At 53.4% G+C, this 43,482-nt stretch carries 37 protein-coding genes and 1 pseudogene (1 of these 38 cut by a window edge); 12 read left to right on the top strand and 26 right to left on the bottom strand.

From position 1 onward, the window contains the following. Together fdhF and yjcO are read left to right on the top strand one after the other, a co-directional pair. Positions 1-1,446: the 3' portion of a formate dehydrogenase subunit alpha gene (gene fdhF, locus OGV98_RS00305; RefSeq protein ID WP_080602221.1), read on the top strand. It extends 702 nt beyond the left edge of the window; 1,446 of the gene's 2,148 nt are visible here — the last part of the coding sequence; the start codon falls outside the window, past its left edge; it ends in the stop codon at positions 1,444-1,446. A 103-nt stretch (positions 1,447-1,549) separates the two neighbouring features. After that, positions 1,550-2,239: a Sel1 family TPR-like repeat protein YjcO gene (gene yjcO, locus OGV98_RS00310; protein ID WP_003031775.1), complete on the top strand. Its 690-nt coding sequence runs from the start codon at positions 1,550-1,552 to the stop codon at positions 2,237-2,239. 104 nt (positions 2,240-2,343) lie between these two features. Here the strand turns inward: yjcO and gltP are convergent, their stop codons facing one another. The 7 genes and pseudogenes from gltP to nrfA all read right to left on the bottom strand — a co-directional run bounded on the left by gltP (position 2,344) and on the right by nrfA (position 10,516). Continuing rightward, complete coding sequence (gene gltP / locus OGV98_RS00315) at positions 2,344-3,657, bottom strand: glutamate/aspartate:proton symporter GltP (protein ID WP_003031773.1); 1,314 nt, start codon at positions 3,655-3,657, stop codon at positions 2,344-2,346. 344 nt (positions 3,658-4,001) lie between these two features. Then, positions 4,002-4,613 carry a heme lyase NrfEFG subunit NrfG gene (gene nrfG, locus OGV98_RS00320; protein ID WP_139935029.1) on the bottom strand — a complete coding sequence of 204 codons (612 nt, stop codon included), beginning with the start codon at positions 4,611-4,613 and terminating at the stop codon, positions 4,002-4,004. Then, positions 4,613-6,839: pseudogene (gene nrfF, locus OGV98_RS00325) on the bottom strand (heme lyase NrfEFG subunit NrfF). Before nrfF ends, nrfG begins: the two are co-directional and overlap by 1 nt. An 8-nt stretch (positions 6,840-6,847) precedes the next feature. Continuing rightward, positions 6,848-7,804 carry a cytochrome c nitrite reductase subunit NrfD gene (gene nrfD / locus OGV98_RS00330; RefSeq protein WP_003031764.1) on the bottom strand — a complete coding sequence of 319 codons (957 nt, stop codon included), beginning with the start codon at positions 7,802-7,804 and terminating at the stop codon, positions 6,848-6,850. Continuing rightward, positions 7,801-8,472 carry a cytochrome c nitrite reductase Fe-S protein gene (nrfC, locus tag OGV98_RS00335; protein WP_003031761.1) on the bottom strand — a complete coding sequence of 224 codons (672 nt, stop codon included), beginning with the start codon at positions 8,470-8,472 and terminating at the stop codon, positions 7,801-7,803. The genes nrfD and nrfC overlap by 4 nt, the downstream gene beginning before the upstream one ends. Beyond that, positions 8,469-9,035: a cytochrome c nitrite reductase pentaheme subunit gene (nrfB, locus tag OGV98_RS00340; RefSeq protein ID WP_003031758.1), complete on the bottom strand. Its 567-nt coding sequence runs from the start codon at positions 9,033-9,035 to the stop codon at positions 8,469-8,471. Before nrfB ends, nrfC begins: the two co-directional genes overlap by 4 nt. Positions 9,036-9,079: 44 nt before the next feature. Continuing rightward, positions 9,080-10,516, bottom strand: a complete 1,437-nt coding sequence (gene nrfA, locus OGV98_RS00345; protein ID WP_003844735.1) for an ammonia-forming nitrite reductase cytochrome c552 subunit — start codon at positions 10,514-10,516, stop codon at positions 9,080-9,082. Positions 10,517-10,949: 433 nt separating this feature from the next. Here nrfA and acs point away from each other — a divergent pair, with 433 nt between their 5' ends. The 3 genes from acs (at position 10,950) to actP (ending at position 15,105) form a co-directional block, all read left to right on the top strand. Continuing rightward, positions 10,950-12,908: an acetate--CoA ligase gene (gene acs, locus OGV98_RS00350; RefSeq protein ID WP_003826645.1), complete on the top strand. Its 1,959-nt coding sequence runs from the start codon at positions 10,950-10,952 to the stop codon at positions 12,906-12,908. A gap of 236 nt (positions 12,909-13,144) precedes the next feature. Beyond that, positions 13,145-13,459 carry a DUF485 domain-containing protein gene (locus OGV98_RS00355; protein ID WP_003031750.1) on the top strand — a complete coding sequence of 105 codons (315 nt, stop codon included), beginning with the start codon at positions 13,145-13,147 and terminating at the stop codon, positions 13,457-13,459. Beyond that, positions 13,456-15,105 (top strand): cation/acetate symporter ActP, encoded by a 1,650-nt coding sequence (gene actP, locus OGV98_RS00360; protein WP_003031747.1) that lies wholly within the window; start codon positions 13,456-13,458, stop codon positions 15,103-15,105. Before OGV98_RS00355 ends, actP begins: the two co-directional genes overlap by 4 nt. A gap of 45 nt (positions 15,106-15,150) precedes the next feature. Here actP and OGV98_RS00365 read toward each other — a convergent pair whose 3' ends face one another. Continuing rightward, positions 15,151-15,840 (bottom strand): LrgB family protein, encoded by a 690-nt coding sequence (locus OGV98_RS00365; protein ID WP_003031745.1) that lies wholly within the window; start codon positions 15,838-15,840, stop codon positions 15,151-15,153. Next, positions 15,833-16,243: a CidA/LrgA family protein gene (locus OGV98_RS00370; protein ID WP_044715240.1), complete on the bottom strand. Its 411-nt coding sequence runs from the start codon at positions 16,241-16,243 to the stop codon at positions 15,833-15,835. Before OGV98_RS00370 ends, OGV98_RS00365 begins: the two co-directional genes overlap by 8 nt. Before the next feature lie 101 nt (positions 16,244-16,344). Between OGV98_RS00370 and OGV98_RS00375 the strand changes: the two genes are divergently transcribed. Further along, positions 16,345-17,235, top strand: a complete 891-nt coding sequence (locus tag OGV98_RS00375) for a LysR family transcriptional regulator (protein WP_003844732.1) — start codon at positions 16,345-16,347, stop codon at positions 17,233-17,235. An 83-nt stretch (positions 17,236-17,318) separates the two neighbouring features. Here OGV98_RS00375 and OGV98_RS00380 read toward each other — a convergent pair whose 3' ends face one another. The 3 genes from OGV98_RS00380 to soxR all read right to left on the bottom strand — a co-directional run bounded on the left by OGV98_RS00380 (position 17,319) and on the right by soxR (position 21,655). Further along, the gene (locus tag OGV98_RS00380; RefSeq protein ID WP_003031737.1) at positions 17,319-18,965 is read right to left on the bottom strand and encodes a Na+/H+ antiporter; all 1,647 of its coding nucleotides are present in this window, start codon (positions 18,963-18,965) and stop codon (positions 17,319-17,321) included. Between the two features lie 157 nt (positions 18,966-19,122). Next, positions 19,123-20,472: a guanine/hypoxanthine transporter GhxP gene (ghxP, locus tag OGV98_RS00385; protein ID WP_003031735.1), complete on the bottom strand. Its 1,350-nt coding sequence runs from the start codon at positions 20,470-20,472 to the stop codon at positions 19,123-19,125. A 724-nt stretch (positions 20,473-21,196) separates the two neighbouring features. Further along, positions 21,197-21,655, bottom strand: a complete 459-nt coding sequence (gene soxR, locus OGV98_RS00390; protein WP_003031733.1) for a redox-sensitive transcriptional activator SoxR — start codon at positions 21,653-21,655, stop codon at positions 21,197-21,199. 86 nt (positions 21,656-21,741) lie between these two features. Here soxR and soxS point away from each other — a divergent pair, with 86 nt between their 5' ends. Further along, positions 21,742-22,065 (top strand): superoxide response transcriptional regulator SoxS, encoded by a 324-nt coding sequence (gene soxS, locus OGV98_RS00395; protein ID WP_003031731.1) that lies wholly within the window; start codon positions 21,742-21,744, stop codon positions 22,063-22,065. 2 nt (positions 22,066-22,067) lie between these two features. Here the strand turns inward: soxS and pdeC are convergent, their stop codons facing one another. Further along, the gene (gene pdeC / locus OGV98_RS00400; RefSeq protein ID WP_049016404.1) at positions 22,068-23,654 is read right to left on the bottom strand and encodes a cyclic di-3',5'-guanosine monophosphate phosphodiesterase PdeC; all 1,587 of its coding nucleotides are present in this window, start codon (positions 23,652-23,654) and stop codon (positions 22,068-22,070) included. 552 nt (positions 23,655-24,206) lie between these two features. On the opposite strand from pdeC, the gene OGV98_RS00405 reads away from it, so the two are divergent. Next, complete coding sequence (locus tag OGV98_RS00405; RefSeq protein WP_044715249.1) at positions 24,207-24,488, top strand: YjcB family protein; 282 nt, start codon at positions 24,207-24,209, stop codon at positions 24,486-24,488. Between the two features lie 66 nt (positions 24,489-24,554). On the opposite strand, the gene ssb1 is transcribed toward OGV98_RS00405, so the two are convergent. Beyond that, positions 24,555-25,079: a single-stranded DNA-binding protein SSB1 gene (gene ssb1 / locus OGV98_RS00410; RefSeq protein ID WP_003826621.1), complete on the bottom strand. Its 525-nt coding sequence runs from the start codon at positions 25,077-25,079 to the stop codon at positions 24,555-24,557. A gap of 251 nt (positions 25,080-25,330) precedes the next feature. Here ssb1 and uvrA point away from each other — a divergent pair, with 251 nt between their 5' ends. Then, on the top strand, positions 25,331-28,153 hold the full coding sequence (uvrA, locus tag OGV98_RS00415; RefSeq protein WP_003031720.1) for an excinuclease ABC subunit UvrA: 2,823 nt from the start codon (positions 25,331-25,333) through the stop codon (positions 28,151-28,153). Between the two features lie 115 nt (positions 28,154-28,268). Here uvrA and OGV98_RS00420 read toward each other — a convergent pair whose 3' ends face one another. The 5 genes from OGV98_RS00420 to dnaB all read right to left on the bottom strand — a co-directional run bounded on the left by OGV98_RS00420 (position 28,269) and on the right by dnaB (position 33,548). After that, a complete protein-coding gene (locus tag OGV98_RS00420) occupies positions 28,269-28,625 on the bottom strand; it encodes an MmcQ/YjbR family DNA-binding protein (protein ID WP_003841354.1) in 357 nt (118 codons plus the stop codon). 127 nt (positions 28,626-28,752) lie between these two features. Further along, positions 28,753-29,466, bottom strand: a complete 714-nt coding sequence (aphA, locus tag OGV98_RS00425; protein WP_003826615.1) for an acid phosphatase AphA — start codon at positions 29,464-29,466, stop codon at positions 28,753-28,755. Positions 29,467-29,714: 248 nt separating this feature from the next. After that, positions 29,715-30,908, bottom strand: coding sequence for an aromatic amino acid transaminase (gene tyrB, locus OGV98_RS00430; protein ID WP_032938184.1), 1,194 nt, complete (start codon positions 30,906-30,908; stop codon positions 29,715-29,717). Between the two features lie 128 nt (positions 30,909-31,036). Continuing rightward, complete coding sequence (gene alr, locus OGV98_RS00435) at positions 31,037-32,116, bottom strand: alanine racemase (RefSeq protein ID WP_003844721.1); 1,080 nt, start codon at positions 32,114-32,116, stop codon at positions 31,037-31,039. A gap of 16 nt (positions 32,117-32,132) precedes the next feature. Further along, entirely contained in the window at positions 32,133-33,548 is a 1,416-nt protein-coding gene (gene dnaB, locus OGV98_RS00440; RefSeq protein WP_003826610.1) for a replicative DNA helicase, read from the bottom strand. Positions 33,549-33,612: 64 nt separating this feature from the next. Here dnaB and OGV98_RS00445 point away from each other — a divergent pair, with 64 nt between their 5' ends. Next, the gene (locus tag OGV98_RS00445) at positions 33,613-34,596 is read left to right on the top strand and encodes a quinone oxidoreductase (protein WP_003841359.1); all 984 of its coding nucleotides are present in this window, start codon (positions 33,613-33,615) and stop codon (positions 34,594-34,596) included. Positions 34,597-34,897: 301 nt separating this feature from the next. Here OGV98_RS00445 and pspG read toward each other — a convergent pair whose 3' ends face one another. The 3 genes from pspG to OGV98_RS00460 all read right to left on the bottom strand — a co-directional run bounded on the left by pspG (position 34,898) and on the right by OGV98_RS00460 (position 36,868). After that, positions 34,898-35,140, bottom strand: coding sequence for an envelope stress response protein PspG (pspG, locus tag OGV98_RS00450; RefSeq protein WP_003031713.1), 243 nt, complete (start codon positions 35,138-35,140; stop codon positions 34,898-34,900). A gap of 133 nt (positions 35,141-35,273) precedes the next feature. Then, complete coding sequence (dusA, locus tag OGV98_RS00455) at positions 35,274-36,272, bottom strand: tRNA dihydrouridine(20/20a) synthase DusA (protein ID WP_003031712.1); 999 nt, start codon at positions 36,270-36,272, stop codon at positions 35,274-35,276. A gap of 107 nt (positions 36,273-36,379) precedes the next feature. Continuing rightward, positions 36,380-36,868 carry a cupin domain-containing protein gene (locus tag OGV98_RS00460; RefSeq protein ID WP_003031710.1) on the bottom strand — a complete coding sequence of 163 codons (489 nt, stop codon included), beginning with the start codon at positions 36,866-36,868 and terminating at the stop codon, positions 36,380-36,382. Positions 36,869-36,983: 115 nt separating this feature from the next. Here OGV98_RS00460 and zur point away from each other — a divergent pair, with 115 nt between their 5' ends. Next, positions 36,984-37,502, top strand: coding sequence for a zinc uptake transcriptional repressor Zur (gene zur, locus OGV98_RS00465; RefSeq protein WP_003031709.1), 519 nt, complete (start codon positions 36,984-36,986; stop codon positions 37,500-37,502). A 48-nt stretch (positions 37,503-37,550) separates the two neighbouring features. Here the strand turns inward: zur and OGV98_RS00470 are convergent, their stop codons facing one another. The 4 genes from OGV98_RS00470 to OGV98_RS00485 form a co-directional block, all read right to left on the bottom strand. Further along, the gene (locus OGV98_RS00470; protein WP_003031706.1) at positions 37,551-37,760 is read right to left on the bottom strand and encodes a CsbD family protein; all 210 of its coding nucleotides are present in this window, start codon (positions 37,758-37,760) and stop codon (positions 37,551-37,553) included. Between the two features lie 136 nt (positions 37,761-37,896). Beyond that, the gene (dinF, locus tag OGV98_RS00475; protein WP_071685128.1) at positions 37,897-39,216 is read right to left on the bottom strand and encodes an MATE family efflux transporter DinF; all 1,320 of its coding nucleotides are present in this window, start codon (positions 39,214-39,216) and stop codon (positions 37,897-37,899) included. A gap of 131 nt (positions 39,217-39,347) precedes the next feature. After that, the gene (gene lexA, locus OGV98_RS00480; protein ID WP_003031703.1) at positions 39,348-39,956 is read right to left on the bottom strand and encodes a transcriptional repressor LexA; all 609 of its coding nucleotides are present in this window, start codon (positions 39,954-39,956) and stop codon (positions 39,348-39,350) included. Positions 39,957-40,065: 109 nt separating this feature from the next. Beyond that, positions 40,066-40,434 carry a diacylglycerol kinase gene (locus tag OGV98_RS00485; RefSeq protein WP_003826594.1) on the bottom strand — a complete coding sequence of 123 codons (369 nt, stop codon included), beginning with the start codon at positions 40,432-40,434 and terminating at the stop codon, positions 40,066-40,068. 171 nt (positions 40,435-40,605) lie between these two features. Here OGV98_RS00485 and plsB point away from each other — a divergent pair, with 171 nt between their 5' ends. After that, positions 40,606-43,035, top strand: coding sequence for a glycerol-3-phosphate 1-O-acyltransferase PlsB (gene plsB / locus OGV98_RS00490; RefSeq protein ID WP_044715259.1), 2,430 nt, complete (start codon positions 40,606-40,608; stop codon positions 43,033-43,035). Positions 43,036-43,482: the final 447 nt, after the last annotated feature.

Below are 43,482 nucleotides of genomic sequence, written 5' to 3' on the forward strand. Positions count from 1 at the left end.
ATCGAAGAAAAACTGTACGACCAGGCGTTCGTCGCCTCCCGTACGGAAGGATTCGAAGAGTACAGCAAGATTGTCGAAGGTTACACGCCGGAGTCCGTCGAAGATATCACTGGCGTTAGCGCGCAGGATATTCGTCAGGCTGCACGTATGTATGCCACGGCAAAAAGCGCGGCTATCCTGTGGGGTATGGGTGTTACCCAGTTCTATCAGGGCGTGGAAACCGTGCGTTCACTGACCAGCCTCGCAATGCTGACCGGCAACCTCGGTAAGCCAAGCGTGGGCGTTAACCCGGTTCGTGGTCAGAACAACGTTCAGGGCGCATGCGATATGGGCGCGCTGCCGGATACCTATCCGGGCTATCAGTACGTTAAGTTCCCGGAAAACCGCGAGAAATTCGCTAAAGCCTGGGGCGTGGAAAGTCTTCCTGCACATACCGGTTATCGCATCAGCGAACTGCCGCACCGTGCTGCGCATGGCGAAGTCCGCGCGGCGTACATCATGGGTGAAGATCCATTACAGACCGATGCTGAACTCTCCGCAGTGCGCAAAGGCTTTGAGGATCTGGAACTGGTCATCGTGCAGGATATCTTCATGACCAAAACCGCCGCTGCCGCAGACGTTATTTTACCGTCTACGTCATGGGGTGAGCATGAAGGCGTATTCTCCGCGGCTGACCGTGGCTTCCAGCGCTTCTTTAAAGCCGTTGAGCCGAAGTGGGATCTGAAAACGGACTGGCAGATTATCAGTGAAATCGCCACCCGTATGGGCTATCCGATGCACTACAACAACACCCAGGAAATCTGGGACGAGTTGCGTCATCTGTGCCCGGATTTCTACGGTGCCACTTACGAGAAAATGGGCGAGCTGGGTTATATCCAGTGGCCTTGCCGCGACACCTCAGAAGCCGATCAGGGGACGTCTTATCTCTTTAAAGAGAAGTTCGACACCCCGAACGGCCTGGCGCAGTTCTTCACCTGCGACTGGGTAGCGCCAATCGACAAACTCACCCCAGAGTACCCAATGGTACTGTCTACGGTGCGTGAAGTCGGCCACTACTCTTGCCGTTCGATGACCGGTAACTGTGCGGCGCTGGCCGCGCTGGCGGATGAACCGGGCTATGCCCAGATCAACACCGCCGACGCAGAACGCCTGGGCATCCAGGACGAAGAACTGGTGTGGGTTAACTCGCGTAAAGGTCGGGTCATTACCCGTGCGGCAGTCAGCGATCGTCCAAACAAAGGCGCGATTTACATGACCTACCAGTGGTGGATTGGCGCATGTAATGAGCTGGTAACCGAGAACTTAAGCCCAATTACCAAAACGCCAGAGTATAAGTACTGTGCCGTTAACGTTGAACGCATTGCCGATCAGCGCGCAGCCGAGCAGTATGTTATTGATGAGTACAACAAGCTGAAAGCCAGTCTGCGCGAAAGCGCGATGGGTTAGTCCGTTTACGTACCTGTTCTGCAACAGCCTCCGCCCGGAGGCTGTTTTTTTATCCATACGATCTCTTTATACTGTTCATTCCGTACCCTAAATAAAACTCAAAATGAAACAACTCATTGCATTGATGTTCTTTATGACATTCTTTGCCCATGCCAGTGATACTGAGCCAGGAAGCCAGTACTTACAGGCCGCTGAGGCAGGGGACCGTCGTGCACAGTACTTTCTTGCCGATACCTGGTTCAGTTCGGGCGATTTGAGCAAAGCCGAGTATTGGGCGCAAAAAGCCGCCGACAATGGCGATGCCGACGCCTGCGCGCTCCTGGCGCAAATCAAAATTACGAATCCGGTCAGTCTGGATTACCCCCAGGCCAAAACGCTGGCGGAAAAGGCAGCCAAAGCGGGCAGTAAAGCGGGAGAACTGACCCTCGCGCGGATACTGGTCAACACCCAGGCAGGACACACAGATTACCCCAAAGCCATTACCTTGCTGCAAAACGCCTCTGAAGATCTGGAAAATGACTCCGCCGTCGACGCGCAAATGCTGCTCGGGCTGATTTACGCCAACGGCGTGGGGATCCCCGCAGACGATGAAAAAGCGACGTGGTATTTCAAACGCAGCTCCGCCATCTCCCGCACCGGTTATTCCGAGTACTGGGCCGGAATGATGTTCTTAAACGGCGAGCAGGGCTTTATCGTGAAGAATAAACAGAAGGCGCTACACTGGCTGAATCTGAGCTGTATGGAAGGGTTCGATACCGGCTGTGAAGAGTTTGAAAAGTTAACAAACGGGTAATGGTTTGCATTGCCGGATGGCGGCATAAACGCCTTATCCGGCCTACAGTTCACCGTCTTCCGTAGGCCGGATAAGCGCAGCGCCATCCGGCAATCTTTCATTAATTAATGATTAGCGGTCTTATCAAATTTACCCAGCATCTCGCGCTCGTAAGCCAGCGCCTTCTTGCGGTCAAATTTGTGCTCCCACTTGGCGATAACCAGCACCGCCAGCGCATTCCCCACCACATTCAGCGCGGTACGCGCCATGTCGAGGATACGGTCAACACCGGCAATAAACGCCAGGCCTTCCAGCGGGATCCCCACGCTGCCAAGCGTAGCCAGCAGTACCACGAAGGAGACGCCCGGCACGCCCGCAATCCCTTTCGAGGTCACCATCAACGTCAACACCAGCACGATTTCCTGCCACAGCGACAGGTCGATACCATACAGCTGCGCAATAAAGATCGCGGCAATACTCTGGTACAGCGTTGAACCATCAAGGTTGAATGAGTAGCCGGTCGGCACCACAAAGCTGGTGATTGAAGCCGGTGCGCCATAGGCTTCCATCTTCTCGATAATACGTGGCAGTACGCTCTCGGAACTGGCGGTAGAGTAAGCCAGAATCAGCTCATCTTTCAAAATGCGGATCAGGATCCAGATGCTCAGACCGCAGATACGCGCCACAATCCCCAGCACCACCAGCGCGAAGAACAGGATGGCAAAATGCACCAACAGCACCAGTTTCGCCAGCGGCCACAGTGAGGCAAAACCGAAGTTCGCGACGGTCACAGCAATCAGCGCAAAAACACCGACTGGCGCATAACGCATCACCATGTGGGTCACTTTAAACATGGTTTCTGAAATCGAGCGGAACACAGTCACCAGCGGCTCGCGGTGGGTTGCTGGTAGTGAAGACAAGCCTAAACCAAACAGCACCGAGAAGAAGATAATCGGCAACATATCGCCTTTCGCCATCGACGCGACGATATTAGTCGGCACCAGCGACACAATCGTGCCCATCAGGCCATGCGCGTGGCTCTGCACTTCTGCGGTCGTATTTTGATATTTCGAAATATCCACGGTCGCCAGTTGCGACATATCAATCCCGGAACCCGGCTGGAACACATTCGCCAGCGTGATGCCAAGAATAATCGCTACGGTGGTGATCACTTCGAAATAGAGAATGGTTTTGGCGCCAATACGGCCCAGCTGTTTTGCATCACCCACCCCGGCAATACCAACCACCAGCGTGGAGATAACAATCGGCACGACGATCATTTTGATCAGATGGATAAAGATATCGCCCGCCGGAGACAGCAAGTTGACCACCAGCCATTCGCGGCTGTCGCTATGGTAATGCAGGTAACTCCCTAGCAGAATGCCCAGCACCATGGCGATTAGAATCTGCCATGCCAGGCTGACTTTCAAATTTTTCATAACAACGGACTTCCTCGATGGAGCGCTATTCCACATGCGGTGTGTGGGAATAGTACATACTGAAAGGGTATGAATTGTGTTGCGTTCGTTTATGGAGTTTTTTAACGCTTATTATCATTATCATCTGCATGGCATTCCGCGCAACCCTCTAAGAACAGGGCTTTTGGCTGAATTTATGCATAAAAATGCAATTTTATCGCGGTATTGATGAATAACTTTTTGTTATAAAAGAATTTTAATATGTTCAAAAATGAAGAAGTCATAGCGTGAGTTTTTTTCGCTCACCTGTTCGTTTGCCTGTTTTTTAAACAGGCAAAATGATACAAATCACAAATAAAACAAATTTATTTTTGCCGATTCTGCAACAACTTCGCCATATTAATAGAGTCAACGAGCTGTGCCCGGTTCACCCTCGGCGAGTTTAAATCCATAACTTTTTGCCAAACTGAAATAGCCTGGGCGTAGTCTGCCTGCATAAACGCATCTGAGGCTAACAACATCAGCGCGGTGACCTCTGCCGGGTCCAGCGCCAAGGCCTTATCAATCATCTCGCGAGTGGGCGGCGCCATATGTTGTCCGGCCTGGTAATACAATACCGTTGCCATCGCTGAATAGATCTCAGCATTTTCACCGCCGACACGCAGCGCCTGCTCGTAGGCCAGCAGCGCATTATGATACGCGTTTTGCCAAAGATAGTACTCCCCGAGTTGCGCCCATTTCACGCCGTCCTGTGGATTGGCTCGAATCTGCGATTGCAGCAAAAGCAACTGTTTTTCCTGAATATTTTCATCAGAGAAAGCATGTAAAGGGTCCGCCAGTCGCGTCTGCTCCTGACGAACCGCCTGCCATTTTGGCGTCAACAGGTAGCCTCCAATGCAAGCCACAACCATCAGTACTGCCGCAACGGTCAGCCGCTTCACGGGCATTGGGCGTAACAGCGGCTCGCACTGGCTCATTATTCACCTTCCTCCGTATGCTGACGTCTTCTCACTCGCCAGACCACTACACCTACCAGCAACAACAACAGGCACGGCAACGCCCACAGCAGCAGCGTTTGTTCATTCAGCGGCGGATTATAACGAACGAAGTCACCGTAACGCTCGGTCATCCAGGTGGTTATCTCGGCTTCACTTTTCCCTTCCGCCACCATGCTGTAAACCTGATGGCGCATACTGACCGCTACCGGCGCATTGGATTCCAGCAAATTTTGGTTTTGGCACTGTGGACAACGCAGTTGGCTGGCAATAGACAGCGCTTGTTCCTGCTGTTGCGGATTTTCAAAGCGCCAGGTATCCACAACCTGGGCATGCGTAGCGAAAGTAATGAAAAACAGGACGAGCGTTAAGAGTAATAACTTTCTGCCGGATGGCGCTGCGCTTATCCGGCCTACGGTTTGCGCACCTTGTAGGCCGGATAAGGCGTTTACGCCGCCATCCGGCAACGCTGTGATTAATTTACGCATCGCGTTTCCTTCCTCGCCATCCGCTCAGCAGCGCGCCAAAGACCATTAATAGTCCCCCACCCCAAATCCAGCGCACGCCGGTCTGCACGTACAAGCGCATGGCATAACGGTCTGGTCCGGTTTTTTCACCCATTACCGCATACCAGTCATGCATCAGGTTCCAGCGGATCCCCGGCTCCATCATCTGTTGACGACGCGCGGCATAGAAGCGCCTTTCAGGTTGCAGGCTGCCAATGCGTTTCTCATTGTGCCACAGCGTGATCTGCGCTTTTTCACTGGTGTAGTTACCTTTGGCTTCCAGGTCGAGACGCTCAAAACGGAAAATGTAACCCGCCAGTTCAACCTGCTGCCCAGGGCTCAGGTTCAGGCTTATCTCCTGACGGCTCCCGCTGGAAAAGACGATCCCCGCCGCAAACACCAGCACTCCGGCATGCGCCAGCAGTGCCGGAAGTTGGATGCGGAAAGACACTTTACGGCTTCTGACCATTGCCAGCACAATAACCAGCAGCATCAGTAGGCCAAAGGGCAGCGTAGCGCGGTTAAAGTACGGTGCGCCCACGGAAAGCCGCCCCCAGCCGAACAGCCCGTAAATCATCGGGTAGAGCGTGCCAATCAGCACAATCAGCAGCACCGCACTAAAGAGCAGCAGCGCAACCAGAATCAGCATCTCGCGTGACCAACCGCCAAAACGAGCATTCTGCCGGACTTGCTGGCCCCGCCAGGCGTACAGCCCGAGCGACGCCAGACTCAACACGGTAAACAGCGCAAACAGCGGCGCGGCACGAACGTTATCCAGCGCGAAAGCATGCACCGAAACGAGAATGCCGGAACGCACAATCAGCGTCCCCAGCAGCGATAAAATCAGCGTGACGATCGCCAGCAGCAGCGACCAGTGGCGGAAGATCCCGCGCTGGCGCGTGATATACAGGCTATGTAGCAGCGCGCTGGCAGAAAGCCAGGGTAATAAGGAAGCGTTTTCTACCGGGTCCCAGAACCACCAGCCGCCCCAGCCCAGCTCGCAGTAGGCCCACCAGGAGCCGAGGATAATCCCCAGCGTCAGCGCGCACCAGCCGGGCAAGGCCCAGCGCCAGCACACCCAGGCGCTCTGCGCATTAAAGTCACTACGTAGCAGCGAGGCCAGCGCCACGCCTGCCGCCACCATCAAACCACCGTAACCCAGGTACAGCAGCGGTGGATGGAGGATTAACCCGAGATGTTGCAGCATCGGGTTAAGGTCGCGCCCTTCAATGGCTGGCGGAAAGATACGCACGAACGGATCGGACCATACCACCACAAACAGCAGCAGCAGGGCCGTTATCATTGAAAGGACACTGAGCGTCAGCGGAAACAGCGCGTTGGTATTACGCCGATAGCGAAGAGCAAATAGCGCGCTCCAGGCGGAAAGAAACAGCACCCACAGCAGCAGCGATCCTTCATGACCGCCCCACACCGCCGCCAGTTTTAATCCCCACGGCAGCAGGCTGTAGCTGTGCTGGGCAACGTAGACCACCGAAAAATCGCTGGTCAAAAAGCAGAATACCAGAATGGTAAAGGCCAGTAGCAGCAGGGCAAATTGCGTCCACACGCCCACGCTTGCCAGGCGCATCACCCCCTGCCAACGCTGGCGGACACCTACCAACACGGCAAGCGGGGTCAACACGTTGACCCCGAGGCTTAATAACAGCGCCAGAAAACCGGCTTCAGGAAGGAGAACGTCCAGATATCACCTTACGCAACGGTTAGCTGACCCGCATAGAGGATAAAAAAGCGCAGCAGCAGTACGCCGGTCAGGCTAGCGCCGCACACTGCCAGCACGCCATGAAACGTCGAACTGCGGTTGGCCCAGGGTTTTAGCAGCATCGGCAGTATCAACCCAAGCCCAGCCACGCCAAGCCAGAACCACCAGGTCCAGAATCCGCCGCCCAGTGCCGCCGCCAGCGCACGCATTTTGCCGTCATCGCCCAGCGCCAGGCCGACGAAGAACGCCGCCAGCAGGAAGATCTCCAGCCATACCACCGGGACTTCCATGCGATGCACAAAGTGCGCTTCCGTACTGTGCGGGTTGCTACGATGACGTAACGCCATGGCGATCAGTGCCACCGCCGCACCGGAGGAGATCCCGGAGAACAGAAACAGCACCGGCAGGATCGGGTTATTCAGGAACGGGTAGGATTTCAGCGCCGACAGCAGGAACCCGGTATACGCCCCGAGCAGAACCGCCAGCACCAGCATCAGCGTCTCAAGCGCGCGATGGAACGGCGTGATTAGCGTCAGTAGTTTTGACACAATCGTCAGTCGCGGCACGAACCGCTGTTGCAGGGCAATCACCTCTTTTTCAAAGATTTTTGCCAGCCACAGCACTAACACCACCATGTACAACTGGAACAGCATGACCCCCATCGACATCACCGAAGTGAAGCTGTAATGGAACATCAGTTTCCAGAAAGTCCATGGACGCGTCAGGTGGAACACCAGAATCAGCAAACCGAGGATAATTGCCCCCGGCCCTAACACCAGCGTGGTGCGCAGCAGCGTGCTGTCTGAACCGCCCGCCTCCGGATGGAAGCGACGCAGCAGAATCGCCAACGTGACCAGTCCGGCAGAGATACCTATCAGGAACAGATAGATGGCAATGGGCCAGTCCCACACCAGTGATTCAAAATGAAATGCAGAAGCGGATGTCATTGGCTCACCTCCCCAAATTTAAAGGGAACGCGGTAGACCTTCGGTTTTGTACCCAACGCCAGTTTGTAACGGTAGGTAGTTTTCTGCTGCAACAAACGGGATATATCACTGTTGGGATCGTCCAGATTACCAAACGTCAGCGCCTTCGTCGGACATGACTCAACGCAGGCGGGCTGTTTGCCCGCTTTCAGGTTGGTTTTCCGGCAGAAATCGCATTTATCCGCCGTTTTGCTCACCGGATGGATAAACCGCACGCGATAAGGACACGCGGCGATACAGTACTGGCAGCCAACGCAAAGGTCCGGGTTCACATCCACAATGCCGCTGGCGGCATCGCGATACGATGCCCCCGTCGGGCAGACGTCAACGCAGGGAGCGTGGTCGCAATGCTGGCACGAGTGACGGAAGAAGCGATACTTCACATCAGGAAATGTCCCTTGCGGCTCACTGCGGATAATCGTCAGACGCGATACGCCTTCCGGCACGTTGTTAACTTCCCGACAAGCATCCATGCAGGCCGTACAGCCAATGCATAAAGACTCATCATGAACCATACCGTAACGCACACCGTTGATGTTCAGCGTCTTCGCCACAACGCGCCCCGCCGTCCCGCTCACTGCCACCAGCGCGCCGACGCCGGTGATAAACTGGCGACGAGAGCAACTCATGGATGCTCCTTAAGCAACGGAACCGACGCCGGGTTAAAGTTCGGATTGTTACGTTGATCGCTGTGGCAATCGACGCAAATCTTGATCCGTCCTTTATCGCTCAGCGTCTGCATCGTGTCTTGCTTCGGATGCAGTGAGTGACAGCTGGCACACGCCACTTTGGTTACGTGGACATCGTGCGGCCAGAACGCTTTTTGCAACTGCTCAGGCAGGTGACAGGACATACAGACACTGTTCTGCTGCTCCACGTTGTACATCGGCTCATTAAAGCGCATCACATCTTTCACCCCTTCGCGGTGGTTCGGTGACGGCTGGCCGTGACAATTGGTGCAGGTGACAGGCAGTTTGTTATTCGGGTTGATGGCTTCCGCATGCTTACCATGCATGCCTTCGGTATCCGGCTTGTGACAGTCCAGACAGGCGGCATCCGGATTACGCTGTTGGGTAACCGTCCAGCGTTGATCCGACTCCTGCGGCGTTGGCGTGGCAGTGATTCCACTCAGGCTCCATAACAAGCCTGACGCCAGCACCCCAGCAGTTAATAACGAACGTAATACGCTCATATTCACTCCGTTGAGTTATCCGCCCCTTGCGGGGCGAAATGGGGTTATTGGCTTAACAGACCGTTTTTACGCGCCTGATCTTCCCACTGCGGAATCACCGTTTTGATGAAGTCCTGCTTTTCAGCATTGATTTGCTGCATGTTCAGACCAATCGCCGCCTGGGCTTTCTCTTTGGTAGAGATATCCGGTAACGGGATTTCATGCGTGATGCCTTTGGTCGCCAGCAGACGGACCAGTTTGGTACGTGCGTCAGCGGCTTTATCCATTGCGCTACCCAGCATCCGCAGACCTTCTTCCGGGGCATGCATGTGAATACCGTGTGAGGCGATAGACAGGTCCCAACGCCATTGCGCGTGACGGATATCTTCCAGAATCGGCTTCATTTCCGCTTCGGTCGCACCCGCATCCCATGCGGCTTTCGCTTCGAAGTGCGCACGAACAAGCTGGTCTTCAACTTTGATTTTCAGGTCATGAATGGCCTGTTTACGCTCGGCGACTACTTTTTGCAGGGACGCTTTGTCCTGGGTGTGGCAGTTCGCACAGGTCTGAGCGAAATTATCAAACGGATTACCAATCTTATGGTCGGTGTAAATCTTGCCTTCCGCGTTCTGCACTTTCGGCATGTGGCAGTCGATACAGGTCACATTGTTCTTGCCGTGAATGCCTGCGCTCCAGGTTTCATACTCCGGGTGCTGCGCTTTCAGCATCGGGGTTTTAGACAGGGAGTTGGTCCAGTCAGAGAAGGCGATGGTGTCGTAGTACTTCTCCATGTTCTCGACTTTCATGCCGTCGTCCCACGGGAACTTAACGGCTTTGTTTTTACCGTCGAAGTAATATTCCACGTGGCACTGGCCGCAGACCATGGATTGCTGGTCAAAGCGACCGGCTTTCTCAAACGGTTTGCCGATGGTTTCCATCGCGCGCTCAGCATAAGGACGCGACAGCGTCAGTTCTGGCTTGCCTTTGGCAAAGTCTGGTGACGCGGTGTTATGGCAATCGCCGCAGCCAAGATTATTAACAATTTCAGGACCGCCGCGCGCCCATTTACCGTGGAAGTAGCCATCTTCACCGTCTTTCTGGATCAGACGCGCCACATCCGGGCTTTTACAGCTCCAGCAGGCCATCGGCAACGGACCATCTTCTGCCGTTTTGGGTGCGCCGGTACGTAAGGTTTCACGAACATCGGTCACTGCATACGCGTGCCCGCGCGGTTTGTTGTAATCGCGCGAGAAGGGATATCCCGCCCACAGGATCACCAGACGAGGATCTTCTGCCAGCGCATCTTCACGGGCTGATTGCTCAGACGTGGCTTTCCAGGAGAGATATTGATCGGGATGCTGAGGGGCGAAGACTTCATTCTTCGCTTCAACGGTGACGGTTTTTGCGGGTACGGGGGTTTGTTCAGCGTGAACTGCAGAGATAAATAATAAAGGTACTAACAGGCTGAAGAAACGGCGTACGCGTGATTTTATCCTTGCCATAGGGGTCTCATCCAGATGACGCCATTATCTGCAATGGCGGTTCTTTTATTGTTTTCCATAACAGCAACCACACGAATACTGTCATGACATTGCTCCACCCTATTTGTAACAAGAAACCACACTGAAAATGTTGTCTTTAATCAATTGTAAGTGTATGTAAAATACCACTTTAGAGTTAGTAACTCCCTTTGATTGCCCCCTCTTTTGTCTAATTCAGAGACAGATCACCTTTTCAACAATCCTTTAGATAACCACATGTTATCGCGAGATTTAGTCAATTTTGCTAGCTCCCTTCAAAATTCAGTTTGTCGCTAATTTGCACAATTCGTTTATTGCGTGATCTGCCGCGCAAATACTAAACAAAACTCTCAAAGCCCCTACATTTAACGTTTATGAGACATATTATTAACATCCTACAAGGAGAACAAAAGCCATGAGCCAAATACATAAACACGCTATTCCCGCAAACATTGCGGATCGTTGCCTGATAAATCCGGAGCAGTACGCAGAGAAATACCAGCAATCCGTTAACGAACCCGACACATTTTGGGGCGAACAGGGAAAAATTCTTGATTGGATCAAGCCGTACAGCCAGGTGAAGAACACTTCCTTCGCACCAGGCAACGTGTCAATTAAATGGTACGAAGACGGCACTCTGAATCTGGCCGCAAACTGTCTTGACCGCCACCTGCAGGCAAACGGCGATCGTACCGCCATCATCTGGGAAGGCGATGACGCAACCCAAAGCAAAAACATTACCTATCGCGAGTTGCATCGCGATGTCTGCCGTTTCGCCAATACGCTACTGGATTTAGGCATTAAAAAAGGTGACGTGGTGGCCATTTATATGCCGATGGTGCCGGAAGCTGCGGTCGCCATGCTGGCCTGCGCCCGTATTGGCGCGGTGCATTCGGTCATCTTCGGTGGTTTCTCACCGGAAGCCGTCGCCGGACGTATTATCGACTCCAATTCACGCCTGGTGATCACCGCCGACGAAGGCGTACGCGCCGGGCGCGCTATCCCACTGAAAAAGAACGTGGATGATGCGCTGAAAAATCCAAATGTGAAAACCGTTGAACATGTGGTCGTTCTCAAACGTACCGGTGGAAAAACGGAATGGCAGGAAGGTCGCGACCTGTGGTGGTCCGATCTTATCGAGAAGGCCAGCTCAGAACACCAGCCGGAAGAGATGAACGCGGAAGATCCGCTGTTTATCCTGTATACCTCCGGCTCAACCGGCAAGCCGAAAGGCGTACTGCACACTACCGGCGGGTATCTGGTCTACGCCGCCACCACCTTTAAGTACGTGTTTGACTACCATCAGGGCGATATTTATTGGTGTACCGCTGACGTAGGCTGGGTAACCGGGCACAGCTACCTGCTGTACGGTCCGCTGGCCTGCGGCGCAACCACGCTGATGTTCGAAGGCGTGCCAAACTGGCCTACCCCGGCGCGTATGTCGCAGGTTGTGGACAAGCATCAGGTCAATATTCTGTATACCGCACCGACCGCCATTCGCGCCCTGATGGCGGAAGGCGATAAAGCGATTGAAGGCACTGACCGTTCGTCGCTGCGTATCCTGGGTTCAGTTGGCGAGCCGATCAACCCGGAAGCATGGGAGTGGTACTGGAAGAAGATCGGCAACGAAAAATGCCCGGTCGTCGATACCTGGTGGCAGACTGAAACCGGTGGATTCATGATCACCCCGCTGCCGGGCGCCACCGAACTGAAAGCCGGTTCTGCAACCCGTCCATTCTTTGGCGTACAGCCTGCGATTGTCGATAACGAAGGTAATCCGCTGGAAGGCGCGACCGAAGGCAATCTGGTGATTACCGACTCGTGGCCGGGCCAAGCGAGAACGCTGTTTGGCGATCACGAACGCTTTGAGCAAACCTACTTCTCTACCTTCAAGAATATGTACTTCAGCGGCGACGGCGCGCGCCGTGACGAAGATGGCTATTACTGGATCACCGGACGTGTGGACGATGTGCTGAACGTCTCCGGCCACCGTCTGGGAACGGCTGAAATCGAATCGGCGCTGGTGTCGCATCCGAAGATTGCCGAAGCCGCGGTGGTGGGGATTCCGCATAATATTAAAGGCCAGGCGATCTACGCATACGTTACGCTGAATCACGGTGAAGAGCCGTCACCTGAGTTGTACGCCGAGGTTCGCAACTGGGTGCGTAAAGAAATTGGCCCGCTGGCAACGCCAGACGTGCTGCACTGGACCGACTCACTGCCGAAAACCCGCTCCGGCAAAATTATGCGCCGTATTCTGCGTAAAATCGCGGCGGGCGATACCAGCAATCTGGGCGATACCTCTACCCTCGCCGATCCTGGCGTCGTGGAGAAACTGCTCGAAGAGAAGCAGGCCATCGCGATGCCATCATAACCATAACTGTGAAATGCCCGATGGCGCGCAGCTTATCGGGCCTACAAATCCTATCCCTACCCCTCCCCTGACCGGGAGGGAAATATAAAAACCCTCCCCCAAAGGATTTCGCGTTGCAGGAAGGCGGCAAGCGAGCACATCCCCAGGAGCATAGTTCACTATGTGACTGGGGTGGGCGAGTGCGGCCAACGCACCTGCGGCGTGAAAAACGAAGGGGGCCTCTGGAGAACTCTGTGATGAATGACCAAATTTATCAGCGGATAGAAGACAGTGCGCGTTTCAGGGAGTTAGTAGAAAAACGGCAACGGTTTGCCACCATTCTGTCCATCATCATGCTGGCAGTTTATATCAGCTTTATTTTACTGATTGCCTTTGCGCCTGGCTGGCTGGGTACGCCGCTCCACGCGGGAACCAGCGTCACCCGGGGTATTCCGATTGGGGTCGGTGTGATCCTTATCTCCTTCATTCTGACCGGGATTTATATCTGGCGGGCAAACGGTGAATTTGATCGCCTGAACAATGCGGTTTTGCACGAGGTTAAAGCATCATGAAGAGAGTCCTGACGGCGCTTGCCGCCACGCTGCCCTTCGCCGCAAACGCGGCGGATGCTATTAGCGGTGCAGTTCAACGCCAGCCAACCAACTGGCAGGCGATTGTTATGTTCCTGATTTTCGTCATCTTTACGCTCGGCATTACCTACTGGGCGTCTAAGCGCGTACGTTCGCGTAATGACTACTACACCGCCGGCGGTAACATCACCGGTTTCCAGAACGGGCTGGCGATTGCGGGCGACTATATGTCGGCGGCATCGTTCCTTGGAATTTCCGCGCTGGTATTTACCTCCGGTTATGACGGGCTGATTTACTCACTCGGCTTCCTGGTCGGCTGGCCAATTATCCTGTTCCTGATTGCTGAGCGTTTGCGTAACCTCGGTCGTTACACCTTTGCTGACGTTGCTTCTTATCGTCTGAAGCAGGGTCCAATCCGTATTCTGTCGGCCTGTGGTTCCCTGGTGGTGGTCGCGCTGTATCTGATCGCCCAGATGGTCGGCGCAGGTAAACTGATTGAGCTGCTGTTTGGTCTGAACTATCACATCGCCGTCGTACTGGTTGGCGTACTGATGATGATGTACGTTCTGTTTGGCGGCATGCTGGCAACCACCTGGGTACAGATCATTAAAGCTGTTCTGCTGCTGTTCGGCGCCAGCTTTATGGCCTTCATGGTAATGAAGCACGTCGGCTTCAGCTTCAACAACCTGTTCACCGAAGCGATGGCAGTACACCCGAAAGGCTCCGCGATTATGAGCCCGGGCGGTCTGGTAAAAGATCCGATATCCGCCCTGTCGTTAGGTCTTGGATTGATGTTCGGTACAGCAGGTTTGCCGCATATTCTGATGCGTTTCTTCACGGTCAGCGATGCCCGCGAAGCGCGTAAGAGCGTATTCTATGCCACCGGCTTTATGGGTTATTTCTACATCCTGACCTTTATCATCGGCTTTGGCGCGATCATGCTGGTAGGCGCTAATCCAGAGTACAAAGATGCTGCAGGCGCACTGATCGGTGGTAACAACATGGCGGCGGTTCACCTGGCGAATGCGGTGGGCGGTAACCTGTTCCTCGGCTTCATCTCTGCAGTGGCGTTTGCCACCATCCTGGCGGTGGTTGCCGGGCTGACGCTGGCTGGCGCTTCGGCAGTTTCTCACGACCTGTACGCCAACGTATTCCGCAAAGGCGCAACCGAACGTGAAGAGCTGAAGGTGTCAAAAATCACCGTACTGGTACTGGGTGTGATAGCCATCCTGCTCGGCGTGCTGTTTGAGAACCAGAACATCGCCTTCATGGTGGGTCTGGCGTTCGCCATCGCGGCCAGCTGCAACTTCCCGATCATCCTGCTTTCCATGTACTGGTCGCGTCTGACCACCCGTGGCGCAATGCTGGGTGGCTGGTTAGGTCTGTTAACAGCGGTAGTATTGATGATTCTCGGCCCAACCATTTGGGTCCAGATCCTCGGTCACGAAAAAGCCATTTTCCCGTATGAATATCCAGCGCTGTTCTCCATCAGCATAGCGTTCCTCGGGATCTGGTTCTTCTCTGCTACCGACAACTCAGAAGAAGGCAACCGCGAACGCGAGCAGTTCCGTGCTCAATTCATCCGCTCCCAGACCGGGTACGGCGTAGAACAAGGTCGCGCGCACTAACCTCCCCTCTCCTCCGGCTTTCGGGCCGGAGGATTACATCCTTTCTTAGAACATCAGCCTCGCGACCAGCGGCGCCACCAATACCATCACCACACCGGAAAGCATCATCACCAGGCTGGCAACTACGCCCTCTTGCTGACCAAGCTCATAAGAGCGCGCCGTGCCTGCCCCGTGCGATGCGGCGCCAAATCCTGCGCCTTTCGCCATTCCTTCACGAATGGAAAGGCGTAAAAACAGCACATCGCCGACCGCCATGCCGAATACGCCGGTCACCACCACGAACAAGGCCACCAGGTCCGGCTGCCCGCCCAATGGCTCTGCCGCTGCCAGCGCAAATGGCGTGGTGACGGAACGCACCGCCAGACTGCGTTGGATCTCATCAGGCAACATAAACAGACGCGCCAGCCACACGGAACTGGTGACGGCCACCAGCGTTGCCGTTACCACGCCCGCCGTCAGCGACATCCAGTGACGCTTAATCACCGCAAGGTTGTCATACACCGGAACGGCAAAGGCGATGGTCGCCGGTCCTAACAGCCACAGCAACCAGTGCGATTCACCAATATAGTTTTGCCAGGAGATATGGCCGAAGACTAGCATCAGCACCAGCAGGGCCGGGGTGAGAACTAATGGCATCAGCGGTAATTTACGAAAACGGCGATACAAACGCTTATTAGCAAAGTAGATACCCAGCGTAATCACCAGACACAGCACGCTTAGCTGGAAATTACTCACGGTTTAACCTGCTCATTTCATAGCGATACACTTTATCCACCACCCACGCCGTTGCGCCGAGCACCATCAGCGTACTGATCGCAATGACGGCAAATATACGCCAGCCATCAACCAGCAACAGCTGCGTGTAGTTCACAACGGCGACCACCGCCGGGACAAAAAACAGCAGCATTTCAGCCAGTAACCAGCGAGCACCTGCGCGAATCCAGTTCAGCGGGATAACCCGGCAGACAATTAACGCCAGCATCAGCACCATCCCTACCAGGTTGGCAGGAAGCGGCAGATGCAGCCAGGAGACAAGATATTGAGCTAATACAAAGAGACCTGCGTACAACAGAACCTGAACGGGGATCTGGAGTCGATGAATAACAGCAGGCGTCACGCGGCTTATCGCCACAGCCATGAGGGTATGTCCTTAAAAAATAGAGAGCGCCAGTATAGAGAGCCCCCGTCCAGGACTGAAATGAATTAAACTCATTGCAGGCATAGTCTTAAGGAATAATCATGGATATCAGAACGCTGCGATATTTTGTTGAGGTGGTTCGTCAGCAGAGCTTTACTCGCGCAGCGGAGAAGCTTTTTGTCACCCAGCCCACCATCAGCAAGATGTTGAAGAACCTTGAAGACGAGCTTAATTGCACGTTGCTCATCCGCGACGGGCGGCGGTTGTTGTTAACCGACACCGGGCAGGTCGTTTTCGAACGCGGCCTGGCGATCCTCGCTGAGTTTCGCCAGCTTGAAGCCGAACTTAGCGACATTAATCACCTCAACAGGGGTGTGCTGCGCCTCGGTATCCCGCCGATGGTCGGTATGTTGATGGCCGGGCCTATCAGCCTGTTTCGCCAGCGCTATCCCGGCGTTGAGCTGAAGGTCTCTGAATTTGGCGGCTTAACCGTCCAGCAGGCGGTGATGAACGGCGATCTGGATGTCGCGATGACCGCGCTGCCGGTTGAAGAAGAGAGTGGTCTGGCGACCTTACCGCTTTTCAGTCATCCGCTCTGTGTGCTGGTCCCCCGCTCCGGTCAGTGGACAACATGCGAATCCATTTCCCCCGAGGCACTGGCGGAACATCCGCTACTGATCTACAACGAAGATTTCGCGTTGAGCCGCCAATTGCTTGAGCTGTTTAGCCAACACAACGTCAAGCCCCGCATCGCGGTGCGCAGCGGGCAGTGGGATTTTCTGGCTGCGATGGTACAAGCCGGAGTCGGAATTGCCATTTTACCGGAGCCGATTTGCCAGCGCCTGGATAAGCAAACGTTGCGCTGGATTCCTCTGGAGAGTGATTTACGCTGGCAGTTGGGCATGATTTGGCGCGAAGGCGTGTATCTGTCGCACAGCGCCCAGGCGTGGCTCAAATGCTGTGAAGGGTTTTGGCTACCGCAAGCGTCGTAAAATGCCGGATGCGGCGCAAACGCCTTATCCGGCCTACATCGGTTTTGTAGGCCTGATAAGCGTAGCGCATCAGGCTCTCTCGTTTATTGATTCTCGATCAACAGCGCTTCCAGCAAGTCCAGATCGTGCAGCAGCTTTTGCAGCGTTTCATTGCTGATTTCCCGCGTCGCACGCAGGTGATAAAGCTCCGCGCGTTCTGAACGCAACGCTGCCAGGCGGAAACGTCGCTCGAGGTTTTCTTCCTGCATCGAGCTTTCCACATCGTTGCGTCCGTCGGCGCGACGACGCAGGTTACCAATCACGCGGGAACTCACCTCGGTGAGTAACTGGTTATCGATGTTCTCTTCGGTGTCCGCGGCCAGTCGCTCCTCCATTTTCTGGATCGCGACAATCGCCACTTCTGCCGTAGCAGCGCGAGCAATACGTTCCTCTTTCTGCTGCTGCGAGTGGTCTGCCACTTCCAGATGTTGTAGCAGAATCGGCAACATCACCACGCCAACAAACAGCGAGAACAGAATCACGCCTGCGGCAAGGAAGATCAGCTCATATCGCGCAGGGAATCCGCTACCGTCCGGTAACAACAGTGGTATGGAGAGCACACCGGCGAGGGTAATTGCTCCGCGTACACCGGCAAAGGAGGCGATCAGGATTTCACGCGTTGTCCAGGAGCCGAATTCCATTGGTTTTTTCTTCAGGAAGCGCAGACTGAATTTTTTCATCGTCCACAGCCAGCCAAAACGTACCAGCATCAGCGCCACGTAAATCAGCACGATATCGGTAAACAGCATCCAGATTTCAACGTTCGGATCGACCTCTGCCGCCGCTAAGGAAGACTCCAGAATCCCCGGTAACTGTAGCCCTAACAGCAAGAAGACCATGCCGTTAAACACAAACTCCAGCATTGCCCAGGTACTGTTAGCACGTAAACGCATCGCCAGCGGTGCGCGGCGCATCACCCCGGAACGGGTGATCGTCATCCCGGCAGCGACCGCCGCGAGGATACCGGAAACGCCGATGTGTTCCGCTATCAGGTAAGACGCAAACGGCAGCAGGAACAGCAGGACGATTTGCGTTGCCGGCTCGTCACCGCCCCAGCGGCTGAGGAAGCGCAGGGAGCGCCCGTACAGCCAACTGACGACAAAACCAGCCAGGATACCGCCAATCGCCACTTTGAAGAACTCAAGCGTTGCGCCACCAACGGTAAATACCATCGTCCCCATCGCCACGGCGACGGCAAACTTCAGAGAGACCAGACCGGAGGCGTCGTTCATCAACGCTTCGCCCTGCAGGATGCCCATGATTTTCTTCGGTATGCGCCCCTCCCCCACAATGCCGGAAAGGGCAACAGCATCGGTTGGCGAAAGGACGGCGGCCAGCGCAAAGGCTGGGATAAGCGGTATCCCCGGCACCAGCCAGTAAATCATAAATCCAATGCCGACCACCGTGACCAGCACCAGCGCCAGCGCAAGGCCGAAGATCTCTCGCCCATGCTCGAGAAACTCACGCGTTGGCGTCTTCCAGCCATCGGCAAAGAGCAGCGGCGGGATGAACAGCACCAAAAACAACTCAGGATCGAATTCCACATGCAAACCAAACGTCGGCCACGCCAGCAAGGCGCCGATGGCGATCTGCATTAGGGGTAAAGGGAGTTGGAAGGGCAATACGCGAGTAAATACCCCCGACAACGAGACCACAAGGGTCATGATGAGTATGGTGAAAAAGATTTCCATGCGTTCCCTGTTTGCGATGTTTCTTATGATTAGTGATGAGAGGCGTCGTGCCTCAATTCTATCTAATTGAGAGTAACGCAAAAGACAACGAGTGTGTTCTGAAAATAAAAACGGGCGGCCAAAGCCACCCGTTTTGAGGATCTTTATCGAATAAAAATCAGATAGCCCAGCCGCCCGCGTAGAAGGCCACCAGCGCGATAGCGATAACCACCGTGCCGATGTTCAGCTTGCGCCATTCGCCAGAGACAAGACGGCCAATCACCAGGGTAGCAAAGCCAATCATAATGCCGGTAACGATGTTACAGGTCAGCACGATAAATACGGCCGTTACCAGACCCGCCATTGCGTCGACAAAGTCAGCAAAGTCGATTTTCGCAACGTTGCTCAGCATCAACAGGCCCACATACATCAGTGCAGGCGCCGTTGCGTATACCGGTACAAGATACGAGAGCGGAGAGAGGAACAGGATCAGCAGGAACAGGACACCAACGGTGATCGCCGTCAGGCCAGTTTTACCGCCTGCCGCCGTACCCGCTGCGGATTCAATGTATACCGCCGCAGGAGCAGCGCCCACCAGACCAGAGAACACGCTGCTCAGGGAGTCGGTGGTCAGCGCTTTGCCGCCGTCGATAATCTGTCCGTCTTTATCCAGCAAATTCGCCTGACCGGCTACGGCACGGATGGTGCCGGTCGCATCGAAGACGGCGGTCATGACCAGCGCCAGCACGCTCGGCAGAACGATAGGATTCAGTGCGCCCATAATATCCAGGCTGCCGATCAGCGAGTTGCCGTTTTCGTCGCTCAGAGACGGCATGGCAAAAATACCGGAGAAATGCACGGCCGGGTCGAAAATCAGGCCAACAATGGAAATACCGATAATAGTCAGCAGGATGCCGCCCGGTACTTTCAGTTTTTCGAGGCCAATAATCACCGCCAGACCAACCAGCGACATAATCACCGGGAAGGTATCGAAGTCGCCCAGCGCAACCGGCAGACCGTCCAGCGGATTCTTAATCACCAGACCAACGCCGTTTGCCGCAATCAGCAGCAGGAACAGGCCGATACCAATTCCCGTACCGTGCGCAACGCCCTGCGGCAGATTGCGCAGGATCCAGCTACGAATACCCGTCGCGGAAATGATGGTAAACAGGACCCCCATCAGGAACACCGCGCCCAGCGCAACGGGCACGCTGATATGTTGCCCCAATACCAGGCTGAATGCGGTAAACGCCGTCAGAGAAATGGCGCAACCAATCGCCAGCGGCAGATTTGCCCACAGGCCCATGACAATAGAACCGACGCCCGCGACCAGGCAGGTTGCCACAAATACAGCGGCAGGCGGGAATCCGGCTTTACCCAGCATCCCTGGAACCACAATAACGGAGTAAACCATGGCGAGGAACGTCGTTAGTCCGGCAACGACTTCCTGACGAACGGTACTGCCGCGAAGCGAAATTTTAAACCAGGCGTCGAGTGAACCGCCGGTACGCGCTGAAGGCGTAGACATAGAAAACATCCCCTGAGAGTTTATTTTTTCGTCATTATGCGTGCTGGACAATCCACTGCCTGCTAAACGTTTTCTCCATGTGCCAGGTTTGCGTCATTAGGGGTGTCGCAAAAAAGCAAACGTTTAGCTCCGCGCATAAAAAACGGGTGGTAAAAAAAAGCAAACGATTATCCAGCGATCATACGCCGGTTTTCAACTGAACTTTGCCGCTTTTTACTCATTTCTTCTTATAACGCACAATAAACAACCAGTCGATGCGCAAACGTTATCGTCAATGCGCAATCTGGTAACAAATTTCGCCAGATTGTCGCAACAATCGTTCTTATTTTTCGCGCAAACTCGCGCAAGAAAACCGGTGAAGATGCGGTAAATTTTTTGGCTAAAAAATCATCGTTTCACTGGCAAATGGAGGGAGGTAGCTTACACTTACATTATCAACACAGGCCGGAACCTCCCCTAATGTGCTCGACTGAGGGGTGTTGATGTCGGGGGAAACCCTCCCGTGAACCAGCGGGATAGAGTGAAAGACAAAGACCGGAACCAAACTAAAGCGCCCTCTGTGGCGCTTTAGTTTTATACCCGTCATACTTCACGTTGCAGGTGTGTTGGCTGCGTTTACTCACCCGAATCACTTAGTTTACTAAGCTCATCGGGATTCGTGCTCTTGCCGCCTTCCCACAACGCGAATTATTTAGGGTATATATCCGTCATATATTTAAACCAATCAATCATCTTCCAGCAGACGCGCCCCGGTTCCTTGCTCGCCCAACTGATCGCCTGGGTTACGCAACGGGCAATCGCTGCGCGACAAGCAGCCGCAACCAATACATCCATCCAGCTCATCACGTAGCGACACCAAAGTATGAATGCGTCGGTCCAGCTCTTCACGCCATTGCGAAGAGAGCTGTTTCCACTCTTTAGCGCTAAGTGAATGTCCTTCAGGTAATACGCCCAGCGCGTCGCCAATCGTTGCCAGCGGGATCCCAATACGTTGAGCAATCTTGATAATCGCCACGTAACGCAACACATCACGTTTGTAGCGACGCTGATTACCGCTGTTGCGCATGCTGCTGATTAACCCTTTGCTTTCATAGAAATGCAGGGTCGAAACTGCCACGCCGCTACGCTTTGCAACTTCACCTGGCGTGAGCAGCGCTTTTATCCGGGGTAATTTCTTTTCCATAAATCGCTTTACCTCAAGTTAACTTGAGGAATTATACTCGCCCACAGACAAAACGACGAATCGAATACTGAGAAAGAGGCAGCCCTATGTCCCATCAGCAGATTATTCAGACCCTTATTGAATGGATTGATGAACATATCGATCAGCCGCTGAACATTGAGGCGGTTGCGAAAAAATCAGGTTACTCGAAGTGGTATTTACAGAGAATGTTCCGCACGGTGACGCGCCAGACGCTGGGTGACTACATCCGCCAGCGACGACTTCTGCTGGCGGCGGTTGAACTGAGGACGACTGAGCGACCTATTTTCGATATCGCGATGGATCTTGGTTATGTATCGCAACAAACCTTTTCGCGCGTGTTTCGCCGCGAGTTTGATCGTACCCCCAGCGATTACCGCCACCGCCTGTAAGCTTATTGCCCGCTCTGCGTCAGTATGGCGGGCGACCGTTGTATCCAGTGCATGAACTCCTGAGACGGTAGCGCCTTCGCAAAATACCAGCCCTGACAATACTGTACGCCGCGTTCAAGCAGCCATTCGATTTGTTCCTTCGTTTCCACCCCTTCCGCAATCGTCTTCAGGTGTAAGCTTTGCGCCATCTCAATAATATGTTCGGCAATCAAGTGACTGGTGCTGTTAGTGGACAACGTGCTAATAAACGATTTGTCGATCTTCAGGATATCGACATTCAGCGCTGACAAATTATGCAGATTGGAATATCCCGTGCCAAAATCATCAAACGCCACTTCATAACCCGCCTTGCGGAACGCCTGAATTACTGGGGTCATTTTATGTACATCTATGAACCCCCGCTCCGTCACTTCGACTTTAATTTGCTGGGCCGCCACGGAGTACTCACGATTTTTGTCGTTAATCAGAGCAATCAATCGGGATGAATGAAAGTCAGAAGCGGAAAGGTTAATCGAGATATAAAGCTGAGGATGCGCCGAAAGAAAATACCCCAAATCGTTGAACACCTCTTCAACGACATAATCCGTGATCCGCTCAATCATTCCCTCTTTTTCAGCCAACGGAATAAACTCCGTCGGGCTCATCACCTCACCTTTACAACCCGGCCAGCGCAGCAGAGCTTCAGCACCAACACATTGTCCATTCTTAATATCAATGATCGGCTGGTAATGCAGGCAAAGCTGACGTTTTTTGATCGCGCGTTTTAGTAAGCGCCGGGGAGATAAGTATTCCTGGCGCGTGCGCCACCACATTAGCAGTATCAGGATGCTGCAGATAATCCCGAAGGGAATGGTTAACGCCGCCTCGTGATAAAAAATCTGACTTACGCGGTTGTCTGAGGTCGACACAATGATCGCAATTGGGCGTTTTTCTGAATGCACGATGGTGTAAAAGCGATCGTCTTGTTGAAAGGTCGAGGCTTCACCGCGTACGAGAGGCGCGAATTGCGCAATATTTGCCGCTTCGCTGGCGGAGAAAAACGTATCTGTTACTGTGTCATATACGCCCCAGGACAGATCCGGATCATCTGACATGACTTCGCTGTAGGATAATGGATTTATGACTGCGACGTAGTTCCCACGTTGCATGTACGTCATTCTGTAGCCAGCGAAAAAAGGGGTATCGCGGTAGTAATAGATGGCGATATCCGGCGTACGTTTATAGTCGGCTGTCGGCATAATATAAGTAACAGGCGGCGCCATAGACGTAGAGCACAAAAAATGATCGCCCTGCGCATAAATTAGCTCACTGATATATAAACGACCGCGAATAATATTCAGCATACTTTTCTGATGTGCCGGGGTACACATCTTACCCTGATACAACTGGGCCATATCACGCGCCAAATCGGCTTGTAGGATTACCAATTCTGTTTTATTTAACACCAGTTGAGCAAAAGAGCGGAGTTGGTTATGGGTTTCGGTCATCGCCCGGATATGTGCAAACCAAATCGCCAGCACCACGGGGAACAATACCACCATGAATGTTCCCAGGAACTTCAGCATCTTGCGTCGCGCACTGTGATTCATGTCAGCCCTATTTCCCTGTTTCGTATATGCCAGAACCCATCAAGGCAGGATGCTATAAACACCGACTGATTAAGTTGCATGAATCTATCAGTATTAGCAACAGACTTCTCTATGTAAAAGTCTGATAATAGTTGATGATGATATTATTTTTCCGTAAGGCAAACTTAAAGTTATGCTTATTTCATAACGTTATTATCCCCACGGAGTAATTTTTTATGAGCATTATCCTGGCTGCGTTTAAGAAATTCATTAAAGTTTTTTAACGTTTAATTTAGGATAAATATAACAAGCAGACTAAATACATGTTTAAAACATGGTTATTTATTATCAACCCTTCATTAAATTAAACCACACACTCAGAGTGGTTTTAGGCCTACAAAAATAGCGTTCAATAGTGGTGAACAAACGAGCGCTTGTGATATAGTTCACAAAAATAATGCAACAGAAACAATGTTTCATTCATGTTATTGCCCGTCGATAGCCAGAGTACTACACCCTCGGTGAACACCCCCGCGCTGTCCTGGGCATCCAGACTTTCTGAGGACGTTTTTCATGGCAACAATAACAACTGGCGTGGTTCTTCTGCGGTGGCAACTACTCAGCGCGGTACTGATGTTTTTAGCCAGTACGCTCAATATCCGTTTTCGTAAATCAGATTATATTGGCCTGGCCGTCATTAGCAGCGGTTTGGGGCTGGTGTTTGCCTGCTGGTTTGCGACTGGATTGCTCGGCATAACCCTGGTTGATATGTCCACTATCTGGCAGAACATTGAAACCGTGATGGTTGATGTGATGAGCCACACACCGCCAGACTGGCCGATGGTGTTGAACTGATAACAAAATTGCATATGGCTACCCCGGTCTTGAGGTAGCCATAATTTTCAGCGAAAAGCAGAAGGATTAGAACGGAATATCGTCGTCGAAATCCATCGGCGGTTCGTTAGACGGCGCTGCCGGAGCGGACTGCTGCGGACGAGACTGCGCGCCGCCGCTGAACTGATTGCCGCCCTGCGGCTGCTGAGGCTGACCCCAACCACCCTGCTGCTGGCCACCACCTGCCGGAGCACCACCGCCCTGACGACCACCCAGCATTTGCATGGTGCCGCCAACGTTAACAACAACTTCAGTGGTGTACTTTTCTACGCCGGACTGATCGGTCCATTTGCGGGTACGCAGCTGACCTTCGATATAGACCTGGGAACCTTTACGCAGATATTCACTGGCCACTTCCGCCAGTTTGCCAAACAGCACAACGCGGTGCCATTCAGTCTGCTCTTTCATTTCACCGGTCGCTTTATCACGCCAGGATTCGGAAGTAGCCAGCGTAATGTTGGCAACTGCGCCACCATTCGGCATATAGCGTACTTCCGGGTCCTGGCCCAGATTACCGACGAGAATCACCTTGTTTACGCCTCTGCTGGCCATGATCGTGTCTCCTGAAAAACGTTACTGAATAAGTGTAAGCGCGGGATTGTAGCATTTCCAATAGCGCTTTTACTACGTTGCGAAGTTGATTCCAGTAAACAACCCCCGCCAGACATTGTTGCACAGGAACATGCGTTTTGCATTCCAATACTGTATATCCATTCAGGTCAGGTTGTGTCATAATTAACCGTTTGTGATCGCCGGTAGCACCATGCAGCCAGGCAAAAAAGCGTTTAATCCGGGAAAGATGAATGGATAAGATCGAAGTTCGGGGCGCCCGCACCCATAATCTCAAAAACATCAACCTCGTCATCCCGCGCGACAAGCTGATTGTCGTCACCGGGCTTTCGGGCTCAGGCAAATCTTCGCTCGCTTTCGACACCTTATATGCCGAAGGGCAGCGTCGTTACGTTGAATCCCTTTCCGCGTACGCGCGTCAATTTCTGTCGCTGATGGAAAAACCGGACGTCGACCACATTGAGGGGCTCTCTCCTGCCATCTCAATTGAACAAAAATCGACGTCCCATAACCCGCGATCCACGGTAGGTACAATTACCGAAATTCACGACTATCTGCGTCTGCTGTTTGCCCGCGTTGGCGAGCCGCGCTGTCCGGATCACGACGTTCCCCTGGCAGCGCAGACCGTTAGCCAGATGGTGGACAACGTCCTGTCGCAGCCGGAAGGCAAACGTCTGATGCTGCTGGCGCCGGTAATTAAGGAGCGTAAAGGCGAGCACACCAAAACGCTGGAAAACCTGGCGGGCCAGGGCTATATCCGCGCCCGTATCGACGGCGAAGTGTGTGACCTTTCCGATCCGCCCAAGCTTGAGCTGCAAAAGAAACACACTATTGAAGTGGTGATTGACCGCTTTAAGGTACGCGACGATCTCACCCAACGACTGGCTGAATCCTTTGAAACCGCGCTGGAACTGTCCGGTGGTACGGCGGTGGTCGCCGATATGGACGACCCGAAAGCGGAAGAGCTTCTGTTCTCCGCCAACTTCGCCTGCCCTATCTGCGGCTATAGCATGCGCGAACTGGAACCCCGCCTGTTCTCGTTTAACAACCCAGCGGGCGCGTGTCCAACCTGTGACGGTCTCGGCGTGCAGCAGTATTTCGATCCTGACCGGGTGATTCAAAACCCGGAACTGTCGCTGGCCGGTGGTGCTATTCGTGGTTGGGATCGCCGTAACTTCTATTATTTCCAGATGCTTAAGTCTCTGGCTGAACACTATAAATTCGACGTTGAAGCCCCATGGGCCAGCCTGAGCCCTACCGTGCATAAAGTAGTGCTGTACGGTTCGGGTAAAGAAAATATCGAATTCAAATACATGAACGATCGCGGCGATACGTCCGTACGTCGTCACCCGTTTGAAGGTGTGCTGCACAATATGGAGCGCCGTTATAAAGAGACGGAATCCAGTGCGGTACGTGAAGAATTAGCCAAATTCATCAGTAACCGACCGTGCGCCAGCTGTGAAGGGACGCGTTTACGTCGCGAGGCCCGCCACGTATTTGTTGAAAATACGCCGCTGCCCGCGATTTCCGACATGAGCATCGGTCATGCAATGGATTTCTTCAACAATCTGAAGCTTGCGGGTCAGCGGGCGAAGATTGCTGAGAAAATTCTTAAAGAGATTGGTGATCGTCTGAAGTTCCTGGTCAACGTCGGCCTCAACTATCTGACGCTGTCGCGTTCAGCGGAAACGCTCTCCGGCGGCGAAGCTCAGCGTATTCGTCTGGCAAGCCAGATCGGCGCGGGTCTGGTCGGTGTAATGTACGTGCTGGATGAACCGTCTATCGGTTTGCATCAGCGCGATAACGAGCGTCTGCTGGGTACGCTTATCCACCTGCGTAATCTGGGTAATACCGTCATTGTAGTCGAGCACGATGAAGATGCGATTCGCGCCGCTGACCACGTTATCGATATCGGCCCCGGCGCGGGTGTTCACGGTGGTCAGGTCGTCGCCGAAGGGACGCTCGACGACATCATGGCAGTGCCTGAGTCGCTGACCGGCCAGTACATGAGCGGTAAACGCAAGATTGAAGTGCCTAAACAGCGCGTTGCGGCTGACCCAGAGAAAGTGCTGAAGCTCACCGGCGCACGCGGCAACAACCTGAAAGATGTCACCCTGACGCTGCCGGTAGGTTTATTTACCTGCATTACCGGTGTTTCCGGTTCGGGTAAATCGACACTGATTAACGATACTCTGTTCCCGATTGCGCAGACGGCGCTGAACGGTGCGACGCTGGCTGAACCTGCGCCGTATCGCGACGTTCAGGGCCTGGAACATTTCGACAAAGTGATCGACATTGACCAAAGCCCGATTGGCCGTACGCCGCGTTCTAACCCGGCAACCTACACCGGCGTGTTTACGCCAGTGCGCGAACTGTTTGCCGGCGTGCCGGAGTCACGTGCACGCGGTTACACCCCGGGGCGTTTCAGCTTTAACGTCCGCGGCGGACGCTGTGAAGCCTGTCAGGGCGACGGCGTGATCAAAGTCGAAATGCACTTCCTGCCGGATATCTACGTGCCGTGCGATCAATGTAAAGGCAAGCGCTATAACCGCGAAACGCTGGAAATTAAGTACAAAGGCAAAACTATCCACGAAGTGTTGGATATGACGATTGAAGAAGCACGCGAGTTCTTCGATGCCGTTCCGGCGCTGGCGCGTAAGCTGCAAACACTAATGGACGTTGGCCTGACGTACATCCGACTGGGTCAGTCCGCTACCACACTCTCGGGCGGCGAGGCGCAGCGCGTGAAGCTGGCGCGCGAACTGTCAAAACGCGGTACCGGGCAAACGCTGTATATTCTCGATGAGCCGACCACCGGTCTGCATTTTGCGGATATTCAGCAACTGTTGGACGTGCTGCATCAGCTCCGGGATCAGGGCAACACCATCGTGGTGATTGAGCACAATCTGGACGTGATTAAGACCGCTGACTGGATTGTCGATCTCGGTCCGGAAGGCGGCAGCGGCGGCGGCGAAATTCTTGTCTCCGGCACACCAGAAACGGTCGCAGAGTGTGAAGCCTCACACACGGCACGTTTCCTCAAACCACTGTTGTAATTACGCAACACTTATCAGGCCCACAGAACAGGCGTAAAGCTTGTAGGCCTGATAAGGCGCTTGCGCCGCATCTGGCAACGGTTGTGCCTGATGGCGCTACGCTTAACAAGACCGTTCAGGGCTGCGTCAGTAGCCGCCGTTTATCAGCAGGCAGCGTGTTCACAGCCTGCTGATAAGAGGCGTCAACCAGATAATAAATCTGTGAATCCGGCAGCGAGCCGTCCAGATACACCGTACTCCAGTGCGCCTTATTGAGATGCCTGCTTGGCCGAACATCGCTATGCTGCTGGCGCAACAACTCTGCCAGTTCTGGGCTGGTTTTCAGAGACACCGCCGGGCGTTCTTCCACCTCTTTTACCATGGCAAAAAGCACATCTTCGACTTTGATTTGTGTGGCCTTCCAGTCACTGTGAACGCTCTGCTCCGCGCCCATTTTTGCCATGCAGTATTGCAGCAACTCCGAATTAGTCATCTTTATTCCCCTTACCAGCATATTGCCTAATGAGAACATCATTTATTCAGTGTGCAGCAAGTCCGCAAAAGGTAAAAGCCAGCAATGTAAATTTGTTTAAAAAAACAGCAACCCGCAGCCAGTGTCCTCAATATTCCGAGTTGACGATCACCTCTTCACCAAACGCACCGGCCTGTGGCAGCGGCTTATAAGTGGAGTTAGAGGCGCGCAAAATGCGAATACCACGAATGCCCACGTCGCGAGCGGCAGTGATGTCATTATCGGAGTCACCGTAGAACATGCGGATATTTTTATCCTGTAACCACTGCGTTTTGGTGTTCTGGCCCGGCTTATCGCCGGCAAAAATGACCGGATTCATATTGCCGGCCGGGATGTGAAAGTTATCAGACAACGTTTTCGACACCGTTTCAGTCTTCGTCTGGCTACGCCCGGTCACGAAAAAGATGCTGTCACCACGACGCACGTGCATATCAATTAGCTGGCGCGCGACTTCTTTTGGAATACTGAACTCGTCCCAGCCGTTATTCATTTTTTCCCAGAAGGCCGGATTCTTCAGGTAATCCTCACTGTCCGGAGAATACGTTTTTTTACCGCGCCAGAAGCCTGGGCTGGAAAAGAGGACAGTGTCATCGATATCAAACCCGACCGCCATCGGCGGACGTCCGGTCAGGCTGTTTTCAATTTGTGCCACGGAGACCCAGTGAATGGGAGCCTGCTCAGCGAGCTTTGCAACATTGGTGCCTGGATTGAGCTGAGAGGGAGAAGAAACGAGTGCCTGGGCTGGCTGATTTAGCGTGAACAATAAACAAACGGCACTCAGTGCCAACGTAAACTTGCGCATATTTTTCCCTAAGTAGTCAGTTAGTTATCATTTTTTTATTAACAACTGGTCAAAAAACTATCTGACCTTACCCCTTAGGGGGAGGGAAAGGAAGGATTTTCTCTGGTTTTGCTCTGGAAAAGGAGCACGATCACACAGGAAAACGTGCCTGATGGCACGACGCTTATCAGGCCTCCAAACGAAAATCTATATACCTTTGTAGGCCGGATAAGGCATTTACGCCGCCATCCGGCAACATTCAAAGCCGGTTACATGACGGCGGCAAATGCCTTTGCCACGCGCTGCACGTTACCGTGATTCAACCCAGCTACGCACATGCGACCGCTGGCGATCAGGTACACACCGAACTCATCGCGCAGGCGATCAACCTGGGCTGCGCTAAGCCCGGTATAGCTGAACATACCGCGCTGTTGCAACAGGTAGTCAAAGTTACGGCCCGGGATCTCTGCATTCAATACGTTAACCAGCTCCTGACGCATCGCCAGAATACGGGTACGCATCTCTTCGACTTCTGCCAGCCAACTGGCTTTCAGCGCGTCATCACCCAGTACCGCGGCAACTACCTGCGCACCAAAGTTTGGCGGGCTGGAGTAGTTACGACGCACCGTCGCTTTTAGCTGCCCCAGAACGCGGCTGGCGGTATCAGCATCTTCACATACTACAGACAGTCCGCCGACACGCTCGCCGTACAAGGAGAAAATCTTCGAGAATGAGTTACTGACCAGAGCGGGCAATCCGGCGCTGGCAATGGCGCGAATCGCATAGGCGTCGTCTTCTATACCACCACCGAAGCCCTGGTAAGCAATGTCCAGGAACGGAATCAAATCGCGTGCTTTCAGGATCTCAATAACGCTATCCCACTGCGCAGGAGTTAAATCCGCGCCCGTCGGGTTATGGCAGCACGGATGCAGCAGCACGATGCTGCGCGCCGGTAAGGTATTCAGCGTTGCCAGCAGGTCGTTGAAACGCACGCCGTTAGTCGTGTCGTCATACCATGGGTAAGTGCTTACTTCGAATCCAGCCCCCTCAAAAATCGCGATATGGTTTTCCCAGGTCGGATCGCTGACCCATACGCCAGAATCAGGGAAATAGCGTTTCAGGAAGTCTGCGCCAACCTTTAATGCACCGGAGCCGCCCAGCGTCTGAATAGTTGCGACGCGCTGCTGCTGGAGAACCGGATGATCTGCGCCAAACAGCAGCGGCGCAATAGTATGACGATACGTGTTCAGACCTTCCATCGGCAGATACAGCGAAGCACCATGCGGTTTGGCATTAAGTCGAGCTTCCGCTTCCGCCACCGCTTTAAGCTGAGGAATAATTCCGTCTTCGTTGTAATACAGGCCGATGCTGAGGTTCACTTTGTCGCTACGTGAGTCTTCTTTGAAGCGCTCCATGAGCGATAAAATCGGGTCGCCGGCGTAGGCGTCAACTTTTTGAAACACGTGTGGTTCTCCAGGTTTACAGGCAAGGGTTAAGAACACAATAAACCGGAAGCGGGAGAAGATCGAGAGGATGTTGAGGGTAATATTGCCGGAAGGCGGCGTAACCGCCTGTCCAGCACATCATTCTGCTAATCGATATACTTCATCGCCACTCTTGAGGTCAGGCGCGTAATAAGTTCGTAAGCACTTACTTTCGTCATTTCAGCAATGCGTTCAACGGGCAGTCCCTCACCCCACAGAATCACCGAATCGCCGGCTTTATCCTGCGCTTCGGGACCTAAATCGACGCAGATCATATCCATCGCAACGCGACCGACGATCGGCACTTCACGGCCATTGACCAGTACCGGCGTCCCAGACGGCGCCGCGCGCGGATAACCATCACCATAGCCCATTGCCACCACACCCAGACGCGTGTCGCGCTCGCTCAACCAGGTACCACCATAACCAACCGGCTCGCCCGCTTTGTGCTCACGCACCGCAATCAGGCTGGAGGTCAGCGACATCACCGGCTGGCAGCCAAAATCAGCACCGATGGAGTGGTTTTCCAGTGGCGACACACCATACAGAATCAGTCCCGGACGCGCCCAGTCGAAGTGAGACTGTGGCCACAGCAGAATACCGCCCGATGCGGCAATCGAACGCTGCCCAGGTTTGCCCTCGCAAAAGCTGTTGAAGATATCGAGCTGTTTTTCGGTCGCACCGCATTCAGGTTCGTCTGCGCGCGCAAAATGGCTGACGATATTGACCGGCTGGCGCACATTTTCACATTGCGTTAGGCGCTGATAAAACGCCTCGGCCTGCTCAGGGCGTACGCCCAGGCGGTGCATACCTGTGTCGAGCTTCATCCAGACGGTAACGGGTTCAACCAGATTAGCTGCTTCCAGGGCTTCGAGCTGCTCCTGGTTATGGACGGCTGTATGCAGACGCTGCGCGGAAATAGTCGGCAGATCGGAGGCATCAAAAAATCCCTCCAGCAGCAGGATGGGCTGCGTGATCCCTCCCGCTCGCAACCGCAGGGCTTCTTCAAGACGAGCGACACCAAAAGCGTCCGCATCGGGGAGCGTTCGCGCGGTCTCTAACAGACCATGGCCGTAGGCGTTCGCTTTCACGACCGCAACCAGTTTACTGGCAGGGGCCAGTTCACGCAGACGTTGCAGGTTGTGTCGCAGAGCGCGGCGGTTAATGACTACAGTTGCCGCTTGCATTTGTATTCCTTAGAAATTACTCATCATCATATTGAGGACCGGCATAGTTGTCGAAGCGGGACCACTGTCCGTTAAACGTCAGGCGCACCGTACCGATCGGACCGTTACGCTGCTTACCAATAATAATTTCGGCGATGCCTTTTAAGTCACTGTTTTCGTGATAAACCTCATCACGATAGATAAACATGATTAAGTCGGCATCCTGTTCGATGGAGCCGGATTCACGCAGATCCGAGTTAACCGGACGCTTGTCGGCGCGTTGTTCCAGAGAGCGGTTAAGCTGCGACAGCGCCACCACCGGCACATGCAATTCTTTCGCTAACGCTTTCAGCGAGCGGGAGATTTCTGCAATTTCCAGCGTACGGTTGTCGGAGAGTGACGGCACGCGCATCAGCTGCAGGTAGTCGATCATGATAAGTCCGATACCACCATGTTCACGGGCGATACGACGGGCACGCGAGCGCACTTCCGTTGGCGTCAGGCCGGAGGAGTCATCAATATAGATGTTTCGTTTCTCCAGCAAAATACCCATTGTTCCGGAAATTCGTGCCCAGTCTTCATCATCCAGTTGACCGGTACGGATTTTGGTTTGGTCTACGCGTGAGAGCGAGGCCAGGGAACGCATCATGATCTGTTCCGAGGGCATTTCAAGACTAAAGATAAGAACCGGCTTATCCTGCAACATCGCCGCATTTTCGACGAGGTTCATCGCAAATGTTGTTTTACCCATCGACGGACGCGCGGCGACGATAATTAAGTCTGACGGCTGCAATCCCGCCGTCTTTTTATTGAGGTCGTCATAACCGGTGTTCACCCCGGTGACGCCGTCGTGCGGCTGCTGGAACAGTTGCTCGATACGCGCGACGGTGGCGTCGAGCACATCAGTAATATTTTTCGGCCCTTCGTCTTTATTTGCGCGGCTTTCCGCGATTTTAAAGACACGGGATTCAGCAAGGTCCAACAGATCTTCACTGGAACGGCCTTGCGGATCAAACCCGGCTTCCGCGATTTCGTTCGCAACCGAAATCATGTCACGAACAACGGCACGTTCGCGGACGATATCCGCATAAGCGCTAATATTCGCCGCACTTGGCGTATTTTTAGATAACTCAGCCAAGTAAGCAAAACCGCCAACGCTGTCCAGTTGTCCCTGAACCTCCAGCGACTCTGCCAGCGTGATCAGATCGATGGGTTTCCCCATCTCCTGCAGGCGATGCATTTCCGTAAAGATATGCCGGTGCGGCCGGGTATAAAAATCTTCCGCCACCACACGCTCAGCGACATCGTCCCAGCGTTCGTTATCCAGCATTAAACCGCCCAACACCGACTGTTCCGCTTCAATCGAGTGCGGCGGTACTTTCAGCCCGGCGACCTGGGGATCGCGCTCACGAGCATCAGTCTGTTGTTTGTTGAAGGGTTTATTTCCTGCCATAGTGAATGGAGTTACCGAGATAATGATTGGGTCGAAAGATTACCACATTTCTTTTGGAGGAAGCATGGCAACACGTATTGAATTTCACAAGCATGGTGGCCCTGATGTACTCAAGGCGGTGGAGTTTACACCCGTAGACCCGGCGGAAAACGAAATCCAGGTCGAGAACAAAGCTATTGGGATCAACTATATCGACACCTACATCCGCAGTGGTCTTTATCCGCCGCCATCTCTGCCCAGCGGCCTGGGTACCGAAGCTGCCGGCGTAGTCAGCAAAGTCGGCAGCAAAGTGACACACATAAAAGCTGGCGATCGCGTGGTGTACGCCCAGTCTGCCCTTGGTGCATACAGCTCAGTGCATAACGTTCCGGCCGATAAAGCCGCCATCCTACCCAACGCTATCTCATTTGAACAAGCCGCAGCCTCATTCCTGAAAGGGTTAACCGTTTTCTATCTGCTGCGTAAAACCTATGAAATTCAGCCTGATGAGCCGTTTTTGTTCCATGCGGCTGCGGGCGGCGTCGGGATGATTGCCTGCCAGTGGGCAAAAGCATTGGGCGCGAAGCTGATTGGTACCGTCGGCAGTGCGCAAAAAGCGCAAATTGCGCTGCAGGCCGGCGCATGGCAGGTCATTAACTATCGTGAAGAAAGCATAGTTGAGCGAGTGAAAGAGATAACCGGCGGAAAAAAAGTACGGGTGGTGTATGACTCGGTGGGGAAAGATACCTGGGAAGCCTCGCTGGATTGTTTACAGCGCCGGGGACTAATGGTCAGCTTTGGTAATGCTTCCGGGCCGGTGACTGGCGTGAACTTAGGTATTCTGAACCAGAAAGGTTCGCTGTACGTGACCCGTCCTTCACTCCAGGGGTATATCACCAATCACCGCGAATTAACCGAAGCCAGCAATGAGCTATTCTCGCTAATTGCCAGCGGAGTAATCAAAGTGGATGTCGCGCCTGGTCAGACGTTCGCACTGCACGATGCACAGCGTGCTCATGAAGTACTGGAAAGCCGGGCAACGCAGGGATCGAGTTTGCTAATCCCATAATGCTTCGACTTCCCCTAAATAATTCAAATTGCAGGAAGGCGGCAATTGAATGAATCCCCAGGAGCTTACTGGAGTAAGTGACTGGGGTGAATGAAAGCAGCCAACACACCTGCGGTTTGAATTATGACGGGGAAGTAAAGAATTAGGGCTTCCCGTGGGAAGCCCTTTCTTTTTTTAGTTCGGCTGTATGTAGGGTACAGCTCGATGAATTCGTTAACCCGGCAATAGTGACAGATTTGATAATCAATTCCTATTTGGTTCTAAAGGCAATGTTGCAGGTTGTGACGCACCACTCAATACCTTAGTAAAATCGACGGTTATTGCGCTGATACTGTGGGACTTTTGGCGCTTTTATCGCCTTGATAACCCACACCACGGCAACAGCCAGTAGCAGCCAGGGCAACAGTTTAATCATCAAGGCAAATAGTCCGCCCAGAAACATCACTGCGGTGGCTACGACCAATGCGGCCAGAACGCCCAGCAAAGATACGCCGGTGACCATCAGCATGATAAAAAATCCAATCACAAAAAGTAGTTCCAGCATGGCTCTCTCCCGAAATGAAATTCTCTCCATTGCTTTACAAGAAACATGCCAAAAATAATGCATTGATTTATAAAGAAAACGCCCCGCGACAAAGCGCAGGGCGTGGTGAAATTAACTAACTTTTGGTGAAAACTTAACGCTTGTCTGCCACCAGCTTCAGCGCGTGCTCCAGTACGTTAATATCTGCCCCGGCTTTATGCGCATTTTCGCTCAGATAGCGACGCCACTGACGAGCCCCAGGGATCCCCTGAAACAGCCCCAACATATGGCGCGTCACATGTCCCAAATAGGTTCCCTTACTCAGTTCACGCTCAATGTACGGGTACATGGCGCGCACCACGGTAACCGGATCGGTATCTTCGGTGGTAGCTGCAAAAATCTCACGGTCAACGGACGCCAGAATTCCTGGGTTTTGATAAGCTTCGCGCCCTACCATCACGCCATCCATATGTTGCAGATGAATTTTCGCTTCTTCCAACGATTTAATGCCGCCGTTGATCGACATCGTCAGATGCGGGAAATCACGCTTTAGCTGATAAACACGGTCATAATCCAGCGGTGGAATTTCGCGGTTTTCTTTCGGGCTTAACCCGGACAGCCAGGCCTTGCGGGCGTGAATGATAAACATCTCACATTCGCCGTTGCCAGATACCGTGTTGATGAAATCGCACAGGAATTCGTAGCTGTCCTGATCATCAATGCCGATACGCGTTTTCACCGTTACCGGAATCGACACCACGTCGCGCATTGCTTTGACGCAATCGGCGACCAGTTGCGCATTCCCCATCAGGCAGGCGCCAAACATGCCATTCTGCACGCGGTCGGAAGGGCAACCCACGTTGAGATTGATTTCGTCATAACCCCGCTGTTCAGCGAGCTTTGCGCACTGCGCCAGTGCAGCCGGATCGCTCCCGCCCAGTTGCAATGCGACCGGATGCTCTTCTTCGCTATACGCCAGATAATCGCCTTTACCATGAATGATCGCGCCGGTGGTTACCATCTCCGTATAGAGCAACGTCTGGCTGGACAGTAAGCGCAAAAAGTAGCGGCAGTGTCTGTCCGTCCAGTCGAGCATCGGCGCGATAGAAAAACGATGAGCGGGAAAAGCGGTAGACTGAGATTCAGGCAGCATGGCGAATATTCAAGCATCCGGTTAAAAAAGGGGCGCTACTATAGCATAGACCGTTACGATAGTGAGCCACATCCTCGCGGCTCACTCCCCCTGCCCCTCAACAAACGCTATTTACGCCCCGGTTTTCCGTCGTGTGATCCGAAAAACTGCGGCGGATGGTCGACCCAGCGATCCTCACGTGTAGCGGCATAGACCGGGTTAAGCGGATAATAAATGCGGTTATATTTTTTGTTCGCCTCACCCACGACTAACAGACGCACCTCTTCACTGGTGTTATTGATAAAGGTATGGCACACGCCTGTACCTGCCGGGAAACCGACGCTGTCGCCCGGCTCTAGCTTCCATAAATACCCGTTAATCCAGGCCTCAGGATAACCTTCCAGCACATAGATAAACTCTTCCTCATCGCTTTCAGCGTGCGGGTACGACGTGCGCCGACCCGGCGGCAGGCGTTCATGATGAATGCCGAGTCGTCCTAACCCCAACTTGCGGGCAAGCGGCGCGCCAATAGCAAATAGCTCATCGCTGTCGGGATAAGTGGAGTCATCAGCCCCCTCAACCTCACGCCAGTGGCGAATACAATCGGGTCTTTTCATGGTTATTTTCCAGTATTGCGATGCGTCAGGTATAGCACACCGCGGTGGATCTCGGCGTTTTAAGCAGAACATGTTAAAGTAAGGGATTAACCTTCCACGCAAATCGAGGCGCCAAATGGACAAAACCACTACGCAAGAGTTATTGGCTCAAGCTGAAAAACTCTGTGCGCAACGCAACGTGCGGCTTACGCCACAGCGTCTCGAAGTGTTGCGCCTGATGAGCCTGCAGGAAGGGGCTATCAGCGCCTATGACCTGCTCGACCTGTTGCGGGAAACTGAGCCGCAGGCCAAGCCGCCAACCGTGTATCGTGCGCTCGATTTTCTGCTGGAACAAGGGTTTGTGCATAAGGTGGAATCCACCAACAGCTATGTCCTTTGCCATCTGTTCGATCAGCCAACGCACAGTTCCGCGATGTTCATTTGTGACCGCTGTGGTGTGGTAAAAGAAGAGTGCGCAGAAGGTGTGGAAGACATCATGCATACGCTGGCGGCCAAAATGGGCTTTGCTCTGCGACATAATGTTATTGAAGCACACGGGCTGTGTCCGGCCTGTGTAGAAGTTGAGTCATGCCGCCATCCTGGCGAGTGCCAGCATGACCATACGATTCAGGTGAAGAAGAAAGTGGGGCGCTAGGTAAGCGGGAGAGCGTACATCCTTGTACTCTCAGGAGGGAGGGGTTAATTACCAGCGGTAATCATTACGTTTTTCCCAATCGTTAACTTCTTTCTCCGCCTGATCTTTCGCGTAACCGTAACGCTCCTGGACTTTACCGACCAGTTGGTCACGTTTACCTTCAATGACCGTCATATCATCATCGGTCAGTTTGCCCCATTGCTCTTTCACTTTACCTTTAAACTGCTTCCAGTTGCCGCCGACTTCGTCTTTATTCATCATCAAGTCCTCATCGTTAGGTTGTGAATAGCGAGAGTGCCATGTCCAGACACATGCTGTTTTTGCTGGACGTGAGAATAAGTGTAGTCAGTGATTCTGGGTTTTATTTACTATTCGGAATTTTTAACCATCCAGATTAGGCAAACCAGGTTCCATTACGCCAGTGACGCCGCCAGATAAAGGCCAGCGACAGCCCGCGCAACGCGAGGAAAACGGTTAACGCCAGCCACAAACCATGATTTCCCAGCCACGGCAACGTCAGGAGCGTTAAGGCGAATCCCACTGCGGCAACGGCCATACTGTTGCGCATTTCTGCAGCCCGCGTCGCGCCAATAAACATTCCGTCGAGCAGATAACACCAGACACCCACCAGCGGTAACACCACCTGCCAGAAGAGATAGCGATCGGCCAGTAGTTGGATTTGCGGCAGCGAGGTCAGTAGCGCAACAATCTGCTCGCCAAACAGGGCATAAACCAGCGAAAACAGAATAGCCACAATACCGGACTGCCGACAGGCCGCCCGCCAGACGTCCAGTAACTGGCTACCATCTCGCGCCCCATAGGCCTGGCCCGAATGCGCTTCCACGGCATAGGCAAATCCATCCAGCGCGTAGGCGGTAAAGGTTAGCAGGGTCATCAGAACGGCATTAACCGCAATAATATCGCCTCCCAGACGTGCACCCAGCACCGTGATAGCGCCAAAACAGAGCTGCAGCAGCAGCGAGCGCAACATGATGTCACGGTTAAGCGCCAGCAAACGACGGAAGTTGCCACGCCACGCCTGCTTCAGCATTGCCAGCGAAATTCCGCGCATATGCAGGACTTTGCGCACCATCATCAGGCCGATCAGTAAGGTGGCATATTCAGCAATCACCGTCGCCAGTGCCGCACCTTGCACGTTCATATGCAGGCCCATCACCAGCCATAAATCGAGCACAATGTTAAGAATATTGCCAACAATCAACAGGATAACCGGCGCACGCGCATACTGAACGCCAAGCAGCCAGCCGAGCAGCACCAGATTAGCCAGCGAGGCGGGTGCGCTGAGCCAGCGGATTTCAAGGAAACGCCGGGCTTGTTCCAGTACCGCTTCACTTCCCCCGACAATATGCAGCGCTACATCGATAATCGGCGTACGAAACAGTGCGATAAGCAACCCCGCGCCCAGCGCCAGCATTAGCGGCTGCAACAGTGCGCGCGCCAGCGCCTGTGGATTTTTCGCACCAAATGCCTGGGCAGTAAGACCCGTGGTGCTCATGCGCAGAAAAAGCAGCAGCATAAAGAGAAAACTGGTTGCCGTAGCACCAACCGCAACACCGCCAAGATAGACCGGACTATCCAGATGACCAATCACCGCGGTGTCCACCAATCCCAGCAGGGGAACGGTGATATTGGAGAAGATCATCGGTAAGGCGAGGTGCCAGAGTGCTTTATCAGAAGAGGTAAAGAAAGGCATACAGGAGGGCCTGAGAAGAAGTTAGACGAACTGGACAATGTGATGCAGGCCCGGCAAGCGTAGCGCTACCGGGCACATTGCCGGATGGCAACGTAATCGTCTTATCCGGCCTACAGAGATTCAACAGAAAATCAGAGCCATTCACCGTTACGAATGACACCTACCGCCAGCCCTTCAATGGTGAAGCTTTGCTCACGCAGGTCGACAACGATAGGTTTAAATTCGCTATTTTCTGGCAGAAGTTCAACCTTGTTGCCCTGCTTTTTCAGGCGCTTAACCGTAACTTCGTCATCAATACGGGCAACAACAACCTGTCCGTTACGCACGTCCTGAGTTTTATGCACCGCCAGCAAATCGCCGTCCATAATACCGATATCTTTCATAGACATACCGCTAACGCGCAGCAGAAAATCGGCGTTCGGTTTGAACAATGAGGGATCGACCTGGTAGTGGCCTTCGATGTGCTGCTGCGCCAGAAGTGGCTCGCCTGCCGCCACACGACCGACAAGCGGTAATCCCTCTTCTTCTTCCTGCAACAGTCTAATACCGCGCGATGCGCCGGAGACAATTTCCAGCACACCTTTACGCGCCAGCGCTTTCAGATGTTCTTCAGCGGCATTTGGGGAACGGAACCCCAAACGCTGCGCGATCTCCGCACGCGTCGGTGGCATACCTGTCTGGCTGATGTGATCTCTAATGAGATCAAACACCTCTTGCTGCCTGGCCGTTAACGCTTTCATTCCGCCCCCTGGGTGTATATACAGTTATGCTGTGAGTATATACAGCTAAAGGTGATTTTGGAACCGCAAACTGCACAAAAAGCAGGAGATTTATGAAGATGTGGAATCCTTATCGCAAATGCGACCACAACAGGATGCCCCAGGTAATCAGAGCGACAAAAATAGACAACAATACCGCCGCCGACCCCATATCTTTCGCCCGTCCGGAAAGTTCGTGATACTCAGAGCCTATACGGTCAACTACCGCCTCAATCGCACTGTTGAGGATTTCAACGATCATCACCAGCATCACGGAACCAATCAACAGCACGCGAGTAATCGCATCGACGTCCAGCCAGCAGGCGATAGCTACGCCCAGCAGTACGGCAACGCTTTCCTGGCGGAATGCCGCCTCATTGATCCATGCGGCGCGAAAACCTTTCCAGGAATAGCCTGCAGCTTTGATAATTCGGGTGAATCCAGTGGTATTATTGGCCATCAAAAAGAACCTTTTTACATTATTAGCGTCAATGTCATTGTAACGTTACCCCGTTTGTTTCAGGGTGTGGCAAAGCAGCGCGAAGTATGACGGGATACCACAGAAATTCACTAAACTTTCTGATATCCTTGCAGCGCATTTGCATTATTAACCAGAGGCTTTACATCGTTTATGTCCGGCTGGCCACGAATTTACTACAAATTACTGAATTTACCATTAAGCGTCCTGGTAAAAAGCAAGTCTATTCCGGCAGAACCTGCCCCGGAATTGGGACTCGATACGTCTCGTCCCATTATGTACGTCCTACCGTACAATTCAAAAGCAGACTTGCTGACGCTGCGTGCCCAATGTCTGGTGCACGATCTCCCCGATCCCCTGGAACCGCTGGAGATAGACGGGACTTTACTGCCGCGCTACGTGTTTATTCACGGCGGCCCGCGTGTGTTCACCTATTACACGCCAAAAGAAGAGTCCATCAAGCTGTTCCATAACTATCTCGACTTACATCGCAGCAATCCAGACCTGGATGTGCAGATGGTGCCGGTTTCGGTGATGTTTGGCCGTGCGCCAGGGCGTGAAAAAGGTGAAGTTAATCCGCCGTTACGTATGCTAAACGGCGTACAGAAATTCTTTGCGGTTTCCTGGCTGGGTCGCGACAGTTTTGTCCGCTTCTCCCCGTCGGTCTCTCTGCGTCGTATGGCGGATGAACACGGTACGGATAAGATCATTGCCCAGAAGCTGGCACGCGTGGCGCGTATGCACTTTGCTCGCCAGCGTCTGGCCGCTGTCGGCCCGCGCCTCCCTGCCCGCCAGGATCTGTTTAATAAGCTGTTAGCTTCAAAAGCGATCGCTCGCGCGGTAGAAGATGAAGCGCGCAGTAAAAAAATCTCCCACGAAAAAGCGCAGCAAAATGCCATTGCGCTGATGGAAGAGATTGCCGCCAACTTCTCCTACGAAATGATCCGTTTGACGGACCGTATTCTGGGCTTTACCTGGAACCGTCTGTATCAGGGGATTAACGTTCATAATGCGGAGCGTGTACGCCAGTTGGCGCACGATGGGCATGAAATCGTGTACGTTCCGTGCCACCGCAGCCATATGGACTATATGCTGCTGTCGTACGTTCTGTACCACCAGGGTCTGGTTCCGCCGCACATCGCAGCCGGTATCAACCTGAATTTCTGGCCAGCGGGTCCGATTTTCCGTCGTCTGGGCGCATTCTTTATTCGTCGTACCTTCAAGGGCAACAAGCTCTACTCCACCGTATTCCGCGAATACCTGGGCGAGTTGTTCAGCCGCGGCTACTCGGTTGAGTACTTTGTCGAGGGTGGACGTTCACGTACTGGTCGTTTGCTCGACCCTAAAACCGGCACCCTGTCGATGACTATTCAGGCGATGCTGCGCGGCGGTACGCGTCCTATTACTCTCGTACCGATCTACATCGGCTACGAGCACGTAATGGAAGTGGGCACCTACGCAAAAGAGCTGCGTGGCGCGACGAAAGAGAAAGAAAGCCTGCCACAAATGCTGCGTGGCTTAAGCAAGCTGCGTAACCTGGGTCAGGGCTACGTCAACTTTGGTGAACCAATGCCATTGATGACTTACCTCAACCAGCATGTGCCAGAATGGCGTGAATCTATTGACCCTATCGAGTCTATCCGTCCGGCCTGGCTGACGCCGACGGTGAATAACATTGCCGCCGATCTGATGGTGCGCATTAACAACGCTGGCGCGGCCAACGCCATGAACCTGTGTTGTACCGCGCTGTTGGCTTCCCGCCAGCGCTCTCTGACCCGTGAACAGTTAACCGAGCAGCTCGACTGCTACTTGAGCCTGCTGCGCAACGTGCCGTACGCGGCGGACTCAACCGTTCCTGCGCAAAGTGCCAGTGAACTGATCGACCACGCCTTGCAGATGAACAAGTTTGAGGTCGAGAAAGACACCATCGGTGACATCATTATTCTGCCGCGCGAGCAGGCGGTCTTGATGACGTACTACCGCAATAACATTGCGCATATGCTGGTTCTGCCTTCGTTGATGGCAGCCATTGTGACTCAGCATCGTCGTATTTCACGCGTCGCGCTACAGCAGCATATTGATGCGTTGTACCCGATGCTGAAAGCCGAGTTGTTCCTGCGCTGGGAGCGCGATGAGCTTGCCGGGGTGATTGACGAACTGGCCAGCGAAATGCAGCGCCAGGGGCTGATTACTCTACAGGATGGCGAGCTGCATATTAATCCTGCCCGCTCCCGTACGCTGCAGCTGTTGGCTGCGGGTGCTCGCGAGACGTTGCAACGCTACGCCATCACCTTCTGGCTACTGAGCGCCAACCCGTCGATCAACCGTGGCACGCTGGAGAAAGAGAGCCGCACCGTGGCACAACGCCTCTCAGTGCTGCACGGCATTAACGCGCCGGAATTCTTCGATAAAGCGGTGTTCAGCTCTCTGGTGCTGACGCTGCGTGACGAGGGATTCATCAGCGATACCGGGGATGCCGAGCCGGAAGAGACGATGAAGATCTATCAGATGCTGGCAAGTCTGATAACCTCGGACGTGCGCTTGACGATTGAGAGCGTGACGCAGGAAGAAGCGGCACAGTAAAAATCGGTTTAATATTTTAACCGCCCTCGGCTTTGATAGTTGAGGGCAGTTTTTCCGGTCAACCTTCCCCCTCCAACAGTTCCCCACACAGCAATAACAATCAAATCAGCACAGGTATAATTAAATAATATTTATGCTTAACCATTAATTTGACACAGTTATAAATATATTAAAAATCAAGAAATAACATCAACCGCCATCAAAAAAGCATGATCCATATCAAGAGAGATTTGTACAAAAGATCCTCTACTGTATCAGCTCACTTATCCATTGCACGATTTTGCTCTGGCATTCAATGGCTGCAACATTTATGGAGAATTTATGTCACAGCAGGGACTGCGCTTTACGCTCGACGTGGACGGGTTAGTGGCGATGAGCACCGCCGTCGTCAGCTTCACCCTCAGCCAGAATCTCTCCACCCCCTTTTTGCTCTGCGTTGATATCGCC

This window comes from Citrobacter sp. Cf136 (assembly GCF_030333815.1).
Classification (GTDB): Bacteria; Pseudomonadota; Gammaproteobacteria; order Enterobacterales; family Enterobacteriaceae; genus Citrobacter; species Citrobacter freundii.

Bases quoted from the DNA above. Each gene is read 5' to 3' on its own strand.
- zur (WP_003031709.1), top strand. From the start codon at position 36,984: ATGGACAAAACCACTACGCAAGAGTTATTGGCTCAAGCTGAAAAACTC.
- OGV98_RS00485 (WP_003826594.1), bottom strand. From the start codon at position 40,434: ATGGCCAATAATACCACTGGATTCACCCGAATTATCAAAGCTGCAGGC.
- OGV98_RS00375 (WP_003844732.1), top strand. From the start codon at position 16,345: ATGGATATCAGAACGCTGCGATATTTTGTTGAGGTGGTTCGTCAGCAG.
- pspG (WP_003031713.1), bottom strand. From the start codon at position 35,140: ATGCTGGAACTACTTTTTGTGATTGGATTTTTTATCATGCTGATGGTC.
- OGV98_RS00460 (WP_003031710.1), bottom strand. From the start codon at position 36,868: ATGAAAAGACCCGATTGTATTCGCCACTGGCGTGAGGTTGAGGGGGCT.
- uvrA (WP_003031720.1), top strand. From the start codon at position 25,331: ATGGATAAGATCGAAGTTCGGGGCGCCCGCACCCATAATCTCAAAAAC.
- soxR (WP_003031733.1), bottom strand. From the start codon at position 21,655: ATGGAAAAGAAATTACCCCGGATAAAAGCGCTGCTCACGCCAGGTGAA.
- nrfB (WP_003031758.1), bottom strand. From the start codon at position 9,035: ATGAGCGTATTACGTTCGTTATTAACTGCTGGGGTGCTGGCGTCAGGC.
- ssb1 (WP_003826621.1), bottom strand. From the start codon at position 25,079: ATGGCCAGCAGAGGCGTAAACAAGGTGATTCTCGTCGGTAATCTGGGC.
- pdeC (WP_049016404.1), bottom strand. From the start codon at position 23,654: ATGAATCACAGTGCGCGACGCAAGATGCTGAAGTTCCTGGGAACATTC.
- dinF (WP_071685128.1), bottom strand. From the start codon at position 39,216: ATGCCTTTCTTTACCTCTTCTGATAAAGCACTCTGGCACCTCGCCTTA.
- OGV98_RS00420 (WP_003841354.1), bottom strand. From the start codon at position 28,625: ATGACTAATTCGGAGTTGCTGCAATACTGCATGGCAAAAATGGGCGCG.
- gltP (WP_003031773.1), bottom strand. From the start codon at position 3,657: ATGAAAAATTTGAAAGTCAGCCTGGCATGGCAGATTCTAATCGCCATG.
- OGV98_RS00380 (WP_003031737.1), bottom strand. From the start codon at position 18,965: ATGGAAATCTTTTTCACCATACTCATCATGACCCTTGTGGTCTCGTTG.
- aphA (WP_003826615.1), bottom strand. From the start codon at position 29,466: ATGCGCAAGTTTACGTTGGCACTGAGTGCCGTTTGTTTATTGTTCACG.
- nrfC (WP_003031761.1), bottom strand. From the start codon at position 8,472: ATGAGTTGCTCTCGTCGCCAGTTTATCACCGGCGTCGGCGCGCTGGTG.
- lexA (WP_003031703.1), bottom strand. From the start codon at position 39,956: ATGAAAGCGTTAACGGCCAGGCAGCAAGAGGTGTTTGATCTCATTAGA.
- OGV98_RS00355 (WP_003031750.1), top strand. From the start codon at position 13,145: ATGAATGACCAAATTTATCAGCGGATAGAAGACAGTGCGCGTTTCAGG.
- yjcO (WP_003031775.1), top strand. From the start codon at position 1,550: ATGAAACAACTCATTGCATTGATGTTCTTTATGACATTCTTTGCCCAT.
- actP (WP_003031747.1), top strand. From the start codon at position 13,456: ATGAAGAGAGTCCTGACGGCGCTTGCCGCCACGCTGCCCTTCGCCGCA.
- alr (WP_003844721.1), bottom strand. From the start codon at position 32,116: ATGCAAGCGGCAACTGTAGTCATTAACCGCCGCGCTCTGCGACACAAC.
- OGV98_RS00370 (WP_044715240.1), bottom strand. From the start codon at position 16,243: ATGGCTGTGGCGATAAGCCGCGTGACGCCTGCTGTTATTCATCGACTC.
- dusA (WP_003031712.1), bottom strand. From the start codon at position 36,272: ATGCTGCCTGAATCTCAGTCTACCGCTTTTCCCGCTCATCGTTTTTCT.
- acs (WP_003826645.1), top strand. From the start codon at position 10,950: ATGAGCCAAATACATAAACACGCTATTCCCGCAAACATTGCGGATCGT.
- OGV98_RS00470 (WP_003031706.1), bottom strand. From the start codon at position 37,760: ATGAATAAAGACGAAGTCGGCGGCAACTGGAAGCAGTTTAAAGGTAAA.
- nrfG (WP_139935029.1), bottom strand. From the start codon at position 4,613: ATGAGCCAGTGCGAGCCGCTGTTACGCCCAATGCCCGTGAAGCGGCTG.
- nrfA (WP_003844735.1), bottom strand. From the start codon at position 10,516: ATGGCAAGGATAAAATCACGCGTACGCCGTTTCTTCAGCCTGTTAGTA.
- OGV98_RS00405 (WP_044715249.1), top strand. From the start codon at position 24,207: ATGGCAACAATAACAACTGGCGTGGTTCTTCTGCGGTGGCAACTACTC.
- OGV98_RS00445 (WP_003841359.1), top strand. From the start codon at position 33,613: ATGGCAACACGTATTGAATTTCACAAGCATGGTGGCCCTGATGTACTC.
- dnaB (WP_003826610.1), bottom strand. From the start codon at position 33,548: ATGGCAGGAAATAAACCCTTCAACAAACAACAGACTGATGCTCGTGAG.
- plsB (WP_044715259.1), top strand. From the start codon at position 40,606: ATGTCCGGCTGGCCACGAATTTACTACAAATTACTGAATTTACCATTA.
- ghxP (WP_003031735.1), bottom strand. From the start codon at position 20,472: ATGTCTACGCCTTCAGCGCGTACCGGCGGTTCACTCGACGCCTGGTTT.
- nrfD (WP_003031764.1), bottom strand. From the start codon at position 7,804: ATGACATCCGCTTCTGCATTTCATTTTGAATCACTGGTGTGGGACTGG.
- soxS (WP_003031731.1), top strand. From the start codon at position 21,742: ATGTCCCATCAGCAGATTATTCAGACCCTTATTGAATGGATTGATGAA.